This is a genomic window from Pseudoxanthomonas sp. F37 (assembly GCF_022965755.1).
Classification (GTDB): domain Bacteria; phylum Pseudomonadota; class Gammaproteobacteria; order Xanthomonadales; family Xanthomonadaceae; genus Pseudoxanthomonas_A.
This window is the reverse complement of the sequence record NZ_CP095187.1, coordinates 3114882-3171307: the sequence shown is the minus strand read 5'-3', so window position 1 is coordinate 3171307 and position 56426 is coordinate 3114882. Positions and strand designations below refer to the sequence as shown.

Here is a 56426-nt window from a genome sequence, read left to right as displayed (position 1 = left end):
ACGGAAGATCGCCGGCGCCTACCGCCTGGCGCGCGGCGCGCCGGTGCTGGCGGCGCAGGGCCTGAAGGGCCTCTACACGGCTTCGCTGTTCGACTATGCGGAGGACGCGCTGCCGCGCCTGGCCGCGGGCATGGAACTGGGCCGCAGCTTCGTGGTGCCCGACTACTGGGGCAGCCGCAGCATCGATTACCTGTGGCAGGGCATCGGCGCCTACCTGCGCCGGCATCCGCGGGTTCGCTATCTGTTCGGTGCGGTGTCGATGAGCGCGGCGCTGCCGCTGCATGCGCGCGAACAGATCGTGGCGTACTACGCGCACTACTACGGCGATCCGAACGGCGAGGCGCGCTCGCGCCACCCGTTCCGCTATACGGCCACGCCGCCCTGCTTCGATACGCTCGAGGCCGATACCGCCTTCCGCGTGCTGAAGACCAACCTGGACATGCTGGGCGCCACCGTGCCCATGCTCTACAAGCAGTACACCGAGCTCTGCGAGCCGGGCGGGGCGCGTTTCCTCGCGTTCGGGGTGGACCCGGACTTCAGCGATTCCATCGACGGGTTGATCGAAGTGGACCTGCACCGCATCCGTCCGAAGAAACGCGAACGCTACCTGGGCCAGGCGTGGCGGCCGACGGAGGCGGCGGCATGAAGCCGCCGGCCGTGCCACGCTCGATGCGGCGCGCGGTCTTCGTTTCCGACGTCCATCTGGGTTCCAAGCACTGCCATGCGGCCGAGTTCGCCGACTTCCTCGCCGGGCTGCACTGCCGGCGGCTGTACCTGGTCGGGGACATCGTCGACCTGTGGTGGATGGCGCAGCGGCGCGCGTCCTGGGACGCCGCCCACAACCGGGTGGTGGAGGCGCTGCACGCGCTGGCGCGCAGCGGAACCGAACTCGTCTACGTGCCGGGCAACCACGACCGCCCCATCCGCCGCTTCTGCGGCCTGATGCTGCCGGCCATGCAGGTGCGTCGCCGTGCGATCCACACCACGCTGGACGGGCGCCGGCTGCTGGTCACCCACGGCGACGATTACGACGGCGTCACCCACTTCGGCGGCCTGCAGGAGAAGTTCGGCGACTGGCTCTATTACCGCATCCTCACCGGCAACCGCCTGACCAACCAGCTGCGCCGCCGCCTGGGCCTGCGCTACTGGTCGCTGGCGGAATACCTCAAGCGCCAGAGCGATGCGGCCGAGCGCTACATCGCGCGCTTCGTGCAGGCGGGCCTGGACGATGCGCGGCGGCGTGGGCTCGATGGCATCGTCTGCGGGCATATCCATCGCGCGTCGCTGCTCCAGCGCGACGGCCTGCTGTACGCCAACGATGGCGACTGGGTGGAAAGCCTCACCGCGCTCAGCGAAGAAGCCGACGGGACGCTGTGCCTGCTGTCCCACACGGGTCAGGTCCTGGCCGAAGTCGCACCGCGGTTGCGTCTGGTGCCGCAGGACGTGCCGCGCGCGGCGTGAGCCATCCCACCGGCGGCTGCTAGGATCGCCGCATGGATTCCCTCAGCCAGATCGTGCTCGGCGGCGCCGTCGCCGCCGTCATCGCCCCCGCCGCCCACCGTCGCGCCGCCCTGCTCGCGGGCGCCGCCCACCGTCGCGCCGCCCTGCTCGCGGGCGCCGCCCTCGGTACGCTGCCGGACCTGGACAGCCTGCCCATCGCGCTGTTCTCCGACAATCCGGTCACCCTGATGACGGTGCACCGCAGCTTCAGCCATTCGCTGTTCGTGCTGCCGCTGGTGGGTGCACTGGTCTGGTGGCTGTTCAAGCGGTTCGGCCACGGTCGCGTCGCATCCTCGCCGGCGCGCTGGTTCTGGGCCATCCAGCTGGCCCTGGTGACGCATCCGTTGCTGGATGCCTTCACCGTCTACGGCACGCAGCTGTGGTGGCCACTGTCCCCGCCACCGACGATGTGGTCCAGCGTGTTCATCATCGATCCCCTTTATACCGTCTGGCTGCTGGTCGCCTGCGTGGCTGCGTGGTGGCTGCGCGAACGCGTGGCCGCCGGGCGTGCGCTGGCGGCGGGACTGCTGCTCAGCAGTGCCTATCTTGGCTGGTCGCTGGTGGCCAAGGCCATGGTGGATCGCGAAGCCGAACGCACGCTCGCCGCCCTGGGCCTGGGCGATGCGCCGTACTTCTCGGTGCCGATGCCGTTCAACACGCTGCTATGGCGCGTGGTGGCGATGACGCCGTCGGGCTATGTGGAAGCCGAGCGTTCGGTGCTGGTCGATGAGGGCCGGATGCACTTCCGCGGATATCCCTCCAACGTGCAGGTGCTGAAACAGGCCAGGGGCATCCCCGCGGTCGATCGCCTGTCCTGGTTCAATCGCGGCTTCATGCGCGCGCAGGTCCTCGAGGACCGGTTGGTGCTGTCGGACCTGCGCATGGGGCTGGAGCCGAACTACAACTTCCAGTTCGAGGTGGCGACCTTGAGGGACGGACAATGGCAGCCCGTCCCTCCCGTGCAGCGGCCGTGGTCGTTGCCGGTGGCCGGCGGCGCAGGCGTGCGCCAGTTGCTGGCTGCCATGTGGCGCCGTACCTGGGACCCCGCGGCGGAACCGGTGGCGGGCCGGCTTGCAGAGGGGGCGGCGCCGGAAGAGGGAACCGGAAGTCCTTGACGCGCTACCCGTGCGACAGGGCGGTGTGCAGGTTCAGCCGCCGTCGTGCCCGGACCCTGCGGCGGGCGCCGGCGACGCCCCTGCCGCCCGTGCGGCGACGGCTTCCTGCGCGCGGGTGCGTTCGATCACGATGGATTCGCCGCGCATCAGGCGGTCGTAGTTGTGCTCGCCGACCGCGCGCTTGAACTGGCGCTCGACACGGCTGTACATGACGCGGTACTCCGCGTAAGGCGTGCGCGCACCCAGCACCATGCGGACATTGCGTTCGGTAAGGCCGGTTTCACGGGCCAGTTGGGCGACGGAGTCGTCGGCGTGTGCGGCGAGCGGAGCGACGGCCAGAACGGCCGCCATCAGGGATGCGGTTGTTGCGTTCATGGGATCCTCCAGGGGAGGTGATTACCGCGTGTGGCTGTAGTGCCCTGCAGGCCGGCAGGGGGACCGGCGCGGACATCGTGGCGCTGCGCAGCGGGGCGCCCCAGTGCCGGAACGCACGGTGACTCCGGTCATGTTTACCGTGCGCTCACCTTCGTCAGTAAACCGTTGCGCGGGCCTGCACGAAGGCATAGAAGAACACCGCGTCCGGATCGTTCTGCACGTCGTGCATCTCCTGGCGCATCCCGTCCACCACCGCCTGAGTGACGCGTTCGGCGCACACCAGCGAGTCGGCCGCCGACAGCAGCAGTTCCTCCCAGAACGCGATCATGTCCTTGCGCCGCGCCGGCTCGCGGTTGTCGAAATGCACCGTCTTGATCTCGGTGACGACGTCGCGGAAGCCGCCGGCCAGCAGCAGGTTGCCCAGCTTCGCGCCGATGAACGGATCGCCGCCGCTGTCGTGCTGGAAGTCGTTGAACGCCATCCAGTAGCGCCAGGTATTGGGCGAGTAGGGATGCAGCAGGAACGAGGAGTTCATCACCTCGGTGACGTAGATCGGCGAGCCCGGCGCCAGTACGCGCCGTACTTCGCTGAGCACGCGCGCCGGGTTGGGCACGTGCTCCAGGATCCAGCACAGGAACGCCGCGTCGAAGTCGCGCGCGCCGTAGGGCAGGCGGCTGGCGTCGGCCTGTTGCAGCGTGTAGCGGTCGCGGCACCAGGGCATCTTCGCCAGGTTGTCGCGCGCGGCATCCAGCTGCACCTGGTTGAGGTCCACGCAGGTGGCGTGCAGGTCGGGAAAGCGGCGCAGCAGGATCTCGGTCTGCGCGCCCACGCCGCTGCCGACTTCCAGCAGGCGACGCACGCCGGTGTAGTCGACATGATTGAACAGCGTGCTTTCCAGCAGGCGGGCCTGCTTGATCAGGCGGGCCTGCTCCACCGGCGAGAAGCCGTGCAGGTAGGGCGAACGGGATTCGGTCACGCTGGCCTCCGGTAAAGGATCAGGCCGCCGTCGGCAGTGCGTCGCCGGCGATCAGGGCATCGAAGTAGTCGCGCGTCAGCCGCAGCTGTTCCCCGGCGGTCTCGGCACGGTTCGCCACGGCGCGGAAGGCGGCCTGTTCCGGCCGGTCCTTCGCGTACCAGCCCAGGTGCTTGCGGGCGATGCGCACGCCCTGCGGTTCGCCGTAGAACGCGTGCAGCGCCTGCAGGTGGCCCAGCAGGATGTCGCGCACTTCGTGCAGCGTCGGTGGGGGCGGATGTGCGCCGGTGGCGAGGAAGTGCGCGATCTCGCGGAAGATCCACGGGCGCCCCTGGGCGGCGCGGCCGACCATCACCGCGTCCGCGCCGGTCTTCGCCAGCACCTGGGCGGCCTTGGCCGGCGAATCGATATCGCCATTGGCGACCACCGGGATGCGCAGCGCGGCCTTGATCGCCGCGATGGTCTCGTACTCGGCCACCCCGGTGTAGTGCTGGTCGCGCGTGCGGCCGTGCACGGCCAGCGAGGCGATGCCGCTTTCCTGTGCGATGCGCGCGATGGTCGGACCGTTGCGGTGGTCGCAGTCCCAGCCCGTGCGGATCTTCAGCGTGACCGGCACGTCCACGGCCTTCACCACGGCCTCCAGGATGCGGCCCACCAGCGCCTCGTCGCGCATCAGCGCCGAGCCGGCCCAGGCGTGGCACACCTTCTTGGCCGGGCAGCCCATGTTGATGTCGATGATCTGCGCGCCGTGGTCGGCGTTGTAGCGCGCGGCGTTGGCCAGCTGTTCCGGCTCGGTGCCGGCGATCTGGACGCTGACGGGGCTGGGTTCGCCCTCGTGGTCCATCCGGCGCAGCGACTTGTTCGTGTTCCAGAAGCGGGGGTCGCTGATGGTCATTTCCGACACCGCCATGCCCGCACCCAGCCGTTTGCACAGCAGCCGGAACGGCTTGTCGGTGACGCCGGCCATGGGGGCCAGCATCACCGGCGGGTCGATGCGGTAGGGGCCGATCTGCATGGCGGCATTGTACCGCCGGCCCGCGGGGTCAGCGCCTGCGGCGCCGCGCGCGCCAGAACAGGAAGCCGGTGGCCAGGAGGAAGGCGGGCAACAGGCCTGCGGCTGCGACGGCCCATTGCCAGGCGCGCCCGCCCACGAAGCCGCCGTGCAGCGGATACATCGTCTCGCTGATGCGGGCGCCGGTACCCTGCGCGGTCGCGTCGTGCACCTGCACCGCGCGTGCGCGGTAAGGGTCCAGCCAGATCACGCTGCGGCCGTTGGGATGCCACTCGCCGGGCGCGCGGAAACGGATCGACACCAGGGCGTTGTCGCCGCCGGGCACGCTGACGCGGCGGAGTTGGCTGCCCCGCGGAGCCGCCTCTGCCGCGGCCAGCAGCACGGCCGGCCAATCGATGGCGGTGGTCGCCCGTTCGATCGGCAAGGGCGGCACCACCTCGGGCCCGTCGGCGAAGGTCCAGCGGAGCGCATTCCGGAACGGCTGGCTGTACACCATCGCCACGCCGGTGAAGGTCACCACCAGCAGCAAGGGCAGCAGGAGTGCCCCCATGCTGCGGTGCCAGCTGAGCCAGCGACGGGCAGGCGGGGCGGCATGCCAGCGCAGGCTTGCCGCCAACGCCGCCAGGCGCGGCCACCACAGGTAAAGTCCGGACAGCAGCAGGAACAGCGCCACGATGCCGGATGCGCCCAGCACCTGCTCGCCGGCCTCGCCGGCGAGCAGGTGCGTGTGCAGGTCGCGCAGCCACATCACCGCGTCGTTGCCGGTATTGCGCACCAGCAGCAGCTCGCCACTGGCGGCATCGAAGTAGTGGCGTTCGCCGTTGGCGGCGAACGCCTGCCAGGCAGGCAGGCGCGGCGAGGGCAGGTCGATGGAACGGATGCCGCCGTCTTCCGCGCCCGCCACGATCCGCGCCAACGCCTGGCCCTGAAACGCCAGCGGCGGCAGCCGTTCGCGTTCCAGTCCGGGGTGCGCCGCCAGCAGCAGTTCGGCCTGGAAGGCCAACACCGAGCCGGTCAACGACACCACGGCGAACACCAGGCCGGCGGACAGTCCCAGCCACAGGTGCAGCCACTTCAGCAGGGGGCGGACACGCCACGTGGGGGATGAAGCCATGGCCTGGCGAGGGAGCGTGCGGGGCATGGGCGGCGTGGGTCAGAAGCGGTGCGACCAGCCCACCGTGAGCACCCGCCCGCGGCCGGCGGTGTAGGTGTCGTTGCGCGGCGTACTCTGCGAGTAGTAGGTGACGTACTGCTCCGAGAAGACATTCTCGACGCCCACGCTGAGTGTGCCGACGGGCAGCCTGACGCGGGTGAGCAGATCCACCGTGGCGTACCCGTCGAAGCTGGCCACCGGGTTGCCGCGCAGGTCGAATTCGCGGTCCAGCGCCTTGCTCGCCTGCAGGCGCACGTCCACCGCTGGCGTGAACGACGCCTCCCAGAACGCGGTGACCCGGTCCGGGCTGATGTTGATGCCCGGCAGGTCGCTGTCGACGCGCTCATCGGCATTGCTGTCGTAGCGTCCTTCGCTGCGCGCATAGGCCAGGCCCGCGCGCATGCCGTCGTTGAAGCGGTACGACAGGCTGCCATCGAAGCCCTCGATTTCGGTCCGCTCGCGGACCACCGCGTACGTCTGCGTCGCGGTATCGAAGGCCAGGCGCGAGCCCAGGTCCGAGTCGGAGCGGTACAGGGCCAGGTGCACCAGCCAGCGGCCGTCGTCGTAATCCAGGCCGATCTCCTGGTTGTCGGCGATCACCGGCTGCAGGTCGACCAGGTTGTCCACCCGCTGCCCGGCAGCGGTGATGCCGCGCAGCACGCGACCGATGTCGGCCACGGTGTAGCCTTCGGCATAGGACGCATACAGCTTGAGCGCATCGGTGGCTTCCCACACCAGGCCCAGGTTCGGCAGCGTCTCGCTGGTCCGGGTGGTGCCGCCGGTAACCAGGTAGCGGGTTCCCTTCACGCCGGCCGGCACGGTGCGCTGGTCGGGGATGGTCAGGTAGTCGTCCACCTGCAGTTCGCCGCGCTCATGCCGCAGGCCGCCCGTCAGCAGCCAGGCGTCGGCGATCCGCCATTCCGCCTGCACGAAGGGCGAGACCGATTCGTAGGTCGTTTCCGGCACCCAGTCGATCTGTGCATAGACCAGTTCCTGGTAGGTGCTGTCGCGGGCAAGGTCCAGCCCGAACGTGGCGCGCAGGTCCCGTCCGAACAGGTCGCCGCGCGACCAGCTGAACTTGCCGCCCAGCTTCTCGGACGCATTCTGCGACTGGTCGTACCAGTCCGGATCGCGTCCGTCGCCCCAGAAATCGCCCCAGTAGCTGCCGCCGTACAGGGCCTTGAAATCCACCCAGTACAGCTGCGTCTGCAGGAAGCCGCCGGCCAGGTCGTGATCGGTGTAATCCAGCACCACCGATGTCGAGCGATTGCGGGCGCCTTCGCCTTCGCTGCCGCCGGGCGCAGACGTGGCCAGCTGGCCGGTGGCGATGTTGCCCGGCACGGTGTGGTAGTCGTTGTTGCCCTGCAGTTCGTAGTGGTTGGCGCTGACCTGCAGCCGGCGCTGGTCGTCGAGGTTCCAGCCGACCTTGGCGAACAGGTTGTGGCTGCGCGCGTCCATCAGGTCGCCTTGGACGTCGTTGACGGCGATCGCCCGGCCATCGCCGTCGTAATAGAGTCCTTCGCTGGCCAGGGATGCGCCGCCGACGAAGTCGACGTCGCCGTGGCGCGTGCCGAAGACGTAGGACGCCTTGTAGCCCGCGCTGTCGTCTTCGCGGGGGACCGCCACGCTTGCGCTGACGCTGACATCGTGGAACGTCTCGCCGTCCTTGCGGGGTGCGCGCTTGGTGATGATGTTGATGATGCCGCCGGAGGCGCCCAGGCCCTGCAGCGCGTTGGCGCCATGGATCACTTCGATGCGCTCGATCATCGCCGGGTCGATGGTGTGGCCGTCGCGTCCGCCCTCGCGCAACGGCGTCGACTGCGGTACGCCATCCACCAGGTACAGCGGCTTGCGGCCGCGCAGGTTCTCGCCGGCGTTGGTCAGCTTCTGGCGGGAAGGCGTGAAGGCGGGAATCAGGTTGGCCAGGACCTGGGACAGGTCCTGGGTCAGCGCCAGCTGCTGCTCCAGCTGCTGGCGATCGATGATGGTGATGGTGTTCGGCAGCGCCGCGGCGGAATCCGGAATGCGGCTGGTACTGGCCGAGACCGTCACGCGGTCGAGCTGGACGGCATCGTCCGACTGCGCAAGCGCAGCGGGACTCAGGACGGACGAGAGGGCAAGCGAAAGCAGGCTCAGGCGAAGCGGAAGGGTCATGGAGAAAGATCGGGCATGTCGGACCCGATCATTCTAAATGAGAATGGTTATCAGTAGCTAGGGTGCCCGGAGACTCCCGCCCCGTCGCGGCCTTCGAGGGGCCCGTTTTTCAGCCGGCCACGGTGTCGAAGCGCGCCTGCAGTTCGCTCAGCAGCGGCATGGCCAGCGCGGCTCCGTTCCTTTCGGTGGACAGCGCCGCATACCGGTTGGCGAAGCGCACGTGATCGGCGAACGACGGCGGCGAAGCTTCGGCCAGCGACGCGGCCAGCGCACCGTTGAAGGCATCGCCGGCGCCTGTCGTATCGACGACCGTCGCCGCTTCGGCGGCCACGCGGTAGTGCGGCCGCGCATCGCCGCGCAATGCCTCCTCGGGGTGGGAGACGTATACGCCGGTGGCGCCCAGCGTCACCACCACCGTGCCGTGCGGGAACAACTGCCGGCAGTGCTGGTGCAGGGTGACGCCATCGAGGGTGGCGACATCGTCGGCGTTGATGCGTTCGCCCAGGTGGCGGGCGAGCAGCGCTGCGAACTCGGTTTCGTTGGGCGTGATGACGTCGGCATGCGCCAGCAGGTCGGTGGTCGTCGCGGCGTTCGCCGGCGCCGGGTTCAGCAGCGTGGTGGCGCCGTGCTGCCGTGCGGCCTGCAGCGCGGCCAGCACCGCGTCGGCAGGCGATTCCAGCTGGACCAGCACCACGCCGGCCGTCGCCAGCACGTCCGCCTGGCGGGCGACGAAGTCGGCCGACAGCATTGCGTTGGCGCCGGCACCGATGACGATGGTGTTGCGCCCGTGCGCGTCCACGTAGATGCCGGCGGTGCCGGTGGGCTCGTCGCTCGCCTGCACGCGCAGCGCCAGGCCGTCGGCGGCCGCCAGGTCGCGTGCCAGCCGGCCACCGGCGTCATCGCCCAGCGCGCAGACGAAGGTCGTGTCCGCCCCGGCCCGCACCGCCGCGATGGCCTGGTTGAAGCCCTTGCCGCCCGGGCCGTTCGTGTAGCGGCCGGCGATGGTCGCGCCGGCCACGGGCAGGGCGTCGCAGCGCCACACATGATCGACGTTGAAGGAGCCCACGACGACGACGCGGGACAGGGCGGGGGATGGCGTGTTCATGCGCAGATACCTGGAGTCCGGACCACGGCGATGCCGCGGTCACGGGAGGGAAACGTAAGCAGGAGGAAGGAAACGGCCGACGGCCGCCCCATCCGGATCAGCCGAAGTGCGACAGCACCCCGGCGATGGTGGCCGTCATCAGCGTGGCGATGGTGCCGCCCAGCACGGCGCGCAGGCCGAAGCGCGCCAGGTCCGAGCGCCGTTCCGGCGCCAGACCGCCGATGCCGCCGATCTGGATGGCGATCGAGCTGAAGTTGGCGAAGCCGCACAGGGCGTACGTGGCGATCAGCCGGCCTTCTTCGGTCAGGCTCACGCCGGGCGTCTGCCCGTTCACGATGCCGGCCAGCTGCAGGTAGGCGACGAATTCGTTGATGACCACCTTCTGGCCGATCAGCGAGCCCACCGTGGTGGCGTCCTGCCACGGCACGCCGATGACCCAGGCGATCGGGGCCAGCAGGTAGCCGAAGATCGTGGCCAGGTCGGTCGGCTTGCCGATGGCGGCGGCCAGGCCGGTCACGTCGCCGAACCAGGTCAGCGGCGCGTTGATCAGCGCGATCAGGGCGATGAAGGCCAGCAGCATCGCGCCGATGTTCAGCGCCAGCTTCAGGCCGTCGCCCGCACCGGCCGCGGCGGCGTCGATGATGTTGCTGGAGGTCTTCTCGACCTCCATCTTCACCGTGCCGCGGGTCAGCGGCGTGCCGGTTTCGGGGATCAGCAGCTTGGCCACCACAAGCGTGGCCGGCGCGGCCATGATGGACGCGGCCAGCAGGTGCTTGGCATAGAAGGCCTGCTGCTCCGGATCGCCGCCGCCCAGCATGCCCACGTAGGCCGCCAGCACGCCGCCGGCGATGTGGGCCATGCCGCCGATCATCATGGTGATCAGCTCGGACTCGGTCATCTTCGGAATGTACGGGCGCACCGTCAGCGGCGCTTCGGTCTGGCCGATGAACACGCTGGCGCACACGCTGGTGGTCTCGGCGCCGGACACGCGCATCACCTTGGTGATCGCCAGCGCCATCATGCGCACGATGAACTGCATCACGCCCAGGTGGTACATCACGCCCATCAGCGCGGCGAAGAAGATGATGGTGGGCAGCACCTGGAAGGCGAAGATGAAGCCGAACTTCTCGGTGTCCATCAGGCTGCCGAAGATGAAGCCGGAGCCGGCCTTCACGAACTCCAGGATCTTCACGAAGCCGTGGCCCAGCCAGTCGAAGACCTCGCGGCCGCCCGGCACCAGCAGCACCAGGGCGGCGAAACCGATCTGCAGGGTGATGCCCGTGGCGACCAGCTTCCAGTCGATGGCCCGTCGGTTGTTGGAAAACAGCCAGACGATGCCGATCAGCACCGCCAGACCGAACAGGCCGAAGCCGATCCGCCCCAAGACTTCCAGCATGTATTCCCCCAGACCTTGCGTATTGTTCTGACCGCGCAGTCTAGCAGCGCCCGACCCGGCCCCGGTCGTTCAGCCTACGCCTCGCACGGCCACCCAGACGGCCAGGGCGAAGAACACCAGTGCGGCCAGGCTGCGGGCCAGCTTGAGCGGCAGCCTGTCGGCAAAACGGTGGCCCAGCCATACCACCGGCAGGTTGGCCAGCAGCATGCCGATGGTGGTGCCGGCGATGACCTGCCACAGCGGGTCGTAGCGCGTGGCCAGCAGCACCGTGGCCACCTGGGTCTTGTCGCCGATCTCGGCCAGGAAGAACGCCACCGTGGTCGCCAGGAAGGCGCCCCGGGCCGGCAGGTTGTCGGCCTCGTCCTCCAGCGTGTCCGGCTTCAGCGTCCACAGGGCCACGGCCAGGAAGCTGGCCGCCACGACCCAGCGCAGCACCTCGGGCGACAGCCAATCGGTCAATTCCGCGCCCAGCCACGCCGAGATCGCATGGTTGACCAGCGTGGCGGCCAGGATGCCCAGCGCGATCGGCCACGGCTTGCGGTAACGCGCGGCCAGCAGCAGGGCGAGCAGCTGGGTCTTGTCGCCGATCTCGGCCAGGGTGACGGTGCCGGTGGACACCAGCAGGGCTTGCAGGGACAACATCTGCGACTCCGGGGCCAGGCATTCGCGGAAGGACGCGAAGGCAAACGACGCACTGCCCGGCCCGGGTAAGCGCGACGCCTGCCTTCGGTCTTGCCCGGCGAAGCGGATCGCTTCGTCCCGCGCACCATGGCCTGTGGACCAAGTGTGTTGATGCGCGGACCCCGTCGGGACGGGTGGGCTACTCCCCGGAGGAGGAAAGTGCGCGCATTGTAAAAGGTGTGCGGCGTGCAGGGCGGAGCCATTCTCATTTGGCGGCGTGCTGGTGGCCCGGACGGGCGCTACGATGGGCACGGTCGTCACCGGAGCCTGCCATGCAATACCGCCGCCTGGGCACGTCGGGCCTGCAGGTCTCGGCCCTATCCTTCGGTGCCTGGCTGACGTTCGGGCAACAGCTCGGCCCGCGCGAGGCGGGCGAACTGATCGCCCTGGCCTGGGACCACGGGATCAACTTCTTCGACAACGCCGAGGTCTATGGCCATGGTGAAGCCGAGCGCGTGATGGGCGAAGCGCTGCGCGCGCTGGCGTTGCCGCGGGACGGCTTCTGCGTGTCCAGCAAGGTGTGTTTCGGTGCAGTGGAGAACCCGCGGCCCACCCAGCGCGGCCTGTCGCGCAAGCATGTGTTCGACGCCTGCCACGCGGCCCTGCGCCGGCTGCAGGTGGACTACCTGGATCTCTACTACTGCCACAGGCCGGATCCGGACACGCCGGTCGAGGAGACCGTCTGGGCGATGGACAGCCTGATCCGGCAGGGAAAGGTGCTGTACTGGGGCACGTCGGAGTGGCCGGCCGCGCGCATCCGCGAAGCCGCCACGATCGCGCGCAAGCACCATCTGCACGGGCCCACCATGGAGCAGCCGCAGTACAACCTGCTGCATCGCCAGCGGGTGGAACTGGAGTACGCGCCGCTCTACGCCGAACTGGGCCTGGGCACCACCACCTGGTCGCCGCTCGCCTCCGGACTGCTGACCGGCAAGTACGGGCAGGACATCGCCGGCGACACCCGGCTGGGCCGGGCCGGGCATGAGGATCTGCGCCGGATGGTGCTGGGTGCGGAGGGCGCGCGGCGGCCGGAGCGCGCGGCCCGCTATGCCGCCGCCGCGGCCGAACTGGGTGAGAAGCCTGCACCGCTGGCCATCGCCTGGTGCCTGCAGAACCCGCATGTCTCCAGCGTCATCCTGGGCGCCAGCCGCCCGGAGCAACTGCGCGAGAACCTCACTGCGCTGGAGCTTGCGGCGCGATACGACGAACCGGTGTGGGCCCGGCTGACGGCCGCCGCGGACTGAGGCGGCAGCCCCGCCCGGGGGGTGTTGACTCGCAAATAAGAATCATTATCATCACTGGCGTTCCGTCCTGGAGCTTCCCGATGATCTCGAACGTCACCGCATTGCCCACGTCCGATTCGCTGGCGCTGCGCGAGCGCCTTTCCCTGTCGCACGCCCGGCCGCAGGCCGAGGACACCCTGGACAGCACCGCCCTGTTGAAAGGGCAGCGCGAAGTCCTCATCCGCCACGGCGACCGCGTGTATCGCCTGCGCCACACCAGCAACGACAAGCTGATCCTCACCAAGTAGGTCGCACCCTCGTCGCGACGGTGCATCGTCGCGACGCGCCGCTGCAGAACACCCTCTCTCCACCGGGCGCCAGCCAAGGATTCTCCGGCCGCCAGCCTTCCGGGTCTGCTCACCACCCACAGGAATGCTGTACGCCATGAAGCGTCCCACGCTGCTCACCGCGGCCGTGTGGCTGGCCCTTGCCGGCCATGCCCGTGCCGAAACTGCCGCCGATGCGGCGCCGTCGTCCTCCTCCAGTGCAGGCGCACACGAACTGGAACGGATCCAGGTCACCGCCACGCGCAGCGAGCGCGCCGTTGCCGACGTGCCCAGCACCGTCAGTGTCATCGACCGCGAAGCGCTGGACGACCGTCTGGTCCGCGACATCAAGGGGCTGGTGCGCTACGAGCCGGGCGTCACGGTGACCTCCAGCTTCGGCCGCTTCGGCCTGGGCGGTTTCCGCATCCGCGGCCTGGAGGGCAACCGCGTGCGCATCCAGACCGATGGCATCCCGGTGTCGGACGCGTTCTCGATCGGCAGCTTCTCCAATGCCAACCGCAACTTCGTCGACCTGGACACGCTGAAGCAGGTGGAGATCGTGCGCGGGCCGTCCAGTTCGCTGTACGGGTCCGATGCGCTCGGCGGCGTGGTCTCCTTCATCACCAAGGACCCGTCGGATTATCTCGACCATGGAAAAGAGGCGTACTTCGGCTTCCGCCTCGGCTACGACGGCAGCTGGAACGGCCTGTTCGGCAACGCCACCGCGGCGTTCGGCGGCGAGCGCTGGAGCGGCCTGGTCAGCGTGGGCCATCGGCAGGGCCAGGAAACCGAGAACCACGGCGACGTCGCCGGCACCGGCGGTGCGCGCACTTTGCCCAATCCGCAGGAGCGCGATGGCCGCAGCCTGCTGACGAAGCTGGTGTTCGCACCGAGCGAAGGACAGCGGTTCCGCTTGACGGTGGAGGGCAACGAGGACAGCGCCGATACCGACCTGCTGACCCAGCAGGGCTACCAGTCGCTGACGCGCGCCACCAACGACCGCGTCAGCGCCCGCGACCACCAGACGCGCGCGCGCGTGGCCTTCGCACACGAGTGGGACGACCTGTCGGCCGGATTCGCCGACAGCCTGGACTGGCAGGTCTACCGGCAGGACAGCGAGACCACCCAGTACACGCGCGAGGAGCGCACGCTGCCGGCACCGACCCTGCGCGACATCCGCGAGCGCGAGTTCAACTTCGACCAGCGCACTTACGGGCTGCAGGCGAACTTCCGCAAGGCGTTCGGCACCTCGGTCCGGCACGACCTGATCTACGGACTGGACGTGGCGCGCACCGAAACGCGGCAGAAGCGCGACGGCCTGCGCACGTTCCCGCTGACCGGCGTCAGCACGCCGGTGATGTCGCCGGATACCTTCCCCGTGCGCGACTTCCCCACCAGCAGGACCACCACGGTCGCCCTCTATGTGCAGGACGAGATCGGCTTCGGCGATGGCGCGTTCAGGCTGGTGCCCGGCCTGCGCGTGGACCACTACCGGCTCGATCCCCGGCACGATGCGATCTTCGATGCCGACAATCCGGGCGTGGCCCTGGCGGACATCCGCGAGACCAGCGTGTCGCCCAAGCTGGGCATGGTGTGGACGTTCGCGCCGGACTGGTCGTTGTTCGGCGGGTATGCGCATGGCTTCCGGTCGCCGCCCTACAACGACGTCAATATCGGCTTCACCAACGTGCAGTTCGGCTACACGGCCATCGCCAACCCGGACCTGAAGCCGGAAACCAGCGATGGCGTGGAATTCGGCGTGCGGTATGCCGGCAAGGCGGCGTATGCCAGCCTGTCGGGGTACTACAACCGCTACGACGACTTCATCGAGTCGATGCGTTTCATCGGCTACGACGATGCGGGACTGATGGTGTACCAGTCGCAGAACATCGCGCAGGCCCAGATCCACGGGGTGGAACTGAAGGCGGGCCTGGACTTCGGCGCGCTGTCCGACGCCTGGTCCGGCTGGTCGCTGCGTGGCGCGGCGGCGTGGTCGCGCGGCAAGGACCGCAGCACGGATACGCCGCTGGACAGCGTGGATCCGCCGACCGCGACGCTGGGCCTGGCCTACGACACTGCGTCATGGGGCACGGAACTCGCGGGCCGGTTCGTCGACCGCAAGCGCCGCGTCTCCGATCCGGATTACTACCGCCAGCCGGGCTATGGCGTGCTCGACCTGTACGCGCACTGGAACTTCGCGCCGGGCGCGAAGTTCAACATCGGCGTATTCAACCTGGCCGACCGTCGCTATATCGAGGCGGGCGACATGGCGCTGGTCGCCACCGGCAGTACCACGCTCGACCGCTACACCGCACCGGGCCGCACCCTGTCGGCCAGCGTGGCGGTGAGCTGGTAGCCGCCATGCCGATGCTGCGGGCACTCCCCGGCTCCGTCGCGGGCGCATCCGCGGATGCATTCCCGGCCGCCACGCAGCTGGCGGCGCTGGGCCCGGTGCTGTGCCTGTACCGCATGGAGCATGGCAGCGAGCTGGCCGGCTGGCAGCACGCGGTGCGGGTGGAAGTCCGCACCGGTGTGGGCAGCGACGGACTCGACGAGCGCCTGCTGTTCTTCGACGCGCAGGGCCGCTGCTGCTGGCGCCTGTGCCTGTTGCCGGACAGCGACTTCGTCGCATGGGACCGGTTGGCGGCATCGCTGCCGGTGGGCAGGGACACCGATGCCGGCGGCCTGGCCGACCGCCTGTGGCGCCGCCTGTCCGGGTGCCTGCTCGGCGGGCAATGGCGGGCCTGCGTACTGCACCTGCACGCGGTATCGCAGCCCGCAGCGCTGCCGGTGCTGGCCGCCAGCCTGCCGTTGATGTCGGCACTGGGCACCGCGACCGCGCAGCGCATCGCGCAGGCGGAAGGCGCCCATCTGGAGAGCGGGCCGTGCGCCGACATCGGCCTGCCGTCCCCCATCCGTCCGCCCCCCGGTGCCTCCGCGTCGAAGGACGCACGGGAGGCGGGCGACAACGTCGTTCCGCTGATCAGACGAACATGAAAGGAAACCCCATGAAGAAGCCGGTCGCCACCTTGATGTCCACTGCACTGCTGCTCTCCGCCGGCCAGGCCCTCGCCGCCGATCCCGTCCGCGACCGCCAGGCGATCCTGGCGATGCAGGGCGACTACACCGTCGATTTCGCCTTCGACGAAACCGTCCTGCTGCAGCCCGGCTACGAGCGCCAGCCCGCCATGCGCAGTGGCGGCGACGAGACCGTCATCGTCGTCGAGGACACGCCCACGCGGATCGTCCTGCAGCACATTCTGGTGGATGCCAGGAGCGGCCACGTCACCAAGCACTGGCGGCAGGACTGGACCTACGAGGCGCCGACGCGCTTCGAGTTCAGCGACGACCAGACCTGGCACGTGCGCGCGGTTGCGGCCGATGCCACCCGTGGCGCCTGGACGCAGTGCGTGTACGAGGTCAGCGATGCGCCGCGCTACTGCGGGACGGGACGCTGGGACTATCGCAACGGCGTGGCCACGTGGACCAGCGACCCGAGCTGGCGTCCGCTGCCGCGTCGCGAGTACACCCGGCGCAGCGATTACAACGCGCTTTCCGTGGTCAATCGCCACACGCTGACGCCGAACGGCTGGACCCACGAGCAGTTCAACACCAAGGTGCTGCGCAAGCCCGACGGAACCCAGGTGGAGCTGGCGCGCGAGTTCGGTTTCAACGACTACCTGAAGACCACCGAGGTCGACTTCACGCCGGCGCGCGATTACTGGCGGGCCACGGCCGGCTACTGGGCCAAGGTGCGCGCGCACTGGGATCGGTTCCTGTCCCGCGCGCCGGGCGTCCACCTGAAAACCAAGGTGGATGGCATGGCGATGATCATTCCGCTGTTCACCCAGGCCGGCGAGGTGCAGGAAGGCAAGACCGTGGCTGACGCCGCCATCGCCCAGGTGTTCGCCGACTGGGTCGAACCCGCGCCGGCGGACCGTGCCGCCCCGGCAGCACCGTCCCGCTGAAGGTCTCTCCGGCACAGGGATGTGCCGCTCTTCAGAAAAAAGACCCCCGCGGATGCGGGGGCAGGGGATTCACGGGTTTCTCTTCTGATAATGCGTGTCAGAGCAGCGTGCCGCCCTTGCCCGAAGGAGGCGCAGGCGGAGCCGGCGGCGGCAGAGGTGCGTCGCTGTCGTCGTCCTCCAAGGTCTGCACCTTGCCGTCCTGGTCGACGATCATCACGCGTCGACGCTCCACGACGGTCGGCGCTTTGCCGGCCACGTCGGCCACGCGCGGCTTCACCACGACGCGCGAGGTCGAGGGGAACCGGAACGCAGCGGCCCTGGGTACGGTGACGGTGCTCGTCCGTATCTGCCGATCACGCAGGTACTCGACAGCGACCCTGGCGTCCTCGGGCTTGCCGCGCAGCGCCTGGGTGACGTCGCGGGGCGTCGTCACCGGCTTGCCGTCCACCTTGCGGATCACGTCGCCCGGCTGCAGGCCTTCGAGTTCCTCGCCGACCGACAGCACGAGCACGCCGGCATCGGTGCCGAAGTAGCGGCCGAGCGAGGCCTCGACCGTCGCCAGATTGAGGTTGCTCCAGCGGAACGCTTCGGCCAGCGCGGGCAGATGGCAGTCCTCGCCCTTGCAGTCGCCCAGTTGGCCGAGCCGGCGGAGTTCGCGCTGGACCTGCGGGGAGATGACATTCTCCAACTGATCCATCGGCACCGGCCCGCCCTCGATCCATGGCATGCCGTCTTCCCCGCCGAGGAAGAAGGCGCGGCCCGGTCCTTGTCCGCTGAAGGTGAAGCGCGGCGACACCTGCGTGGGCGTGACGCGGGCCTCGTGCGTCCTGCCATCACGCTGGTAGGCGATCAGCACGGGCGTATCGGCCTTGAGATCGGCCAGCAGCGTGCGCGCATGCGCCAGCCGCGCGTGGGCGCCGTCGCCCGTGATGGCGTCGCCGCCCACGCGCAGCAGGCGGTCGCCCGCCTTGAGTCCGGCCCTGGCCGCGCCGCTGTCCGGCGTGACGCCGGTGATGCGCACGCCGTCGGCGTCGTCGCCCGACAGCAGCACGCCCAGGCGCGGCCGGCCTGCGATGGCGTGGTCGATCCGGAGCGGGGCGCGGAGCGCGTCGGTTCCGCGCGAAAGTTCGGCTACGCGCCGTGCGGCGCGCTGCAGATCGACGCGCGCGGCTTCCAGTTCCTTCTGTCTGGCCGCATCGTCCTGCTGCGCCAGGGCCGTCAGCGGCGACATCAGCGCAAGGGCCAGCAGCGTCCGGGAAAAGGGCTTGAGCATGGTGGGACTCCTCGTTGCGTGTTCGGGTCAGTAGACGGCGGTATCGGCGGCGGTGCCGTCGAGGGCCACCTGCCAGCGCTGGGTGGCTTCCACGCCGGTGAGCTGGCGCAGGGTGTCGACACGCTGCTGCCACAGTGCGGCACGCGTGGACTCCCGCAGGGCCGGCTGCGACAGGGCCAGATCGATGTGCGCGACCTGGTCCTGCAGATCGGCACTCACTGCCAGCATCGCCACGTTGCCGACCGTGTTGTCGGGCAGTTGGGCCAGGACGGCCTCCAGGCGTGCGGACTCGGTGTACAGCGCATCCAGCGGTGCGGGGTTGTCCTGTCGCGCCGGCATGGCGTGCCCGGGCGTCCGCTGCGCGCCGGACGCAGGGGCGGACCGCGCCGCGCGGGGAGCATCCTGCGCGGCCACCGCCGCCGCGACCTCCGCAGGTCGGACCAGCGGGTCCGGCGTCGCCACGCGGGGCAGGCGTGGCGCAATCGCAGGCAAGGGGGCGTGCGCGGGTGGCAGCGGTGTGTCCACCGCGGTCCGCCATGGCAGCAGCGGGGCCACCGCGGCGAAGAACGCCGTCGCCGCCAGCGCCAGCGCAGGGCGCCGCCATTGCGTGCGACGAGCGGGCGTGTGGATGGGCGGCAGCGCGGCGGCGATGCGCTGCCAGGCCCCCTCGGGCGGGGCTTCCAGCGGGAGGTTGCCGAATGCGTCGGCCCAGTCGCGTGGCAGGGGCGCGCGGGCACGGGAATCAGGCATGGACGGCGTCCTCGATGTTCAACAGCGCCCGCAGGCGACGCGTGCCGCGGGAGACCTGCGATTTGGAGAAGCTGGGCGTGCGCTGCATCAGCCCGGCGATCTCTTCGTGGGTGTAGCCCTCCGCGTGGTACAGCCACAACACGCTGCGCGTCGCCGCCGGCAGCGCCTCGAGCGCGCGCTGCAGCAGCGCCGCATCCGCCGCGGCCGCCGGAGGCAGGCCCTGGTCCTGCGGCAGGTCGTCTTCCTCCACGGTGATTTCGGCGACCAGGCGCTTCTGCCGCCGCAGCCGCAGCAGCGCCTCGTTGATCGCGATCTGCCGCAGCCAGCCCCAGAAGGGGCAGTCGCCCCGGTAGTCGGGCAGATGGTGGAAGAGCTTCAGCATGGTGTCCTGCAGTACATCGCCCGCATCCTCCCGGTTGCCGCAGATCCGCAGCGCCAGGGTGAAGACCGGGCGCTCGAAGCGCCGGTAGATCTGCTCGAATGCCTCCCGGCAGCCGGTCCGCGCGCGGGCGACCAGGCGGTCCGGGACATCGACGGCGAACTGCGATCGGCTCAAGCGGAGGGATTCCCGGGGCTGTCGGACATAGGGATGCCGCAGCGGGCAATACCGTCGCAGGGTTGCGGAAGTTCCCGCGCACGGCGCCGGGACCGCCCATGCCTATAATCGGACCATCGTCACAGGCAGGGGGTCAGCGATGGAGTTCGGTCTTTCCACATTGGTGGTGGCGGCGGTGGTGCTGTTCATCGTGGTCACCTTCTTCAAGGGTGTCCGGGTGGTGCCGCAGGGCTACGAGTTCACGGTGGAGCATTTCGGCAGGTACACCCACACCATGTCCCCCGGCCTGCACTTCCTGATCCCGTACATGCAGAGCATCGGCCGCAAGGTCAACATGATGGAGCAGGTGTTCGAAGTGCCGTCGCAGGACGTCATCACCAAGGACAACGCGGTGGTGAAGGTGGACGGCGTGGTCTTCTTCCAGGTGCTGGACGCGGCCAAGGCGGCGTATGAAGTGTCCAGCCTGGACCAGGCGATGATCGCGCTGGTGCAGACCAACATCCGCACCGTGATCGGCTCGATGGACCTGGACGAGTCGCTCAGCCAGCGCGAGACCATCAACGCCAAGCTGCTGGGCGTGGTGGACCATGCGACCAGTCCCTGGGGCGTGAAGGTCAACCGCATCGAGATCAAGGACATCCAGCCGCCGCGCGACCTGGTGGACGCGATGGCCCGGCAGATGAAGGCCGAGCGCGACAAGCGTGCCTCCATCCTCGAGGCGGAGGGCGCGCGCGCCTCGGAGATCCTGCGCGCCGAAGGCGAGAAGCAGAGCGCCATCCTGGAAGCCGAGGGCAAGCGCGAAGCCGCCTACCGCGAAGCCGAGGCGCGCGAGCGCCTGGCCGAGGCCGAGGCCAAGGCCACCGAACTGGTGTCCAATGCCATCGCCCAGGGCGACGTGCAGGCGATCAACTACTTCATCGCGCAGAAGTACGTGGAAGCCTTCAAGGAGTTGGCGACGGCGCCGAACCAGAAGTTTGTGCTGATGCCGATGGAGGCCAGCGGCGTGATCGGCTCCATCGCCGGCATTGCCGAACTGGCCAAGGAGGCGCTGACCAAGCAGCAGGTGGTGGCGCCAGCGCGTCCGCCGCGCGTGCCGGGAGCCTGACATGAGCTTCAAGTTCGCGTTCTGGGCGATCGGGGCGCTGGTGCTGTTCGCCGCGGAGGCGATGGTGCCGGGCGCGTTCATGCTGTGGTTCGGCTTCGCCGCGGTGGCGATGGCGGTGGTGGTGCTGGTGGCGCCCGGGCTGGGCTGGCTGGCGCAGGCGGTGCTGTTTTCGGTGCTGGCGCTGATCTCGGTGGCGGTCTATCGCAGGTGGTTCCGGGGCAAGGGGCGGCAGAGCGACAAGCCGCTGTTGAACCGGCGCGCCGAACAGCTGGTGGGCAGCGTGGCCGTGCTCGACCAGGCCATCGAAGGAGGGCGCGGCCGGGTGAAGATCGACGATGCGTTCTGGACGGTGGAAGGCCCGGACTTGCCGGTGGGCGTGCGGGTGCGCGTGATCGCCGTGAACGGCATGACGTTGAAGGTGCAGGAGGCCTGAGGTGGGTTCGAGCACGCTGGCATGGTCGATGTCGCTGCTGGCGCCGCTGTCGGTGACGGCGGCCGACCTGATCGGTCGGGTCATGCCGCCCTATCCCGCCGGCCTGGACGAACTGGGCGGGAGTTGCGTCTCCGATCCGGTCGAACCCGCCCGCGTCTGCGACTACTCGGTCGGCGTGCTGGCCTCGCCTTCCACCACGGACGGCGGCGAACCCGTCCCGCGCTTCGTCGTTGCCGGCCAACTGGCCGGTCGCGACGGTGCCCGCGCACAGTGGCGCATCACCGACGCGCTGCCGTATCCGGCCGGCCGCCCCGGCTATTACCTTCAGTTCGGCACGTGCCGGGTCAACGGACGCGACGATGCGCGCGTGGCCGCCATCGTGCGGCAGCACGACACCTCGACCGAATGGCTGAAGGACGTCGCCTGGGCCGGGCGCCTGCGCCTGCCGGATGCGCGCTTCGATGTGCTGGACGCGCGCACGGTCGATTGCGTCAACGAGGCCTACTACGGCCTGTGATGGGGGGCGCACCGCACTGGGGCGTTCTGGGATAATGCGCTTCTTTGCCGCCCCGGAAGCCGCCATGACCCAGAAGACCCTCCTCAACGAAACCCATCGCGCGCTGGGCGCCAAGATGGTCGACTTCGGCGGCTGGGACATGCCGATCCACTACGGTTCGCAGATCGAAGAACACCACCAGGTGCGCCGCGATGCCGGCATGTTCGACGTCAGCCACATGACCGTGGTGGACCTGCGCGGGCCGCGGGCCCGCGAGTTCCTGCGCCAGCTGGTGGCCAATTCGGTGGACAAGCTGCAGAAGCCGGGCAAGGCGCTGTACACGACCATGCTCAACGAGCAGGGCGGAGTGGTCGACGATCTGATCGTCTACTTCATGGACGAGGCCTTCTTCCGCCTGGTCGTCAACGCCGCCACCCGCGAGAAGGACCTGGCGTGGATCGGTGCCCATGCCGCCGCGTTCGACGTGCAGGTCAGCGAGCGCCCCGACTTCGCCATGATCGCCGTGCAGGGCCCGGCCGCGCGCGAGCGCGTGCACGGCCTGCTGCGCGAGGAGGACCGGACGAAGGTGGGCAAGCTGACCCGCTTCTCCGCCACCGATGCCTCCACCGCGGCCGGCGTGCCGCTGTTCGTCACCCGCACCGGCTACACCGGCGAGGACGGCTACGAGATCGTGCTGCCGGGAAGCGAGGCGGTCGCGTTCTGGAATGCGCTGCTGGCCGCCGGGGTGAAGCCGGCCGGCCTGGGTGCGCGCGACACGCTGCGGCTGGAAGCCGGCATGAACCTCTACGGGCAGGACATGGACGAAACCGTCTCGCCCTACGAGGCGGCCCTGGCCTGGACGGTCGCGCTGGACGAGCACCGCCCGTTCGTGGGCCGCGCGGTCCTGGAAGCGCAGAAGGCCGCGGGGGCGCCGCGGCAGATGATCGGCCTGGTGATGGACGAGAAGGGCGTGTTGCGTCACGGACAGAAGGTGCTCACGCCGCGCGGCGAGGGCGAGATCCTGTCGGGCACCTTCTCGCCGACGCTGGGCAAGGCCATCGCCTTCGCGCGGGTTCCCGCCGGCGACATCGCGCTGGGCGCGGCCGGCGACGTACGCGTGGACATCCGCGGCAGGGAAGTACCGGTGCGCGTGGTCAAGTTCCCGTTCGTGCGCGACGGTCAGGCCCAGCCGGGCGTGCTGGAATGAATCGCAGGCTGCCATCTTCACCTGTGGCTTACTCCGCTAAACTATCGTTCCCATCCCGACCTACCGCACCGATCCGGAGTACCCCATGAGTGAGATTCCCGGCGATCTGAAGTTCCTCAAGTCCCACGAATGGGCCCGCCTCGAGAGCGACGGTCGCGTCACCGTCGGCATCTCCGACCATGCGCAGGGCCTGTTGGGCGACCTGGTCTATGTCGAACTGCCCAACGTCGGCGATCGCATCGAAGCCGGCAACGCCAGCGCCGTGGTCGAGTCGGTCAAGGCCGCCTCCGACGTGTACAGCCCGGTCACCGGCAAGGTCGTGGAAGTCAACGCGGCGCTGTCGGACAAGCCGGAGACGATCAACGAGGATGCCTACGGCGAAGGCTGGATCTTCGTGATCGAGGCCGAGGAGCCCGACCAGCTCAACGAGCTGCTCTCGCCCGACGACTACGCCGAACTGATCGAAGACGAAGACCACTGAGCGGCCTACCGGCTGTCCCCTGGCGGGGAACCGGCGGCGAGGGAGCCCATCTCCCTCGTTGCCGGTTCCCCGCTTCGTTTCCGCGGTCGTGGATGCCGGCCGCAGGACGGCTCCGCGCGTGGACACCGGAGCGGAGTGTCCGGCGAGCGCATGCAACCCCTCGGCCCAGCGCGGACTGCGGACGCATGCGGGCCGCGGAGGACGGGGCGGAATCGCCGGTACACATCGATGGCGGAGGTGATGGCGCCGTCGATCAGCGGCCATGCGAGCGCGCGACGGCGATGATGCGGAGGCGTCGGACATGCCGACGCGGTGGTCGCGGGAGAGGAAAAAGTTTGCGCAGTTCGGCGCATTCGGGCTTGTGCGACGCGAAATCCGATGCCTTTCCGGAAAATTTTTTTAGCTCGCGTTCAAGCCTGCGGATCGCTCGCCGCTGCCGCCGCCAGGTGCGCGCATCCACCTTCCTCCTTGTCGTTGCGCGTACCCCCGTTGAAAGAAAAGGCGCGTTTTCCCGATGTTTTTTTCATGCGTGTGTCGCGTCGCCGCGAACGGTGCCCGCTCGAAGGCGACGGTACCGGCGCGCCGATCGTTCGCCATCGCCATCCGGTCCGGACAGCGGGGCGGAAAAAAGTTGCGCGAAGGTGTTGACACCTCGAAAAACCGTGATTAGGTTTCGCCCCAAGCAGAGCATGCTGCGGAAGCGAGTGAGTCGAATCAACACGACAGCGCGAGAGACAACACAGTCCATCGTCACCCGGATCGGGGTGGACGCAGGCCTCGCTTCCCCCGCAGAAACGCAACGCCCCCTTTCCATGACACCCGCATCGCCCGGCGACGCGGGTGTTTTCTTATTTGTAGGGAGCCGGGTTTCGCACGCCCGGCCCCTGGGGAATCCGTATCGCCGCGCGTGTCGCGGCAGCGGCTGCCGACGGGTCCGATCCCCGCGGCGTTTCTTGCAGCTGGGCCTGCCCTCGGGCAGATGTGCTGTAGCCAGACGTAAAACACCATAGTTCACAGACGAGGAGCCATCACATGGCAATGAAGAAAGCTGCGAAGAAGAAACCGGCCGCCAAGAAGGCCGCCAAGAAGGCCACCAAGAAGTCGGCTGCCAAGAAGACCGTGAAGAAGGCCGCCAAGAAGGTCGCCAAGAAGGTCGCCAAGGCCAAGAAGGCGGTGAAGAAGGTCGCCAAGAAGGCCGCCAAGAAGGTCGCCAAGAAGCCGGCGAAGAAGGCCGCCAAGAAGACCACCAAGAAGGCTGCCAAGAAGGTCGCCAAGAAGCCGGCGAAGAAGGTCGCCAAGAAGGCTGCCAAGAAGACCGCCAAGAAGGCTGCCAAGAAAGTAGCCAAGAAGCCGGCCAAGAAGGCCGCCAAGAAGGCTGCGAAGAAGCCCGCCAAGAAGGCTGCCAAGAAGTCCAAGAAGAAAGCGGCCCCGGTCGCGCTGCCGGCCACCCCGGCTCCGCTGATCTAAGCCAACCCCGATTAGCCGTAACACCATGGACTCTCTCCCTGTGCCCAGCGGGGGGAGAGTTTTTTTATGGGCGAGCGGCTAGGCTACCGCCCTGGACCCACCCTGGAGCACGGGCATGAAGTTTTTCAGATGGACGCTGGCGACGATCGTCGCGGCCGGGCTGGTCTTCGTTGGCGGCGGCTTGCTGCTGCCGGCGACGACGCACGTCGAGCGCAGCGTCCTGATCGAGCGCAGTCCCCAGCAGGTCTTCGCCACCCTGGATTCGTTCGCGCGTTTCAACGCGTGGTCGCCGTGGGCCGAGTACGACCCGCAGGCCAGGTATACCTTCGAAGGCCCGGCGCAGGGTGCAGGCGCGCGCATGCGCTGGGTGGGCAACCGGGCCGTGGGTAGCGGCAGCCAGGAGATCGTTGCCAGCCAGCCGCACAGCAGGATCGTGGTGGCGCTGGATTTCGATGGCAGCCAGGCACAGGCCACGTATCTGCTGGAGCCGGAAGCCGGAGGAACACGGGTGACCTGGGCATTCGACAGCACGCACGGCCTGAATCCTTTCAGGCGATGGCTCGGTCTGCTGTTCGACCGGATGATCGGTGCGGATTACGAGAAGGGACTGGCCAGACTCAAGGCGCTGATGGAGGCCTCGGCCGAATAGCCCCGGCGCGCTGCGGGAGGGAGGCTGCAGCGCATACGTGCGCTCACCGGGGCGAGGCGGTGCTGCGTTGCGAGGAGGTGCCCGCGTCGTTGCGCTCGCGTGCCGGAGCGCCATCGGGCGACTCGGCCAGCAGCAGGTCGTAGTCGGCGGGCGTCTCGACCCACGGCTCGCCCGGCAGGCCCATGGCCCGGTCGAGGATGGTCGGCAGCAGGCCCGAGGGCAGCGAGCTGTCGCTGTTCCAGACCATGGCCACGCCCAGATCCTGTCCCGGCACCAGTGCCATCAGGCCGCGATAGCCCTGCACCGCACCGGCATGGAAGATCACCTGCTGGCCGGCGTAGTCGAACACGCGCCAGCCCAGGGCATAGCTCGCCGAGTGGACGCGCTCGCGGCGCCAGCCGCCGCGCATCTCGCCCGGCGTGGTCACCACAGGGGCATGCAGGGTGGCCAGCAGCGGCGCCGGCAGCACGTCAGGCCGGTGGCCCGTCTGCGCGATCAGCCACTGCGCCAGATCGCTGGCGCTGGCATTGACGCCGGCGGCGGGCGGCAGGCGGTAGTAGGTCGGTTTGGGCGTCAACGAAACCCAGCCGTTGCGACTGCGCACGTGCGGACGCGCCCAGCGCGTACTGCCCTGGATGCCGGCCAGGCCCAGGCTGGCGTCGTTCATGCCCAGGGGTTTGAAGATGCGACGATCCACCGCCTGGTCGTAGAACGTGCCCGACGCCGCGAACACCACGTCGCCGATCAGGCTGAAGGCGACGTTCTGGTAGGCATAGCATTCGCCGGGCGCGCACTTCAGTGGCGCGTAGGCGAGCTTGCGCGCGACATCGTAGTACTCGGCATTGGCCTCGATGTCGCGGTCGAAGGCGTTGTGCGCCTGCAGCCCCACGCTGTGGCTCAGCACATCCGCCACGGTCACGCGCGAGGTCGCCACGGGGTCGCTCAGCTGGAAACCGGGCACGTACTGGTTGACCTTGCTGTCCCAGCGCAGCGAGCCGTCCTGCACCATCAGGCCGGTCAGCGTACTGGCGAAGGACTTGGACAGGGACGCCAGGCGGAACACGGTATGCGCGTCGACCTGCTGCGGGTTGACCACATCGGTGACGCCGTAACCGCGCGCGCTGAGCACGCGCCCGTTGTGGACGATGGCCATGGCCAGTCCCGGCACGCGCTGGCCCACCGTCAGGTGCTCGGCCATCGTCTCGAAGGCGCGCACATCGAAACCGGCGGCCAGCGGGCGGATGTCCTGGCCCGCCAGCGCGGTGCGGTAGAGGCGCGGCTGGGTGGGGGACACGTACGGAGCGGTGCTGGCGGTGGCCACGCCGGAAACCGCGGCATCGGACCCGGTACCCGGCGATGTCCAGCGCAGCGGCGTCTGCGCCGTGGACGACAGGGTCAGCGGAAGCATCATGCCAATCAGGGCGATCCGCAGGGAATGCGGCGATCGCCGGCTCGTCTTCGGTTTCATCGTGCGTGACGCCCTGCGAAAGCTGGTGCTGTCCGGGATCATAACGCCGCTTTTTTCCATTGCACAAACCGCGGGAGGTTCGAGGGCCATGTCGTTCATCCTGCTGAAGATTGCAGATGTGCCGGGCGTCCCACTTCGGCACACGGTGCGCGTCGCCTGAATACGCGCAGGCGCGCGGCCGCATGGCGGACGCCTCGTGTGCACGTGCAAGTTCCGGGCCATGGATCCCCGTGGCGGGCGGTGCATTCGGCCCACTGCGGCGTGAAGACCGGCCACGCCGCCGGGGCGCGCCGACCTCAGCCGGCGGAGGCCAGCGGAATCGCCTCAGGCTCGGGTCGTGCCGGCTGAATGGGCGCGGCGGAGAGCACCGGCCGGTTGCGGACCAGGTCCGAAGCGCGCTCGGCCATCATGATGGTCGGCGCGTTGGTGTTGCCGCCGATCAGGGTGGGCATCACGGAGGCATCGATCACGCGCAGGCCTTCCAGCCCACGTACGCGCAATGCCGGATCCACCACCGCCCCATCGTCCAGCCCCATCCTGCAGGTGCCGACCGGGTGGTAGACGGTTTCGGCCTTGGCCCGGATGAACTCGATCAGTTCCGCGTCGGTCAGGTCGCTGCGGGCCGGATGGATGGGGGCGCCGCGGTAGGGATCGAACGCAGGCTGGGCGAGCAGTTCGCGCGCGAGCTTCGCGCACTCGACCATCATCTTCAGGTCGAAGCCTTCCGGATCGCTCAGGTAGTTCGCTTCGATGCGCGCATCCGCGCGCGGGTCCGCGCTGGCCAGCAGGATGCGGCCGCGGCTGCGTGGGCGCAGAAAGCAGGCATGGGCCGTATACCCGTCGCCGGGCAGGCGGTGGCGGCCATGGTCGTCCAGCATCGCCGGCACGAAATGCATCTGGATGTCGGGACGCTCGTCCGGCGCCAGCGGCGAGCGCACGAACGCGCCGGCCTCGGCGATGTTGCTGGTGCCGGGGCCGCGACGTCCGCGCAGGAAGTAGTCGAAGGCGGTCTTCAACTCGCTGGTGCGGTCGTAGGTCACCCGCTGGGTGCTGTGCTGCAGCGTGCAGATGTCCAGGTGGTCCTGCAGGTTGCGGCCCACGCCGGGCAGCGCGTGCCGGACGGTGATGCCGTGCGCTGCCAGATGGTCGGCCGGGCCGATGCCCGACAGCATCAGCAACTGCGGCGAGTTGATCGCGCCACCGCAGAGCAGGACCTCACCTTGGCATCGCGCGACGACCTCGTGGCCGCCCCGTGCATGGGCCACGCCGATCGCGCGGCCCTTGTCCAGCAGGATGCGCCGCACCAGCGCGCCGGTGACGATGTCCAGGTTCTGGCGACCGCGCGCCGGGTCCAGATAGGCCACGGCGGCGGAACACCGTGCGCCCTCCTTCTGGGTGACCTGGTAAAGGCCGAAGCCTGCCTGCGTGCTGCCGTTGAAGTCCGGGTTGCGGGCGTAGCCGGCCTGCACGCCCGCCTCGATGAATGCCGCCGACAATGCGTTGGTGTAGCGCAGGTCGGAGACATGCAGCGGGCCTTCGGCACCGTGCAGGGCGTCCGCGCCGCGGCTGTTCCGCTCCGAACGGCGGAAGTAGGGCAGCACGCTGTTCCAGTCCCAGCCCTGCGCGCCGGCCGTGGCCCAGTCGTCGTAGTCCTGCGGTACGCCGCGGATGTAGCACATGGCGTTGATGGAACTGGAGCCACCCAATACCCTGCCGCGCGGCCACCACAGGCGCCGGTCGTGCAGGTGCGGCTCGGGCGCAGTGTCGTAGTTCCAGTTCACGCCCTTCTGACCCACCAGCTTGGCCAGGCCGGCCGGCATGTGGATGAAGGGGTGCCAGTCGCGTGGCCCGGCTTCCAGCAGCAGTACGCGGCAGGCCGGGTCTTCGCTCAGGCGATGAGCGAGGACGCAGCCGGCCGAGCCGGCGCCCACGATGATGTAGTCGTACACATGCTGCCCGATGGCCAAGACCGGCCGAACCTAGCCGGGGGGGATAGAGCAAATGCTCTGTCGCGCCGACGCTCCCGCGCGCGTACGTACCGGCCTGCATCCGTCCCGCCTGCCTGTCGTGAAAAGGCTGGCGATGTTGCAGTGCATCGGATACCTTGCGCGCCACAGGCGGGCGGTGCCCGCGTCCCGATGATGCGATCACAGGCCGCGCCCCATGCACCCGTCCCCTCCAGCGACCACCCGGTTCGGCCGATTCCGCATGGCGATGACCGAGTCGCCGCCGCTGCTGTGGGCGTTCGTCTATTTCTTCTGCCTGCTCTCCGGCTACTACGTGCTGCGGCCGGTGCGCGAGGCGATGGGCGCATCCAACGATGTCCAGGCGGTGTTCCCGCCGGCGATGATCGAGTTCTTCGCCGCGCGCGGCATGGCGCTCAAGGACTTCACCCTGCAGGTGCTCTTCACCTGCACGTTCATCATCATGCTGTTGCTGCAGCCGGCATACGGCTGGCTGGTCAGCCGGTATCCGCGCCGGGTGTTCCTGCCGGCGGTCTACGGCTTCTTCATCGGCACGCTGCTGCTGTTCTACGTGCTGTTCGACAGCGGCATGCCCGGGCGCGGCATGGCGTTCTTCCTGTGGATCGCGGTGTTCAACCTGTTCGCGGTGGCCGTGTTCTGGAGTTTCATGGCCGATGTGTTCAGCAATGCGGAGGCGCGCAAGTACTACGGGTACATCGGTGCGGCGGGCACCGTGGGCGCGATCCTCGGCCCGGTGCTGACGCGCACCTTCGTCGAACGGATCGGCATTGCCAACCTGATGCTGGTCTCGGCGGGGTTCCTGGTGGTGTGCGTGTTCTGCCAGTTGCGCCTGCGCCTGTGGGCGGTCGCGCGCGAGCGCGAGCGCAAGGCGGTCAGCGGCGAACAGCCGATGGGGGGCGAGATCCTGGCCGGCCTGAAGCTCATCGCGCGCGAGCCGCTGCTGCGCTGGCTGGCTTGCCTGGTCGTCATGGGGGTCGGCGTGGGTACGCTGCTATACAACGAGCAGGCCGCGATCGTCCGCCAGTACTACACCGACCCCACCGCCAGCACGGCGTACTACGCGAGCATCGACACGGCGGTGAACGTGCTGACGCTGCTTGTGCAGCTGCTGCTGACACGCTGGCTCCTGCGCAGCTTCGGCATCGGCCCCGCGCTGCTGATCCCCGGCTGCGCGATCATCCTGGGCTATTCGATCCTGACCGCATCGCCGCTGCCGCTGATGGTGGCCATCGTGCAGGTCGTCACCCGGGCCAGCGAATTCTCGCTGGCCAAACCGGCGCGCGAGACCATCTACACGCGGGTCGGGCGCGAATGGCGCTACAAGGCCGGCGCTGCCATCGACACCGTCATCTATCGCGGCGGCGACCTGAGCTTCGTATGGCTGCACAAGTTCCTGTCCGCGTTCGGCTCCAACGTCGTGTTCGGCGCCGGCCTGCTGGTGGCCAGCGCGATGACCTTCAGCGCTTGGCGCCTGCTGCGCGAGGAATCCAGATTGCCGTCCGAACGTGCGACGGCGGGCACGTCCCCGGCGGCCACCAACGCCTGACGTATCCGCGCATAGCCGCTATGCTGCCGGCACACGACGGGAGGCGGGGATGGATGTGATCGCAGCGGTGCTGGTGGTGCTGGTGGCGGCGTTGCACGCCTGGTTCCTGGTGCTGGAAATGTTCCTCTGGACCCGGCCCGCCGGCTTGAAGACCTTCCGCAATACGCCGGAGAAGGCCGAGACCACCCGTGTGCTGGCCGCCAACCAGGGCCTGTACAACGGCTTCCTTGCAGCCGGCCTGCTGTGGAGTCTGCTGACCGCGCAATGGAACGTGGTGGTGTTCTTCCTGCTGTGCGTGGTCGTGGCCGCGCTGTACGGCGCGTGGAGCGTCAGCCGGCGCATCTTCTATGTGCAGGGGCTGCCCGCGATCGCCGCGCTGGCAGCCGTCTGGCTTCGCTGATCCGGCCCCGGCAACGATGATGGGGGAGCGACGCCAGTCGCGATGCCTTGCGTTGGTTCGTGCCGGGCTTCCGGACGGGCCGTTGGCGACTTGCATCGCTCCCACGACCGCGTTGCGTCAGTCGGCGCGTGGAGGCTTCGGCGACACCCACATGCCGATGCGGGCGCGGAACACGGGTTCGCCCTGGGGGTCGCTGACCACCACGTCCATCGGCAGGTCGTAGCCTTCTGCCGACTCGTGCGGCGGGAAGGCCGGCGTGGCGACGGCGTGCATGGTGCCCACGGCCTTCTTCAGGTATTGGACGGTCATGCCCTTGGGGATCCAGCGCATCGAGCGCGGGATGCTGGCATCGGTGGTCAAGCCGCCGACGAACTCGGCCAGGTTGCACAGCGCGATGGCGTGCACGGTACCCAGGTGGTTGGTGACCGAACGGCGGTGCCGGATGGTCGCCTCGCCGCGGCCGGGTTCCAGCCGCAGCATGCGCGGACCGATGCTGCCGAAGTAGGGTGCCTTGAAGCAGATCAGGCGCGAGAACAGCCAGTGGCCCAGGGGTTTGCGGCTCAGGCTGCGGTAGATCTTCAGGACGTCGGCGCTCATCGTGGGCTCCTGTCGCGACGACGGCGGGACATGCCCGCCGTCGTCGTGTCTTCCGGGGTGGACGTCAGGCCGCTTCGCGCGGCTGCCGCTTGTGCTGCGGCAGGTCGTAGTAGCTGGCGGCGCGCAGCTCGTGCACGTCGAAATCGTCCACCGTGATCGTATCCAGCGTGATCGCACGCAGTTCTTCCAGCTGCTTGCGCTCCTCCACGGTGATCCAGCCCTCGCGCACGCCTTCGTCCAGCTGCGCGCCGTAGTCCAGGGCTTCGATGTCCTTGGTCTTCAGCGCCTTCAGGAACTTGCGCTCCACCGGCTCGGCGGCCACGGCCGCGGCCAGGTAGCTGTCGATGCGGCCGCCGGGGTTGTTCTCGCACGCGGTCAGGAACACGCCCTGGCCCAGGCGGTCGCGCGCCTCGTTGGGCGCCATCAGCAGCATGGCGACGCGATGGCTCAGGCGGTCGCCTGGGGCCACGGCGCGACGACCGAACGGGAACACCACCGGCCACAGCAGCCAGCCCAGCGGCTTGATCGGGAAATTGCGCAGCGCCTGCGACAGCGCCAGTTCGATCTCGTAGGCGCTGTTGTGGAAGGCCCAGGCCAGCAACGGCTTGTCGGCTTCCGGCGCGCCTTCGTCATGGTGGCGCTTGAGCACCGCGCCCATCATGTACAGGTGGCTGAGCACGTCGCCGAGGCGTCCGGACAGCGATTCCTTGAACTTCAGCTTGCCGCCCAGCGCGCCCAGCGAGATGTCGGTGAGCAGGGCCAGGTTGGCCGCGTAGCGGTCGAGCTTGCGGAAGAACTTCTTGGTGTAGGCATCGCCCGGTGCGGCGCCGATCTTCGAGCCGGTGATGCCGAACCAGAACGAACGCACGGCGTTGGAGATCGCGCCGCCGATGTGCGGATACAGCACGGCGTCCAACTGCTGGATGCCGGCCTGGGTGTCCGGATCCTGCGCCGCGCGCATTTCCTTGATGATGTACGGATGGCACAGGATCGAGCCCTGGCCGAAGATCAGCAGGCTGCGGGTCATGATGTTGGCGCCTTCCACCGTGATGGCGATCGGCGAGGCCTGCCAGGCGCGGCCGGCGAAGTTGCGCGGGCCCAGGATGATGCCCTTGCCGCCCACCACGTCCATCACGTCCTTGGCGATGTCGCGGGCCATGTTGGTGCAGTGGTACTTGGCGATGGCCGACGGCACCGACGGCACGTCGCCGCGGTCCACGGCGGCGGCGGTGGCCTGCGACAGCGCGCTGATGGCATACGCCTTGCCGCCGATGCGGGCCAGCGCCTCCTCCACGCCTTCGAAGCGGCCGACCGACAGGCCGAACTGCTTGCGGATGCGCGCATAGCTGCCGGTGACGCGCGCGCCGAACTTGGCTCCGCCGCTGGCGGTGGAGGGCAGGGTGATGGAGCGGCCCACGGCCAAGCACTCGTTGAGCATGTTCCAGCCCTTGCCGGCCATCTCCACGCCGCCGATCAGCTGGCTCAGCGGGATGAACACGTCGCGGCCATGGATGGGGCCGTTCTGGAACGGCGAGTTCAGCGGGAAGTGGCGACGGCCCACGTCGACGCCGGGCGTATCGCGCGGCAACAGCGCCAGGGTGATGCCGATGTCGCGGGTGTCGCCCAGCAGGCCGTCAGGGTCGTACATGCGGAAGGCCAGGCCGATCAGCGTGGCGACCGGGGCCAGGGTGATGTAGCGCTTGTCGAAGGTCAGGCGGATGCCCAGCACGTTGGCCCCGTTCCACTCGCCCTTGCAGACGATGCCGTAATCGGGGATCGAGGTCGCGTCGGAGCCGGCGAACGGACCGGTCAATCCGAAGCACGGCACTTCCTGGCCGATCGCCAGGCGCGGCAGGTAATAGTCCTTCTGCTCCTGCGTGCCGTAGTGGTTGAGCAGTTCGCCCGGGCCCAGCGAGTTCGGCACGCCGACGGTGGAGCTGACCACGCTGCTGATCGAGGCGATCTTCTGGATGACCTTGTGGTGCGCCAGCGCCGAGAAGCCCAGGCCGCCGTACTGCTTGGGGATGATCATGCCGAAGAACTTGTTCTTCTTGATGTAGTCCCACAGTTCCGGCGGCAGGTCGGCATGGACGTGGGTGATCTCCCAGTCGTTGGTCATCCTGCACAGTTCTTCCACCGGGCCGTCGAGGAAGGCCTGTTCTTCGGCGGTGAGCTGCGGCTTGGGATAGGCCAGCAATTTGTTCCAGTCCGGGTCGCCGGTGAACAGGTCGCCTTCGAACCCCACCGAGCCGGTTTCCAGCGCGATGCGCTCGGTCTGCGACAGCGGCGGCAGTGCGCGGCGCAGGAAGCCCAGCGCAGGCGCGGTGACCAGCGGCTTGCGGATCGCCGGGATCAGCAGCGGCACGGCGATCGCCAGCACCACCAGCGCGGCGACCAGCGTCGCGGTGGGATTGGCGCCCAGCAGCCAGCAGGCCACCAGCAGGCTGGCGGTGATGGCGGCCCAGTAGGCGAGCCGGAGCCGGTGGTAGGCGGCGAACGCACCCGCCAGCAGGAAGGCGAGGAAGGGGATGGCGATGCTCATGGGGTTGCTCCGGACACGGATTCGGTTACATCGGATTCGGCATTGCCCGGCGCGGCCGGCAGGCCTGCCAGGTATTCCAGCACGGTGGCGGTAAATGCGTCGTTGTCGTCGCCGGCCACCATGTGGGTGGCCTGCGGCAGGTGCACGTGGCGCGCGTGCGGCACCAGCGTCTTGAATTCTTCGACGGTCTTCTCCGAGACCAGGTCGCTGCGCCCGCCGCTGATCAGCAGCACCGGGCACTGCACGCGGCTGGCGGCTTCGGCGATGGCGTCCTGATGCCGGGCGCTGTCGCGGGCCAGTTCGTCCACCAGGCGCGGATCCCAGTGCCAGCGCCAGCGGCCGTCGCTGCCTTCGCGCAGCAGTTCGCGCAGGTCGTCGGCGGATCTGCGCGTGCGGCGTTGCGGCTGGTAGGCCGCGATGGCGTCGGCCGCGTGCTCGAGCGAGTCGAAGCCGTCGGGAAACGCCGTCATGAACGCCAGGATGCGTTGCAGGCCGGCGTGTTCCCAGCGCGGGGTGATGTCCACCAGCACCATGGCGCGGAACAGACCCGGCCAGCGCGATTCGGCGATCAGCCCGAACAGCCCCCCATCGAGGCGCCGACCAGCACCGGCGGTTCCGGTTGTTCGCCTGCCACCACGATCAGGTCGTCGGCGAACTGGTCGCCGGTATAGGGCGCGTCGGGCGCATTGCGGTCCGAGTCGCCATGGCCGCGCGCGTCGTAGGCCAGGCCTGCATAACCGTGCGCGGCCATCGCCTGCCCGGTGCGGTTCCATGCGCCGCGGGTCTGGCCGAAGCCATGCGCGTACACCAGTGCGGGGTGGCCCTGGAGTACGCGCGGGGAGGGGAAGCGACGCACCGCGAGTGCGAAATCCCCTTGGCCGCTCAACACGCGATCCGACCTGCCGGCAGTCATGTCGGTAGCGGCGTCATGGACAGGAGAGGCGCTCTTCACCATACGGTCAAGTATGGGCTTGCGCATTTAGAGTAGTCAATCGGTTCGTGAAAGGCGTTTCGAATGCAACCGATTGATTTGGCTTTATTTGTTGTGCGTCGCAACATACATACCGCTACACACCGCGCCGTATGGTTAAATGCGGAACATGAATACACCCGGCCCCGAAAGCTCCCCCTCCACGCCCACCCGCAACGCGCGCCTGAGCGCTGACGACTGGGCGCAGGCCGCCCTCGACCTGATCGCGGAGCAAGGCGTCTCGGCCGTGGCCGTGGAACCGCTGGCGCGTCGTCTGGGTGTCACAAAAGGCAGTTTCTATTGGCACTTCCCCTCGCGCGACGCCTTGCTGCAGGCTGCGCTGGAGCGCTGGGAGGCCGTGGAGCAGGAAAGCATCTTCGGCAGCCTGGAACAGGTGGCCGATCCGCGCGAGCGCCTGCGTGCGCTGTTCCAGCTGGTCGGCCACGAGGTGAAGCCGCACATCATCTACAGCGAGCTGCTGAAGGCGCTGGACCACCCGTCCGTGCAGCCCGTCATCGACCGCATCTCGCAGCGTCGCCTGGAGTATCTGGTGGCGATGTTCCGCCAGGCCGGCCTGCAGCGTACCGATGCCACCCACCGTGCGCGCCTGACGTATGCGGCCTACGTGGGCTTCCTGCAGCTGTCGCTGCAGCTGCAGCAGCCGCGGATGACCTCGGAAGAGTTCGAGACCTACCTCGAACACGTCATCTCGACGCTGATCCCGACCTGATACGCAGGAGGGCCCTGGCCCACTGCGCATGATCCCCCTGTCGACGACGGGCCAAGGCCCGCCTTACGGCGTGGCCGGGGTCGTCCGCTTCAGCTCCGACAAGCGCACCACCACGTACGCCAGCAACGCCACTGCGAAGAACGCCAGCAGCATCCAGGCGATGCCCTGCAGCGTCTGGATGACGGTGCGGTAGACCTCCAGCACCCAGCGCTCGCTCGTCAGCGCGATGATCTGCGTCTTGTCCTTGTCCATCCGCGCCCACTGGAGCCATCCAGGACAATGGCGTCGAACGCGTCGCAACGCGCCCGTGTGGTGAACAGCTGCAGCTCACGCCGGCCCCATCGCCCGCTGCCGCACGCCACCGCGCCATTCCCGCTGCTCGCGCACATAGCCGCTGCGCTCCAGCCAGCGGAAGATCGAGCGCACGGTGATGACGGGGTAGTCGCCCGAGAGTCGCGTGCCGACCGGGTGGTCGGTGAAGTCGGTGTTCGCCGAGAACAGCCCGCCCAGCAGGCGCTTCGAGTAGGCGATATGCACCGTATCGGGCACGAAGCCGTCGCCCTTTGCAAAGGCGTAGGCGCTGCGGCGGTCGTAGATACCGCGGTCGGCGAGCGCAGCGGCCATCACTTCCACGATCCAGGCGGTGGAGTTCTGGTAGTCCTCACTGCCCGGCCGGGCGATCAGGTTGTAGCGCGGGTGATGCAGGCCATGGCGCGGTATCTGTTGCAGGCGCGCGGCCAGCCGGCCGGCGACCTCCGGCGGGAACCACACGATGCGCAGGTCCTGGTTCACCAGGTCGTCGGCGAAGAAGTTCACCAGCCCCTGCGCGTACAGGCCGGAGCGGTCGCTGCCGCATTCGTTGAGCAGGTGCACCACTGTCCAGCGGCCGTATGCGTGGTCGCGTACCACGAAGCCGGCATGGCTGTAGACCAGGCCCTGTTTCGACAGGTCGGTCCCGACGCGCGCGATCAGGGCGACCGGTGCGTCCACCTCGTCCAACTGCTGTGCCGCCAGCAGCGCGGTACGCGCGGCCTCGGCCACCTTGTACGGCGGCATCTCCAACTGTTTGCAGGCATTGCCCGCGCGCGCCGTCCCCGGCAGCGCGAGGGCGATGACGAGGAACACCGCGAGCGCGCGCAGCACCGGCTCACCCACCGTAGCGGTGGCTGTGGATGTGCGGCCGGGCGGCGTCGTTGGCGATGAAGCACAGCGCTTCACCGGCCGCACTGAGGATCCAGCCCGTGGACACGGCGGCGACACTGACCGCCGTCCCCACCGCGATGCCGAGCCGCTTGATCGCTTCCGCGCTCAGGTAGACCACGAACGAGGCCGCGCCCACCACACCCGCTGCGGCAACCGACACCGTCACCGCCACGCTGCCGGCCACCACCGCCACGCCGGTGACCACCGCCGAGGCGCCATGGCCCAGCGCATGGATCACCGCCACCGGCACTTCGATCGAGGCCTCCAGGCTGGCCTGGGACATCCGGCTGGCGCCGTCGGACTGCGGCGCCGCGTGGGCGGGCAGGGCCATGCCACCGGACAGGGCGGCGGCAAGTGCGAGGGTCAACGGGCGGGCGATCAGACGGTGCATGCGGGGTCCTCCGGGGTGCCGCAGCCTTGCCCCGGGCCGGGGCGCGGTTCAACCGGCATCGACGAGGTAAGCTCCCACGCAACACCCGGTATAGGAATGCGCTACCGATGGCCGTCTCGGTGGACCTGATCGATGCCCTGAAGCGCTGCCTGCGCGCGCAGGAACTGACCTACCGCGAGCTGGCCGCCCGCATCCGCATGAGCGAAGCAGCGGTCAAGCGCATGTTTTCCCGGCGGGCGATGAGCCTGCAGCGGCTGGAGCAGATCTGCGATGTCCTCGACGTGGGGCTGGCCGAACTCAGCGCCGAGGCCTCGCGCGGGCGCAAGCCGATGGCGCAGCTGAGCGAGGCGCAGGAGCAGGCGCTGGTGGACGACCCGCGCCTGCTGATGGCGCTGTTCCTCACCCTCAACCGCTGGCGCGAGGACGACGTGATGGGCCACTTCGGCTTCACGACGGCGCAGTGGACCGGGCTGCTGGTGAAGCTGGACCGGCTGGGCATCATCGAACTGATGCCCGGCAACCGCGGCCGCGCGCTGACCGCGCGCAATTTCCGCTGGCGCGCCGACGGCCCGATGGAGCGCTATTTCCGCCACACCCTGCTGACCGATTACTTCGCCGACGCCTTCGACGGCGAGCAGGACGCGCTGCTGCTGCTCAGCGGCAGCCTGAGCATCGACGGCGTGAAGCAACTGCGCCAGCGGCTGGAGGAAGTGGCGCGCGAGTTCGACGCCCTGCTGGCCCGGGACGCCACCCTGCCCGCGGAAGACCGGGTGGGGGTCAGCCTGGTGCTGGCGCAGAAGCCCTGGCTGCTGCAGCTGTTCAATCCCTACCGGCGCTCGCGCGAGGCGTAGGCGCCCTACAGGGCGCTGAACCTGTGGGAGCGGGCCATGCCCGCGATGCTCTTTTTTGGTTCATGGGAAAAGCATCGCGGGCATGGCCCGCTCCTACAGAATCCCTTTTTATTCAATTGGTTGCGATGGCCCTTGTCCGAAGGGAGACGTCCAGCCTTGTCCTGGCGTGCCTGTGCCCCGCGTTCTCCTCGTCTGAAGGACAAGACATTGGTATCATTTTGGTCTCACTTTCCGAGGGTGTGGCATGAACGCAGCGGTCGATGTTTTCAAACGCAACGAATTCCAGGGCAGTTCGCTGGACGCATTGAACGCCTGGGTTGCGGAGGTCGCCGCGCTCACCCGGCCGGACCGCATCCACTGGTGCGACGGCAGCGATGCCGAGAGCGCGCTGCTGACCCAGCAGATGCTGGCCGACGGCACCCTGCTGCCGCTGAATCCGGAAACCCACCCGCACAGTTGGCTGCACCGCTCCAGCCCCAGCGACGTGGCGCGGGTGGAACACCTGACCTTCGTCTGCACGCCGCAGCGGGAAGACGCCGGCCCCAACAACCCCTGGATGGCTCCGGCCGAGGCGCACGCGAAGATGGATGCGCTGTTCGCCGGCTGCATGCGCGGGCGCACGCTGTACGTGATCCCCTACTGCATGGGCCCGATCGATTCGCCGCTCTCGCGCTGTGGCGTGGAGATCACCGATTCGCCTTACGTGGTGGCGAACATGCGCATCATGACCCGCATGGGCGCGGCCGCACTGGCGCGCATCGAGCGGGAAGGGACGTTCGTGAAGGGCCTGCACTCCACCGGCGAACTGGACCCGGACCGCCGCTTCATCATGCATTTCCCCGAGGAGCTGACCATCAAGAGCTTCGGCTCCGGTTACGGCGGCAATGCGCTGCTGGGCAAGAAGTGCCACGCCCTGCGCATCGCCTCGCACCAGGCGCGCCACGAAGGCTGGCTGGCCGAGCACATGCTGATCGTCGGCATCGAAAACCCGCAGGGACAGACGCATTACATCGCCGCCGCGTTCCCGTCCGCCTGCGGCAAGACCAACCTGGCCATGCTGATCCCGCCGGAGGGCTACCGCCAGGCCGGCTGGAAGGTGTGGACCGTCGGCGACGACATCTGCTGGATGCGTCCCGGCGCCGATGGCCGCCTGTATGCGATCAATCCGGAAGCCGGCTTCTTCGGCGTGGCGCCCGGCACCTCGGACAGTTCCAACCCGAATGCGCTGGCCACCATCAGCCACCACACCATCTTCACCAACGTCGCCGTCACCGACGACCAGGAACCGTGGTGGGAAGGGCTGGACTCGCGCACGCCCGCGCTGGACTGGCAGGGCCGCAAGTACGACCCGGCCAACGGCCCGGCCGCACACCCGAACTCCCGCTTCACCGTCGCGGCCCGCCAGTGCCCCAGCTACTCGCCCAAGGCCGAGGATCCGCAGGGCGTGCCGATCAGCGCCATCGTCTTCGGCGGCCGCCGCGCCTCGCTGGTGCCGCTGGTGTTCGAGGCGCGCGACTGGACGCACGGCGTGCTGGTGGGCGCGGCGATGGGCTCGGAAACCACGGCGGCGGCCACCGGCGCGGTGGGCGTGATGCGCCGCGACCCGATGGCGATGAAGCCGTTCTGCGGCTACAACTTCGCCGACTACTTCGCGCACTGGCTGTCGTTCGACCAAGCTGGCGCGAAGCTGCCGAAGATCTTCCACGTGAACTGGTTCCGCAAGGGCGGCGACGGCAGGTTCCTGTGGCCCGGCTTCGGCGAGAACCTGCGCGTGCTGGAGTGGATGATCCGGCGCGTCGAGGGCAGGGCGGAGGCGGTGGAAACGCCCATCGGCCACCTGCCGCGCGCCGAGGACCTGAACCTGGACGGCGTGGCGCTGAGCGACGAAGCCCACGAGCTGCTGTTCGGCTTCGACCGCGCCGGCTGGCAGGCCGAGTTCGCCAGCATCGGCGAGTACCTGCGCGAGTTCGGTGCCCGCACACCGCAGGCGCTGAGGGACGAGCAGCAGCGTATCGCCGCCCGCCTGGCGGGCTGATTCCCCGCCTCGCGCATCGCTTCCTGCGCTGCCCCGCACGCGTCCCGGACGCGGCGGGGCTTTTTTCGCGCAGCGCCGGGTGCGCGGTCTGGGATAATGCCGGCGTTCGTTCCCATCGAAGGCCGACATGACCCAGATCCTCCGCATCGCCATGGCGCAGTTCGATTTCCCGGTCGGCGCGGTGGCGCAGAACAGCGACAACATCCGCCGCATGATCGCCGAGGCGCGCGACGAGTACGGGGCCGACGTGGTGCTGTTCCCCGAGCTGGCGGTCAGCGGCTACCCGCCGGAAGACCTGTTGCTGCGGCCGCGCTTCCTGGCCGATTGCGAGACCGCGCTGACCGGGATCGCGGCCACCACGCACGGCATCGTGGCCGTGGTCGGCTGGCCGCAGAGTGCGGGCAGCGTGGTCTACAACGCCGCCAGCGTGCTGCGCGACGGGGTGGTGGAGACCACCTACCGCAAGCGCGAGCTGCCCAACTACGCGGTATTCGACGAGCGCCGCTACTTCGACGTGGATCCGGACGGGGGCGCCTGCACGTTCGAGGTGAAGGGCGTGCCGCTGGGCCTGGTGATCTGCGAGGACCTGTGGTTTCCCGAACCGCTGGCCGACACCGCCAGGGCGGGTGCCGTGGCGACGCTGGTGCCCAACGCCTCGCCGTTCGACCGCGACAAGCACGCGCAGCGCGACGCACTGATCGCCGAGCGTACGCGCGAAACCGGCATGGCGCTGGCCTACCTCAACGTGGTGGGCGGTCAGGATGCGGTGGTGTTCGACGGCGCATCGGTGGTGGCGGACGGCGATGGCGCCGTGCACCCGGCGGCGGCCGCGTTCACCGACCAGTGGCTGGTGGTGGACTTCGACCCGGCCGCGCGCAAGTTCAGTCCCGTGGTGTGGATGGACGACGGCGACGAGAGCCGCGACGCGCTGGCCTGGCGCGCCATCGTGCGCGGCATCCGCGACTATTGCGGCAAGAACGGCTTTTCGAACGTGTGGCTGGGCCTGTCCGGCGGCATCGATTCGGCGCTGGTGCTGGCGCTGGCGGTCGACGCGCTGGGCGCGGAGAACGTCACCGCGGTGCGGTTGCCGTCGCGCTACACCGCGGGCCTGTCCAACGACCTGGCCGCCGAGCAGTGCGCGGCGCTGGGGGTGAAGCTGGAGGCCATTTCGATCGAGGCGCCGTTCAAGGGCTTCCTCGAGGCGCTTGGCCCGGTGTTCGGCGACCGGCCCGCCGACACCACCGAGGAGAACCTGCAGTCGCGCAGCCGCGGCGTGATCCTGATGGCGCTCAGCAACAAGTTCGGCGGCCTGCTGCTGACCACCGGCAACAAGAGCGAGTACGCGGTCGGCTACGCCACCATCTACGGCGACATGTGCGGCGGCTACGCGCCCATCAAGGACCTGTACAAGACGGAGGTGTTCGCGCTGGCGCGCTGGCGCAACACCGTGGGCGGCGCGCCGGTGATCCCGCCGGCCGTCATCGACCGCCCGCCGTCGGCCGAGCTGCGCGAGAACCAGAAGGACCAGGACTCGCTGCCGCCGTACGACGTGCTGGACGCCATCCTGTTCCGCTACGTGGACCTGGAACAGTCGCGCGACGAGATCGTCGCCGCCGGCTTCGACGCCGCCACCGTGGACCGCATGCTGCGGCTGGTGCGCATCAACGAGTGGAAGCGCCACCAGGCCGCGCCCGGGCCGAAGGTCTCGCGTCGTGCGTTCGGCCGCGAGCGCCGCTACCCGATCACCAACAAGTACGCGCTGTGAGCCGGCGACTGCGCCGCGCACGCCCGCTGCGGAGCTGCGCATGAGCCGAAAGAAGAAGCGCAAGGCGCACCCCGTGCATCAGGCATCCCCGATGCCGCGCGCGGCGACGCCGCCAGATCGCGTGATGCTGGCGCTGGCGGTGCTGGGCCTGCTGATCACCGGCTACCTGGCGTGGGCGGGGGGCAGCGGTTCCGCGTCCGCGTTCTGCACCGGCGAGGGTGGCTGCGATGCGATCCAGCGCAGCGGCTGGTCCACGCTGTTGGGCGTGCCGATGGCGGGGTGGGGCTTCGGCCTGTATGCGGTGGTCGCCTGGGTGTCGCTGTCGCGCAAGGCGTCGGCGCTGCTGCGCTGGCAGCGGCAGTGGCGGCTGGTGCTGCTGGGGCTGGGGATCAGCGTCTACCTCACTGCGGTGGGGGCGGTGGTGCTCGACGCATTCTGCATGGGCTGCCTGGCTTCGCTGGCGGTGCTGGCGGCGATGTTCGGCCGGCTGCAGCTGAGCCGCCCCGTGTCGGCGCCCGGCCAGCCCTGGAAGCGCTGGTGGGCCGTGCAGGCGTTGCCGGTACTGCTCGTGGTGGGCGTGCTTCACGTGCATCAGAGCGGACTGCTGCACCAGCGTCCGGAAAGCCGTCGGGCGGCGGCGCTGGCGCAGCACCTGTCCGATTACGGCGCCAGGTTCTATGGCGCGTCATGGTGCGTGGAGTGCCGGCAGCAGAAGCGCCGCTTCGGCCATGCGGCGGACCGGCTGCCCTACGTGGAATGTTCGCCCGGCGGGCGCAATACGCCCATGACGTCCACCTGTGCGGCGGCGGGCGTGACCGTGTTCCCCACCTGGGTCATCGATGGCATCCAGCACAACGGCGTGCTCGAACCGCGGCAACTGGCGGTGCTGACGCGCTTCGACTGGGACAAGGCCGGCACGGCCGAATGATCCGGTCCGGAAACGGAGAAAGGGCCCGAAGGCCCTTTTTCGCGCACGACCTGCGCTGCGCTCAGTCGTCGTTGCGGCGGTCGGCGGTGTTGATGGACTTCTCGCTGGCGAACGGGTTCAGGCGACGCACCATCCACGGATAGTCCGGCCACTTGCCGGCCAGCCAGGGATGCTGCGGGTCGTTCAACTCCAGCACGCGCCGGGCGTCGGCGGCCAGGGCCTCGTTGCCCAGGTGGGTGTAGGCCTCGGCCAGCACGGCGACGGCGTCGTTCTGGTAGGCGCTCTGCGGATAGGTTTCCAGCAGGTACCTGGCGCGGCTGGCGGCCGACACCCAGGCGTCGCGACGCAGGTAGTAGATGGCCGTGTCCAGTTCGTGCAGGGCGAACTGGTTGCGCAAGGCCACCATGCGCTGGCGGGCATCGGCGGCGTAGCGGCTGTTGGGGTAGTTCTCGGCGACGCGGTTGAAGTCGTTGTAGCCCTGCATCGGGGTGGCCAGGTCACGGCGGCTGGCGTCCAGACGCCATACCTTCTGCAGGAACACCGTGTCGCGGTTGGAGTTGGCCAGCCCGCGCAGGTAGTACATGTACGGGATGTTGCGGTGCGTGGGGTAGGTGCGGATGAAGCGGTCGATGGTGGTCACCGCGTCGTCCAGCTTGCCGGCCTTGTATTCGGCATAGGCCGTTTCCATCAGCGCCTGCTCGGTGTAGGGACCGTAGGGATACTGGGCGATCAGGCGGCGGAAACTGGTCAGGCCGCGGTCCCAGTTGTTGTTGGCCATGGCCTGGTGCGCTTCCTGGTACATCACCTCGACCGGCTGGTTCTCGGGTGCTTCCTTCTTCTTGAAGATCTTGCCGCAGCCGGTCCCGGCGAAGGCGACCGCCAGCGCCAGCAGGACCAGACGGGCGGACGCGGAGGGGCGGGTAAGGCGGGGAAGGGCACGCTGGGTCATGGGCTGGCGGCAGGCCGCGGCAGGGAAACAGGCTGTCGATGATAGCCTAGGCGCCGCCTTCGCCATGAACAATCGGCCAATACGGACCGGCGGCATGGCCTTCCTGGACGTTTTCCCGCATGACCGAACCCGATTCCCCCGATACGCCCCGCACGGCCGTCGTGCCCGCCAGCGCCGCCGGCCGGCGCTTCGACGCCGCCCTGGCCGAGCTGTTCCCCGAGTTCTCCCGGTCGCGCCTGACCGAGTGGATCAAGTCGGGCAACGCCCTGCTGGACGGCCAGGTGGTGCGCCCTCGCGATCCCGTGCGCGGCGGCGAGACCGCCAGCCTGGACGTGGTGCTGGATACCCAGACCCACGCCGAGCCGGAAGACATCCCGCTGGACATCCTGTACGAGGACGAGCACGTCTTCGTGCTGGACAAGCCGGCGGGTCTGGTCGTCCACCCCGGCGCCGGCAATCCCACCGGCACGCTGGTCAATGCGCTGCTGTTCCGCGATCCGTCGCTGTCGGCGTTGCCGCGCGCGGGCATCGTGCACCGGTTGGACAAGGACACCTCGGGCGTGATGGTGGTGGCGCGCACGCTGCCGGCGCACACCTCGCTGGTGGCGCAGCTGGCCTCGCGCGACGTGCATCGCCAGTACCTGGCGATCGTGGTGGGCGCGATGGTCTCCGGCGGCACCGCCAATGCGCCGATCGACCGCCACCCGCGCGACCGGCTGAAGATGGCCGTGCGCGAGGATGGCCGCGATGCCGTCACCCACTACCGCCTGCGCGAGCGCTTCCGTGCGCACACCGCGCTGGAATGCCGGCTGGAAACCGGGCGCACGCACCAGATCCGCGTGCACATGGCGCACATCAAGTACCCCATCGTCGGCGATCCGCTGTACGGCGGCCCGCTGCGCCTGCCCAAGGGCGCCAGCGACGAACTGATCGCGGTGCTGCGCGGCTTCCGCCGGCAGGCCCTGCATGCCGAGACGCTGGAGTTCGCCCATCCGGTCAGCGGCGAACCGGTGCGCGTCACCGCGCCGGTGCCGGCCGACATGCTGGCGCTGCTGGCGGCCCTGCGCGCGGACACCCAGGCGCAACGCAAGTGAATCGCGCCCCCGCCGTCGCGGCCGACTGGCCCGCACCGGCGGGCGTGCACGCCTTCACCACGCTGCGCCATGGCGCGGGCGAGTCGCAGCCGCCGTTCGACCACTTCAACCTGGGCAACAGGTACGCGGCCGATGGCGATGACCCTGCGGTGGTGGCGCGCAACCGCGCGCGGCTGGTCGAACTGGCCGGCCTGCCTTCCGCGCCGCACTGGCTGAAGCAGGTGCATGGCATCGACGTGCTGCGCGTGGAAACCCCCGCCGATCCCGCCGCCACGGAACCGGTTGCCGATGCGCTGGTCACGTCCACGCCGGGCGTGGTGCTGGCCATCCTCACTGCCGATTGCCTGCCGGTGGTGTTCGCGGCGAAGGACGGCCGCGAGATCGCCGCCGCGCATGCCGGCTGGCCGGGCCTGTCCAAGGGCATGCTGGAAGCGACGCTGGACGCCATGGACACGCCGGCGGCGGACCTGGTGGCGTGGATCGGGCCGGCCGCCGGTCCCCTGCGCTATGAGGTCGGCCAGAACGTGTTCGACGCCTTCGTCTCGCAGCGGGCCGGTGCGGCCGCGGCGTTCGCGCCGACGCGTCCGGGCCATTGGCTGGCCGATCTGCCCGCGCTGGCGCGCCGCCGCCTGGTCGCGCGCGGCATGCGGGCGGACGCCATCCATGGCGGCGATCTCTGCACGATCAGCGAGCCCGACCGCTTCTTCTCCCACCGCCGCGACGGCCGCAGCGGCCGCATCGCCACGCTGGCGTGGATGCAGCCGTAAGCCCGCTGTTCGCCGTGCCGCTGGGTACGGCCTTCGACGCGCTGCCGGGACCGGTGCGCGCGCTGCATCTTGCGCAGGGCCGGCGCCGTTACGCCGGGATGGTCGAGGTCGAACGCGGATCGGGGCTGCTGTCGCGCCTGGTGGCCTCCGCCACGCACCTGCCGCCGGCCGGATCGGGTCCGCTGTGCGTGGAGATCGACGCATCGCCCGACGCCGAGCGCTGGACGCGCTTCATCGGCGGGCGCGCCATGCCTTCGCGCCTGTGGCGCGACGGCGACGTGCTGTGCGAGCGGCTGGGCCTGGCGACGTTCGGCTTCCGGCTGGAGGTGGTGGACGAGGCGATAGTCTGGCGTGTCGTCCGCGTGAGCGTGTTCGGCGTGTCGTTGCCGGCGCGCTGGTTCACGGGCGTGGGCGCACGCGAGTCCGCGGACGGCGAGCGTTACGCGTTCGATGTGTGGGCCTCGTTACCGCTCGTCGGACTGCTGGTGCACTACACGGGCTGGCTGGATGTACGCGACGAGTGAATGGTCGTCCTTCTCCCCGCGTGCGGGGAGCGGGGAATCATCCTGTTTGACGGAGAGGTTGCGTGACGACAAGGGATCCATCCAGCCCGCGAGTGCCGGTCATCGTCTTCGACGGCATCTGCGTGCTGTGCAACGGCTGGGTGCGTTTCCTGCTGAAGCACGACCGTGAGGGCCGCTATCGTTTCGCGGCGATGCAGACCGAAGCGGGTCGCGCGTTGCTGGCGGGGCATGGACTGGATCCTGACGACCCCGCATCGTTCCTGCTGGTCGACGGCGAGCGTGCGTGGACTGACAGCGCTGCGATCCAGCGCGTGCTGACGGGCCTGGGTGGCGTGTGGCGATTGGCGGGTGTGATCGCGGTGGTGCCGCGCGCCGTGCGCGATCCGTTGTACCGGTGGATCGCGCGGCACCGGTACCGGTGGTTCGGGACGACCGCGTGCCACGTGCCTACCGAGGAAGAGCGGGCGCGGTTCCTCGAACAGACCGATCAGGTCGGCCTGCCTGATCGTCATCCCGGCCTTCGCCGGGATGACGGTGTTCCTGCTCAGAACGTGTAGCGCACCCGGGTGTAGTAGTACGCGCCATTGCTGCCGATGGGCGAAAGCACGTCGTAGGGCAGGTTGCCGAAGTAGTAGATGTCCTCGTTCGACAGGTCCGGGTACTCGTCGGTCAGGTTCAGGCCGCCGATGGCCACGCTCCACCTGGGCGAGACGCGGTATTCGACTTCCGCGTCCAGCTGCCACTCGGCGCCGTAGGTCTGTTCCGGCTCGAAGCCGCCGCCGAAGTTGAACACGCGCTTGGCGCTGCCATGCCGGCTCACGCGACCCAGCAGCGACCATTGCGGGTTGTCCCAGGTGGCGGTGAAGGTGCCGCGCGTGCGCGGTGCGGCGTCGGTCAGCGTGTTGCTTTCCTCCACGCCGAACAGCACGTAGTCCGGATCGATGGCCAGCAGTTCGGCCGGCGTGGCCGCGATGTTCTCCAGCTCGGTCCTGGCGTAGCTGTAGGCGCCGGTCAGCAGCAGGTTGCCATCGCCCAGCGCCTGCCGCCAGTTGGCCACCAGCTCGGCGCCTTCGGTGCGGGTGTCGGCGGCGTTGATGAAGAAGTTGGCGCTCTGCACGCCCGGCACGCCGAAGTTGTCCAGCACGAAGTCGGTCAACGCGTCGCCGCTGATGCGTTCGGTGAGCGCCACGCGGTCGTCGATGTCGATGCGGAACACGTCCAGCGACACGTCGAAGTGCTCGCCGATGCGGCTGGTGAAGCCCACGCTGAGGTTCAGCGACTTCTCCGGCTCCAGGTCCTGCGCGCCCAGCGCGCGGGCGATGGGATTGTTGACCGACAGCAGGCGGCCCTGGGTGAGCTGGCCGGAGGCGTCGTAGCCGGTGGAGGTGGATTCGAAGCCGATCTGGCTCAGCGACGGGGCGCGGAAGTTGTTCGACACCGAGCCGCGCAGGGCGAATGCGGGCGCGAACTCGTAGCGGGCGGCCAGCTTTCCGGTCAGTTCGCCGCCGAAATCGTCATAGTGCTCGTAGCGCGCGGCGATGTCGGTGGTGAACTTCTCGCCCCACTGGCTGCTGAGGCTGGCGTAGACGCTGGACACGTCGCGGTCGAGGTCGGCGGTGTCCTGCGGGGTCAGTCCGCCGCCCGCCTGCGAGCCGGTCGGGCGGTCGGTGTAGGGGCCCGCCGCATAGGAAGCAGGGTCGCCGGCGCCGGTTTCGAAGGTCTCTTGGCGGAACTCGAGGCCGGTGGCGAAGGTGTGCGCGCCCAGCACGCGGCTGATGTCCAGGTTCAGCAGGGTCTGGCCGGACTGGTAGTCGCCGGTCTTGAAACGCGTGGGGCTGGTCGGGCCCAGCGAGGCGTTGAGCGAGTTGCGCAGGCGGTAGGTGAATTCATTGCGGCCGTGGTTGAGGCTGGCGTCGTAGTCCCAGTCGCCCCATTGCCCGCGCACGCCGGCCACGCCGGCCAGGTCCAGGTTGTCGCCTTCCGAGACCGGGCGGTAGCCGTTGGGGTAGACCTGCTTCCAGTTCGCCACGCCATCGGGGTAGCGGAAGTAGTTGGCGCCTTCGGTATCGCTCTGGTGGTACGTGCCGAAGGCGTACAGCTCGGCCGATGCGCCCAGCGGCACCGCCGCGTTGAGCCAGGCGTTGATGTCGCGGGAACTGCCGTCGCCCAGCACGTAATTACGCTGGCCGGCCAGGGCCAGATTGTCCGGCGTCTGCTCTTCGAAGAACGGGATCTGGTCCAGGCCGGCGCGGTTGGTGCCCTCGCGCTGCTTGTATTCCAGGCCCACGCGGAAGAAGCCGCCATCGCCGATGCGATCGCCCACCTGCGCGCTGAAGAAACCGGTCTGGCCGTCGGTGACGGTCTGGTCGATGGGCTCGACCTTCGTGTGGTGCGCGCCGTAGCTGGCTTCGAAGGCGCCGCCTTCCGGCGCGTCGTTGAGGATCACGTTGATGACGCCGGCGACGGCATCGGAGCCGTACTGGGCGCCGGCGCCATCGCGCAGCACCTCGATGCGCTTGATCGCGCTGACCGGGATGGCGTTGAAGTCCACCGGCGTATTGCCCTTGCCGATCTTGCTGTCGGTGTTGACCAGCGCGCTGGTGTGGCGGCGCTTGCCATTGACCAGCACCAGCACCTGGTTGGGGCTCAGGCCGCGCAGCTGCGCGGCGCGGATGTGGTCGGCACCGCCGGAATTGGACTGGCGCGGGAAGTTCAGCGAGGGCAGCAGCGCCTGCAGCGCGCTGCCGAGTTCGCCGTTGAGCACGCCGGCCTTGCGGATGTCCTCGGCGGTCAGCACGTCGATGGGCGAGGTGGACTCCAGCGCGGTGCGGTCGCTGGCGCGGGTGCCGGTGACGATCACCGCGTCCAGGTCGGTGGCGCCGGCAGGCGCGGTCTGGGCATGGGCGGGGAGGGCAAGCGCCAGCACGATGGCGGCGCCGAGCGGAGCAAGGGCGGGGTGGGACATGCGGGTCTCGTGGGGCGAGGGAGGGAACAGAATAAAGTCTATCGCTATATTGCGATGAAGCGATATATTAGCCGCCACTGCGGGCCCTGCGTCATCTCCGCTGTCCATCACCTTATGCCGCCGCGTCATATGGCCACCGCGGCGGCATGCTCCATCCTGTCCTTCCCTGCGAGGTCTTCCCCATGTCGCATCGTGCTGTCTGCCTGCTGGTCCTGCTTGCGCTGGCCGGGTGCGCCTCCCCGCCGCCCGTCGCGCCGGCCCCTGCCACCACCGCGGCACTGGAAGGCGATGCGCTGCGTCCTGCCAGCGCGAGCGGCTGGGTGCGCAGCGAGCTGTACTTCGGCGTGGGGGAAGAGACCGGTCCGGCCGACCGTCCGCAGGCCGAGCCGATCAGCGAAGCGACATGGCGCGCCTTTCTCGACAAGGAAGTGACCGCGCGCTTTCCCGACGGCCTGACCGTGTTCGACGCCTACGGCCAGTGGCTGTTCCGCGGTGCGAAGGAACCCAACCGGCTGAAGACCAAGGTGCTGGTGGTGCTGCACGAGGACACCCCGCAGCGCCGCGCCGACATCGAGGCGATCCGCCTGGCATGGAAGCGGGCCACCGGCCACCAGTCGGTGCTGTGGTCGCGGCACCCGGTGGACGTATCCTTCTGAAGCAGGAGTGAGTGGAGCGGCGTGGGGAGTGAGCGGAAAACCGCGTGCTCGCCATGCTTCGCCTTTGCTCACTTCCCACTCATCTCCCCTCACTCCTCGCGCCCATGACTTCCCAGACCCGCAGCGGCAAGTGGTTCGTCCCCGGTGACCTCAACGGGTTCTTCGGCCTGGTGGTGGACAACCTGTCCATCCTCGGCTTCATCGCCGCCGCGCTGATCGGCATCTTCCAGTTCCCGGCCGAGGTGGTGTTCACCCGCATGTTCCCCGGCACGGCGCTGGGCGTGCTGGTCGGCAACCTGATCTACACGTGGATGGCGCACCGGCTGGCGGCCAGGACCGGGCGCGACGACGTCACCGCGATGCCGCTGGGCCTGGACGCGCCCACCAGCATCGGCATGGCGCTGCTGGTGCTGGGGCCGGCCTTCCTCGGCTTCAAGCAGGCGGGCATGGGCGAACAGGCCGCGGCCATCGCCACCTGGCAGCTCGGCATGGCCTCGCTGGTGGTGATGGGCGTGCTGAAGCTGGTGCTGTCGTTCTTCGGCGATGCGGTCACCCGCGCCGTGCCGCGCGCCGGCCTGCTGGGTTCCATCGGCGGCGCGGCGCTGACGCTGCTGGGCTTCCTGCCGCTGATCGAGACGCTGCGCCAGCCCATCGTCGGCTTCGTCACCTTCGGCCTGCTGCTGTACGTGCTGGTGGCCAAGGGCAGGCTGCCGGTGAAGATCCCCGGCGTGCTGCTGGCCTTCATCGTGGGCACCACGCTGTACTACGGGCTGGGCCTGGCCGGCCTGGGCGCGCCGGGCTTCAAGGTGCCCGAGGCCGTGCCGCTCGCGCTGACCCTGCCGCTGCCCACGCTGGGCTGGCTGGACGGCCTGGCCTACACCGTGCCCTACCTGCCGCTGCTGTTGCCGTTCGGCCTGCTGATGGTGGTGGGCGGCATCAACGTCAGCGAAAGCGCGCGCGCGGCCGGCGACGACTACCGCACGCGCGACGTGCTGCTGGCCGAGGCGGTGTCCACCCTGGTGGCGGGCTTCTGCGGCGGCGTGGCGCAGACCACGCCCTACATCGGCCAGCCCGCCTACAAGCACATGGGGGCGCGCAAGGGCTACACGCTGTTGACCGGCCTCTTCATCGGCCTGGGCGGCGTGCTCGGTTACGTGTCGGGCCTGGTGCAGTGGCTGCCGGTGGCGGTGCTGGCGCCGATCATCGTCTACGTGGGCCTGGACATCACCGTGCAGGCTTTCACCGAAACGCCGCGCAAGCACGCCATCGCGGTGGCGCTGGGGTTCCTGCCGTCGGTGGCCTATCTGCTGACGATCAAGTTCGGCAACCCCGCGTGGATCGCGCCGGACCGTTTCGCCGGCCTGTACGAAGGCGTGGACGGCCACGGTCTGCCGGACCTGGCCACGATAGTGACGCTGGGCAACGGCTTCATCATCACCGCCATGGTCTGGACCACCGCGCTGGTGGCGATGATCGACGGCCGCAACGGCCGTGCCGTCGTCGCGCTGCTGGTGGGTGCGGTGCTGACCCTGTTCGGCATCATCCACTCGGTGGATCCGCGCGGCGGCATCTACCTGCCGTGGGACGTGGAAGGCCTGAGGGCGACGATCCTCTGGCAGTTTGCCGGGGCGTACGCGGCGCTGGCCGTGCTGCTGGGCCTGCTGTCGCTGCAGAAGAAGCCGTAAGGCGGGCCCCGGCCCGCCCTACGGGCAGGGGATATCGGAAGGTGGGCCAAGGCCCACCCTGGGTGAATCCGTGTCTCACCTGCTCTTGAAACACCGCCGCTTAACCGCATGTGGGTAGCATCGGCCGGACTCGCTGGCCCCTACCTTCCTTGAGGTTCTCCCGATGCGGATGGACAAACTGACCTCGCGTTTCCAGCAGGCGCTGGCCGACGCGCAGTCGCTGGCCGTGGGCCGCGACCACACCATGATCGAGCCGGTGCACGTGCTGACCGCACTGCTGGAGCAGCAGGGCGGCAGCACCCGCCCGCTGCTGGCGCAGGCCGGCGTCAACGTGCCCGTGCTGCGCGAGCGGCTGGGCGACGCGCTGGACAGACTGCCGAAGGTGACCGGCCAGGCCGGCAACCTGTCCATCGGCAACGACCTGGCGCGCCTGCTCAACGTCACCGACAAGCTGGCGCAGGACAGTGGCGATACCTACATCGCCAGCGAGTGGTTCCTGCTGGCCGCGCTGGACGACAGCGGCGCCGCCGGCCAGGAGCTGAAGGCCAGCGGTGCCGACAAGCAGAAGCTGCGGGCCGCCATCGAGAAGCTGCGGGGAGGGGAAAAGGTGCAGTCGGAGAATGCCGAAGACCAGCGCCAGGCGCTGGAGAAGTTCACCATCGACCTGACCGCGCGCGCGGAGTCCGGCAAGCTGGACCCGGTGATCGGTCGCGACGAGGAGATCCGCCGCACCATCCAGGTCCTGCAGCGCCGCACCAAGAACAACCCGGTGCTGATCGGCGAGCCGGGCGTGGGCAAGACCGCCATCGTCGAGGGCCTGGCCCAGCGCATCGTCAACGGCGAAGTGCCCGAAGGCCTGCGCGGCAAGCGCGTGCTGTCGCTGGACATGGGCGCGCTGATCGCCGGCGCGAAGTTCCGCGGCGAATTCGAGGAGCGGTTGAAGGGCGTGCTCAACGACCTGGCCAAGAACGAAGGCCAGATCATCCTCTTCATCGACGAACTGCACACCATGGTCGGCGCCGGCAAGGCCGAGGGCTCGATGGACGCCGGCAACATGCTCAAGCCGGCGCTGGCGCGCGGCGAGCTGCACTGCATCGGCGCCACCACGCTGGACGAATACCGCAAGTACGTCGAGAAGGACGCCGCGCTGGAACGCCGCTTCCAGAAGGTGTTCGTGGGCGAGCCCAGCGTCGAGGACACCATCGCGATCCTGCGCGGCCTGAAGGAAAAGTACGCCGTGCACCACGGCGTGGAGATCACCGACCCGGCGATCGTCGCCGCCGCCACGCTGAGCCACCGCTACATCGCCGACCGCCAGCTGCCGGACAAGGCCATCGACCTGATGGACGAGGCCGCCAGCCGCATCCGCATGGAGATCGACTCCAAGCCGGAGGAGATGGACCGGATGGAACGCCGGCTGATCCAGCTCAAGATCCAGCGCGAGGCGCTGAAGAAGGAGAAGGACGCGCAGTCGAAGCAGCGCCTGGCCGACCTGGAAACCGAGATCGAATCGCTGCAGCGTGAGTTCAACGACCTGGAGGAGATCTGGAAGGCCGAGAAGGCCACCCTGACCGGGGCCACGAAGATCAAGGAGCAGATCGAGCGGGCGAAGCTGGAGCTGGAGGCCGCGCAGCGCAAGCAGGACTATGCGCGCATGAGCGAGCTGCAGTACGGCCAGCTGCCGGAGCTGGAGAAGCAGCTGGCGGCCGCGCAGGAAGCCGAGCAGAAGGGCTTCCGTCTGCTGCAGGACAAGGTCACCGACGAGGAGATCGCCGAGGTCGTCAGCCGCTGGACCGGCATCCCGGTCAGCAAGATGCTGGAGGGCGAACGCGAGAAGCTGCTGCAGATGGAGCAGTCGCTGCGTGGCCGGGTGATCGGCCAGGAGGAAGCGATCAAGGTCGTCTCCGATGCCGTGCGCCGCTCACGCGCCGGGCTGTCCGATCCCAACCGGCCCAGCGGCTCGTTCCTGTTCCTCGGGCCCACCGGCGTGGGCAAGACCGAGTTGTGCAAGGCGCTGGCGGAGTTCCTGTTCGACAGCAGCGACGCGATGGTGCGCATCGACATGAGCGAGTTCATGGAGAAGCACGCGGTCAGCCGGCTGATCGGCGCGCCTCCCGGCTATGTGGGCTACGAGGAAGGCGGCTACCTGACCGAAGCCGTGCGCCGCCGTCCCTACAGCGTGATCCTGCTGGACGAAGTGGAGAAGGCGCACCCGGACGTGTTCAACATCCTGCTGCAGGTACTCGACGACGGCCGGCTGACCGATGGCCAGGGCCGCACGGTGGACTTCCGCAACACGGTGATCGTGATGACGTCCAACCTGGGCTCCAGCCTGATCCAGGAACTCTCGGACGACAGCCCGGAGAGCTACACGCAGATGAAGGCCGCGGTGATGGGCGTGGTGCAGGCGCACTTCCGCCCCGAGTTCATCAACCGGCTGGACGACATCGTCGTGTTCCATCCGCTGGACAAGGCGCAGATCCGCGAGATCGCCCGCATCCAGACCCGCTACCTGGCCAAGCGCCTGGCCGAGCGCCAGATCGTGCTGGAGCTCGACGACTCGGCGCTGATGCTGCTGGGCAATGTCGGTTTCGACCCGGTGTACGGCGCGCGGCCGCTGAAGCGTGCGATCCAGGCCCAGCTGGAGAATCCGCTGGCGCAGAAGATCCTGTCCGGGGAGTTCGGCCCGGGCGACACCGTGCGCGTGCACGCGGCGGGCGCCCAGTTGCAGTTCGACCGCGCGTCGCATTGAGGTCGCGGGCACGGACGGACCGACGAGCGGTCCGCCCGTGCATGGGGTAATGCGTGGGGGGCTGCGGCACGCTGCAGCACTCCCGGCCTGTGGGTTTCCGTGTCAGGATGCGGCGGGGGAGGCAACACACAGGATACGCATGCATGGGTGACCACGCCGACAGCCGGGCGCGTGGCCTGGGCATCAGCACCAGAGTGCTGTTGCTCGGCGGCCTGTGCCTGTTGCTGCAGCAGGTGGCGGTCGGCTACCGGATCGATTTCTTCGGCCAGGTGTCCGACGCCTCGCTGATCCACCTCCATGCCGGCCTGCTGCTGGCGCTCGCCATGCTGGAGCACGACCGTCGCGTCGTCGCCGGCTGCTTCCTGCTGACGTTCGCCGGCTGGACGGTGCGCCAGCTCTATTTCGACGCGTGGCGACCCGGCCCGGTGCTGGCCTGGGGCGCGGCCAGCTACCTGTTCGCCTTCGCCTGGACCTTGCTGTGCGCGCGCTTGGCCGGCTGGCCGCGCGCGCCCGGCCAGCGGGTGCAACGGCGCGACCTGATCCGCTTTGCCGCGATCGGCCTGCTGCTGTATCCGCTGATGCTGGCGCTGGTGGGTTTCAGCATCGCCATGATCTCCACCTCGTCCGCGGCGATCAGCACCGTCTTCCAGATGTTCTTCGCCAAGCAGTTCGGCGTGGCGGTGGTGACGCTGCCGCTGGTGGTCGCCTGGCGCGAGCGCGGCCACGCGCCGCCGCGCAGCGAGGCGGCCTTGCACTGGCTGTGGCCGATCGCCCTGGGTGCGGGCCTGGCCGCCAGCATGTGGGCGGCGGTGCGGGTGCGCCGGGCATTCGATACCGGTGCCGCGGCACCGGAACTGGTGCTGATGGACTACCGCTTCGCCCTGCTGCTGGTGCTCGGCTGGGGCATGCTGCGGCTGTCGTCGCGTTGGGCGATGGCGGCGCTGTCGCTGACCCTGCTGCTGCTGGTGGGCATGGTCGCGGGCACGGCGGAGTACGCCAGCAGCGCGGTGGGCTTCTTCAACCTGCTGCACATCACGCTGGAAGTGAACATCCTGCTGCTGGCCATGATGTACCTGTGGCTGACCCATCGCGACCGCCACGAACTGGCCGAGCGGCTCTCGGCCGAAACCCTGCGCGAGCAGATCACCGGGCTGCCCAACCTCAAGGCGCTGCGCGAGCGCGTCGCCCGTCCCCTGGCGCGCACCGAGCTGGGCTATCTGCTGCTCGACCAGACCGATACGCTGGTGGCCGGTTTCGGCCTGGATACCCAGGCGCAGGCGATGAATGCGGCCGCACGCCGGCTGGAAGACCTGGTGGAAACCTATTACGTGGGCACCGGGCAGTTCGCGTTGCTGCCCCGGCAGGCGGGCGATCCCGATCTGTGGGAACGCGTGGTGGCGCGGGTGGAACATGCCGAGATCGATGTCGACGGCCAGCCGATCCGGCTGCTGCCCTACCTGGGCGTGGCCGCCTTCAACGGCACGCATGCGCGGGTGGTGGACCGCGCGGTGGTGACCGCCTCGCACCTGGCCTTCGAGGCGCGCCGTCACGGCGAGCTGCGCCCCCGGTACCACGACGCGGGCCACAGCCGCGTGCGTCAGAGCCAGCGCCGCCAGCTGCACGATGCGACGGAGGCCCTGGCCAGCCTCCGCAACGAGCGCGTCGTCCTGTACTTCCAGCCGATCCTCGAACTGGGGGACGCGCCCGTCGCCGATCCGCATGCGCTCACGGGCGAGGTGCTGTGCCGGCTGCTGGACGAGCGGGGCGACATCGTGGCGCCGGCGCGCTTCATGGCGCCGCTGGAGGCCGCGGGTCGGGGTGCCGAGCTGGACCTGGCCGTGGTGCGCGCGCTGTTCCGCCTGCTGCGCAAGTCGCCTGCCGCCCTGCCGCACTGCCGGGAGATCGCGATCAACCTGACCGGGCAGAGCCTGGCTTCGATGAGCTTCCAGGTGGAACTGCGCACGTTGCTGGCCGGCTCGCCGTTGCCGATGAGCGCGTTGTGTTTCGAAGTCACCGAGACCGCGGCCATCTCCAACACGGCGGCGGCCAGCCATCTTCTGGCCGACCTGCGCGCGCTGGGTTGCCGCATCGCCATCGACGACTTCGGCACCGGCATGCAGAGCTTCGCGCGCCTGCGCGAATTGCCGGTGGACGTGATCAAGATCGACGGCTCGTTCGTGCGCAACGTGGCCCAGCTGGGCAAGGACTATGCCGTGGTGCAGGCA

General features: G+C 69.0%; 50 protein-coding genes and 2 pseudogenes (2 of these 52 cut by a window edge). 31 read left to right on the top strand and 21 right to left on the bottom strand.

The features are described from left to right. The 3 genes in view from MUU77_RS14975 to MUU77_RS14965 are tightly spaced (at most 32 nt apart) and all read left to right on the top strand, a layout consistent with a single transcriptional unit that may run on beyond the window. A protein-coding gene (locus MUU77_RS14975; protein WP_245088471.1) for a lysophospholipid acyltransferase family protein crosses the window boundary here: on the top strand, window positions 1–646 show its 3' portion. It extends 1082 nt beyond the left edge of the window; the window shows 646 of its 1728 coding nt (coding positions 1083–1728); the start codon falls outside the window, past its left edge; it ends in the stop codon at window positions 644–646. Beyond that, entirely contained in the window at window positions 643–1461 is an 819-nt protein-coding gene (locus MUU77_RS14970) for a UDP-2,3-diacylglucosamine diphosphatase (RefSeq protein WP_245088469.1), read from the top strand. Before MUU77_RS14975 ends, MUU77_RS14970 begins: the two co-directional genes overlap by 4 nt. A gap of 32 nt (window positions 1462–1493) precedes the next feature. Continuing rightward, window positions 1494–2615 (top strand): metal-dependent hydrolase, encoded by a 1122-nt coding sequence (locus MUU77_RS14965; protein WP_245088467.1) that lies wholly within the window; start codon window positions 1494–1496, stop codon window positions 2613–2615. Between the two features lie 33 nt (window positions 2616–2648). On the opposite strand, the gene MUU77_RS14960 is transcribed toward MUU77_RS14965, so the two are convergent. From MUU77_RS14960 to MUU77_RS14925, 8 genes are all read right to left on the bottom strand, one after another. After that, window positions 2649–2990: a hypothetical protein gene (locus MUU77_RS14960; protein ID WP_245088465.1), complete on the bottom strand. Its 342-nt coding sequence runs from the start codon at window positions 2988–2990 to the stop codon at window positions 2649–2651. A gap of 154 nt (window positions 2991–3144) precedes the next feature. Continuing rightward, on the bottom strand, window positions 3145–3966 hold the full coding sequence (locus MUU77_RS14955; RefSeq protein ID WP_245088463.1) for a class I SAM-dependent methyltransferase: 822 nt from the start codon (window positions 3964–3966) through the stop codon (window positions 3145–3147). A gap of 19 nt (window positions 3967–3985) precedes the next feature. Beyond that, window positions 3986–4978 (bottom strand): tRNA dihydrouridine synthase DusB, encoded by a 993-nt coding sequence (gene dusB / locus MUU77_RS14950; RefSeq protein WP_245088461.1) that lies wholly within the window; start codon window positions 4976–4978, stop codon window positions 3986–3988. Window positions 4979–5006: 28 nt separating this feature from the next. Continuing rightward, window positions 5007–6089 carry a PepSY-associated TM helix domain-containing protein gene (locus MUU77_RS14945; RefSeq protein ID WP_245088459.1) on the bottom strand — a complete coding sequence of 361 codons (1083 nt, stop codon included), beginning with the start codon at window positions 6087–6089 and terminating at the stop codon, window positions 5007–5009. A gap of 39 nt (window positions 6090–6128) precedes the next feature. Beyond that, the gene (locus MUU77_RS14940; protein ID WP_245088457.1) at window positions 6129–8282 is read right to left on the bottom strand and encodes a TonB-dependent receptor; all 2154 of its coding nucleotides are present in this window, start codon (window positions 8280–8282) and stop codon (window positions 6129–6131) included. Between the two features lie 109 nt (window positions 8283–8391). Then, complete coding sequence (locus tag MUU77_RS14935) at window positions 8392–9366, bottom strand: ribokinase (protein WP_245094534.1); 975 nt, start codon at window positions 9364–9366, stop codon at window positions 8392–8394. A gap of 118 nt (window positions 9367–9484) precedes the next feature. Then, entirely contained in the window at window positions 9485–10783 is a 1299-nt protein-coding gene (locus MUU77_RS14930) for a nucleoside transporter C-terminal domain-containing protein (RefSeq protein WP_245088455.1), read from the bottom strand. A 69-nt stretch (window positions 10784–10852) separates the two neighbouring features. Next, window positions 10853–11425, bottom strand: coding sequence for a TMEM165/GDT1 family protein (locus MUU77_RS14925; RefSeq protein WP_245088453.1), 573 nt, complete (start codon window positions 11423–11425; stop codon window positions 10853–10855). Between the two features lie 311 nt (window positions 11426–11736). Between MUU77_RS14925 and MUU77_RS14920 the strand changes: the two genes are divergently transcribed. The 5 genes from MUU77_RS14920 (at window position 11737) to MUU77_RS14900 (ending at window position 16981) form a co-directional block, all read left to right on the top strand. Then, complete coding sequence (locus tag MUU77_RS14920; RefSeq protein WP_245088450.1) at window positions 11737–12708, top strand: aldo/keto reductase; 972 nt, start codon at window positions 11737–11739, stop codon at window positions 12706–12708. A gap of 80 nt (window positions 12709–12788) precedes the next feature. Beyond that, complete coding sequence (locus tag MUU77_RS14915; RefSeq protein WP_185895263.1) at window positions 12789–12995, top strand: hemin uptake protein HemP; 207 nt, start codon at window positions 12789–12791, stop codon at window positions 12993–12995. A 136-nt stretch (window positions 12996–13131) separates the two neighbouring features. Further along, entirely contained in the window at window positions 13132–15369 is a 2238-nt protein-coding gene (locus MUU77_RS14910; protein WP_245088447.1) for a TonB-dependent hemoglobin/transferrin/lactoferrin family receptor, read from the top strand. A gap of 5 nt (window positions 15370–15374) precedes the next feature. Next, the gene (locus MUU77_RS14905; RefSeq protein WP_245088445.1) at window positions 15375–16010 is read left to right on the top strand and encodes a Hemin transport protein; all 636 of its coding nucleotides are present in this window, start codon (window positions 15375–15377) and stop codon (window positions 16008–16010) included. Between the two features lie 11 nt (window positions 16011–16021). After that, window positions 16022–16981, top strand: coding sequence for a DUF6607 family protein (locus tag MUU77_RS14900; RefSeq protein ID WP_245088443.1), 960 nt, complete (start codon window positions 16022–16024; stop codon window positions 16979–16981). A gap of 97 nt (window positions 16982–17078) precedes the next feature. On the opposite strand, the gene MUU77_RS14895 is transcribed toward MUU77_RS14900, so the two are convergent. From MUU77_RS14895 to MUU77_RS14885, 3 genes are read right to left on the bottom strand one after another with little or no spacing between them, the layout of a single operon-like run. Then, window positions 17079–18254: a PDZ domain-containing protein gene (locus tag MUU77_RS14895; RefSeq protein ID WP_245088441.1), complete on the bottom strand. Its 1176-nt coding sequence runs from the start codon at window positions 18252–18254 to the stop codon at window positions 17079–17081. 27 nt (window positions 18255–18281) lie between these two features. Further along, the gene (locus tag MUU77_RS14890) at window positions 18282–19004 is read right to left on the bottom strand and encodes a hypothetical protein (RefSeq protein ID WP_245088439.1); all 723 of its coding nucleotides are present in this window, start codon (window positions 19002–19004) and stop codon (window positions 18282–18284) included. Continuing rightward, entirely contained in the window at window positions 18997–19560 is a 564-nt protein-coding gene (locus tag MUU77_RS14885; protein WP_245088438.1) for a sigma-70 family RNA polymerase sigma factor, read from the bottom strand. Before MUU77_RS14885 ends, MUU77_RS14890 begins: the two co-directional genes overlap by 8 nt. 139 nt (window positions 19561–19699) lie before the next feature. Between MUU77_RS14885 and MUU77_RS14880 the strand changes: the two genes are divergently transcribed. The 7 genes from MUU77_RS14880 to MUU77_RS14850 all read left to right on the top strand — a co-directional run bounded on the left by MUU77_RS14880 (window position 19700) and on the right by MUU77_RS14850 (window position 25398). After that, on the top strand, window positions 19700–20665 hold the full coding sequence (locus MUU77_RS14880; RefSeq protein WP_245088437.1) for an SPFH domain-containing protein: 966 nt from the start codon (window positions 19700–19702) through the stop codon (window positions 20663–20665). Window position 20666: 1 nt separating this feature from the next. Further along, window positions 20667–21098, top strand: coding sequence for an NfeD family protein (locus MUU77_RS14875; RefSeq protein WP_245088435.1), 432 nt, complete (start codon window positions 20667–20669; stop codon window positions 21096–21098). Between the two features lies 1 nt (window position 21099). Next, window positions 21100–21615: a hypothetical protein gene (locus MUU77_RS14870; RefSeq protein WP_245088433.1), complete on the top strand. Its 516-nt coding sequence runs from the start codon at window positions 21100–21102 to the stop codon at window positions 21613–21615. A gap of 64 nt (window positions 21616–21679) precedes the next feature. Continuing rightward, complete coding sequence (gcvT, locus tag MUU77_RS14865) at window positions 21680–22801, top strand: glycine cleavage system aminomethyltransferase GcvT (protein ID WP_245088431.1); 1122 nt, start codon at window positions 21680–21682, stop codon at window positions 22799–22801. A gap of 85 nt (window positions 22802–22886) precedes the next feature. Further along, window positions 22887–23282, top strand: a complete 396-nt coding sequence (gene gcvH / locus MUU77_RS14860; protein WP_162108977.1) for a glycine cleavage system protein GcvH — start codon at window positions 22887–22889, stop codon at window positions 23280–23282. A gap of 1032 nt (window positions 23283–24314) precedes the next feature. Further along, window positions 24315–24749 carry a hypothetical protein gene (locus tag MUU77_RS14855; RefSeq protein ID WP_245088429.1) on the top strand — a complete coding sequence of 145 codons (435 nt, stop codon included), beginning with the start codon at window positions 24315–24317 and terminating at the stop codon, window positions 24747–24749. A gap of 115 nt (window positions 24750–24864) precedes the next feature. Next, on the top strand, window positions 24865–25398 hold the full coding sequence (locus tag MUU77_RS14850; RefSeq protein WP_245088427.1) for an SRPBCC family protein: 534 nt from the start codon (window positions 24865–24867) through the stop codon (window positions 25396–25398). Between the two features lie 43 nt (window positions 25399–25441). Here MUU77_RS14850 and MUU77_RS14845 read toward each other — a convergent pair whose 3' ends face one another. Further along, window positions 25442–26809, bottom strand: a complete 1368-nt coding sequence (locus tag MUU77_RS14845) for a serine hydrolase domain-containing protein (protein WP_245088425.1) — start codon at window positions 26807–26809, stop codon at window positions 25442–25444. Here MUU77_RS14845 and MUU77_RS14840 point away from each other — a divergent pair. After that, on the top strand, window positions 26808–27026 hold the full coding sequence (locus tag MUU77_RS14840) for a hypothetical protein (protein WP_245088423.1): 219 nt from the start codon (window positions 26808–26810) through the stop codon (window positions 27024–27026). The two genes, MUU77_RS14845 and MUU77_RS14840, sit on opposite strands and share 2 nt — an antisense overlap. Before the next feature lie 136 nt (window positions 27027–27162). On the opposite strand, the gene MUU77_RS14835 is transcribed toward MUU77_RS14840, so the two are convergent. Further along, window positions 27163–28815: a choline dehydrogenase gene (locus MUU77_RS14835; protein WP_245094531.1), complete on the bottom strand. Its 1653-nt coding sequence runs from the start codon at window positions 28813–28815 to the stop codon at window positions 27163–27165. A gap of 214 nt (window positions 28816–29029) precedes the next feature. Here MUU77_RS14835 and MUU77_RS14830 point away from each other — a divergent pair, with 214 nt between their 5' ends. Next, window positions 29030–30397, top strand: a complete 1368-nt coding sequence (locus tag MUU77_RS14830; protein ID WP_245088422.1) for an MFS transporter — start codon at window positions 29030–29032, stop codon at window positions 30395–30397. A gap of 49 nt (window positions 30398–30446) precedes the next feature. Further along, a complete protein-coding gene (locus MUU77_RS14825; protein ID WP_245088421.1) occupies window positions 30447–30797 on the top strand; it encodes a DUF1304 domain-containing protein in 351 nt (116 codons plus the stop codon). Between the two features lie 117 nt (window positions 30798–30914). On the opposite strand, the gene MUU77_RS14820 is transcribed toward MUU77_RS14825, so the two are convergent. From MUU77_RS14820 to MUU77_RS14810, 3 genes and pseudogenes are all read right to left on the bottom strand, one after another. Next, window positions 30915–31394: a hotdog fold domain-containing protein gene (locus tag MUU77_RS14820; RefSeq protein WP_245088420.1), complete on the bottom strand. Its 480-nt coding sequence runs from the start codon at window positions 31392–31394 to the stop codon at window positions 30915–30917. A gap of 64 nt (window positions 31395–31458) precedes the next feature. Continuing rightward, the gene (locus tag MUU77_RS14815) at window positions 31459–33936 is read right to left on the bottom strand and encodes an acyl-CoA dehydrogenase (RefSeq protein ID WP_245088419.1); all 2478 of its coding nucleotides are present in this window, start codon (window positions 33934–33936) and stop codon (window positions 31459–31461) included. Beyond that, window positions 33933–34891: pseudogene (locus tag MUU77_RS14810) on the bottom strand (alpha/beta hydrolase). The gene MUU77_RS14815 and the pseudogene MUU77_RS14810 overlap by 4 nt, the downstream one beginning before the upstream one ends. 145 nt (window positions 34892–35036) lie before the next feature. Between MUU77_RS14810 and MUU77_RS14805 the strand changes: the two are divergent. Next, the gene (locus tag MUU77_RS14805; RefSeq protein WP_245088418.1) at window positions 35037–35636 is read left to right on the top strand and encodes a TetR/AcrR family transcriptional regulator; all 600 of its coding nucleotides are present in this window, start codon (window positions 35037–35039) and stop codon (window positions 35634–35636) included. Window positions 35637–35699: 63 nt separating this feature from the next. On the opposite strand, the gene MUU77_RS14800 is transcribed toward MUU77_RS14805, so the two are convergent. From MUU77_RS14800 to MUU77_RS14790, 3 genes are all read right to left on the bottom strand, one after another. Continuing rightward, window positions 35700–35888 (bottom strand): hypothetical protein, encoded by a 189-nt coding sequence (locus MUU77_RS14800; RefSeq protein ID WP_245088417.1) that lies wholly within the window; start codon window positions 35886–35888, stop codon window positions 35700–35702. 75 nt (window positions 35889–35963) lie between these two features. Further along, window positions 35964–36791 (bottom strand): DUF2145 domain-containing protein, encoded by an 828-nt coding sequence (locus MUU77_RS14795; protein WP_245088416.1) that lies wholly within the window; start codon window positions 36789–36791, stop codon window positions 35964–35966. After that, window positions 36784–37230, bottom strand: a complete 447-nt coding sequence (locus MUU77_RS14790; RefSeq protein WP_245088414.1) for a hypothetical protein — start codon at window positions 37228–37230, stop codon at window positions 36784–36786. Before MUU77_RS14790 ends, MUU77_RS14795 begins: the two co-directional genes overlap by 8 nt. Window positions 37231–37337: 107 nt before the next feature. Here MUU77_RS14790 and MUU77_RS14785 point away from each other — a divergent pair, with 107 nt between their 5' ends. The 4 genes from MUU77_RS14785 to MUU77_RS14770 all read left to right on the top strand — a co-directional run bounded on the left by MUU77_RS14785 (window position 37338) and on the right by MUU77_RS14770 (window position 42809). Further along, entirely contained in the window at window positions 37338–38081 is a 744-nt protein-coding gene (locus tag MUU77_RS14785) for a helix-turn-helix transcriptional regulator (protein ID WP_245088412.1), read from the top strand. Window positions 38082–38325: 244 nt separating this feature from the next. Then, window positions 38326–40116, top strand: a complete 1791-nt coding sequence (locus MUU77_RS14780; RefSeq protein ID WP_245088410.1) for a phosphoenolpyruvate carboxykinase (GTP) — start codon at window positions 38326–38328, stop codon at window positions 40114–40116. A gap of 127 nt (window positions 40117–40243) precedes the next feature. Then, complete coding sequence (locus MUU77_RS14775) at window positions 40244–41881, top strand: NAD+ synthase (RefSeq protein WP_245088407.1); 1638 nt, start codon at window positions 40244–40246, stop codon at window positions 41879–41881. A gap of 40 nt (window positions 41882–41921) precedes the next feature. Beyond that, window positions 41922–42809 (top strand): vitamin K epoxide reductase family protein, encoded by an 888-nt coding sequence (locus MUU77_RS14770; RefSeq protein WP_245088404.1) that lies wholly within the window; start codon window positions 41922–41924, stop codon window positions 42807–42809. A gap of 61 nt (window positions 42810–42870) precedes the next feature. Here the strand turns inward: MUU77_RS14770 and MUU77_RS14765 are convergent, their stop codons facing one another. Continuing rightward, window positions 42871–43758 carry an outer membrane protein assembly factor BamD gene (locus MUU77_RS14765; RefSeq protein WP_245088401.1) on the bottom strand — a complete coding sequence of 296 codons (888 nt, stop codon included), beginning with the start codon at window positions 43756–43758 and terminating at the stop codon, window positions 42871–42873. A gap of 119 nt (window positions 43759–43877) precedes the next feature. On the opposite strand from MUU77_RS14765, the gene rluD reads away from it, so the two are divergent. The 4 genes and pseudogenes from rluD to MUU77_RS14745 all read left to right on the top strand — a co-directional run. After that, the gene (rluD, locus tag MUU77_RS14760) at window positions 43878–44852 is read left to right on the top strand and encodes a 23S rRNA pseudouridine(1911/1915/1917) synthase RluD (RefSeq protein WP_245088398.1); all 975 of its coding nucleotides are present in this window, start codon (window positions 43878–43880) and stop codon (window positions 44850–44852) included. Beyond that, window positions 44849–45619 carry a peptidoglycan editing factor PgeF gene (gene pgeF, locus MUU77_RS14755; protein ID WP_245088395.1) on the top strand — a complete coding sequence of 257 codons (771 nt, stop codon included), beginning with the start codon at window positions 44849–44851 and terminating at the stop codon, window positions 45617–45619. The genes rluD and pgeF overlap by 4 nt, the downstream gene beginning before the upstream one ends. Further along, window positions 45604–46143, top strand: coding sequence for a DUF4166 domain-containing protein (locus MUU77_RS14750; RefSeq protein ID WP_245088392.1), 540 nt, complete (start codon window positions 45604–45606; stop codon window positions 46141–46143). The genes pgeF and MUU77_RS14750 overlap by 16 nt, the downstream gene beginning before the upstream one ends. Window positions 46144–46205: 62 nt before the next feature. Then, a pseudogene (locus MUU77_RS14745) lies at window positions 46206–46622 on the top strand (thiol-disulfide oxidoreductase DCC family protein); the annotation flags it as partial. Window positions 46623–46687: 65 nt separating this feature from the next. Here the strand turns inward: MUU77_RS14745 and MUU77_RS14740 are convergent. Next, the gene (locus MUU77_RS14740; protein WP_245088389.1) at window positions 46688–49108 is read right to left on the bottom strand and encodes a TonB-dependent receptor; all 2421 of its coding nucleotides are present in this window, start codon (window positions 49106–49108) and stop codon (window positions 46688–46690) included. A 182-nt stretch (window positions 49109–49290) separates the two neighbouring features. Here MUU77_RS14740 and MUU77_RS14735 point away from each other — a divergent pair, with 182 nt between their 5' ends. From MUU77_RS14735 to MUU77_RS14720, 4 genes are all read left to right on the top strand, one after another. Continuing rightward, window positions 49291–49764 (top strand): DUF3574 domain-containing protein, encoded by a 474-nt coding sequence (locus MUU77_RS14735; protein WP_245088386.1) that lies wholly within the window; start codon window positions 49291–49293, stop codon window positions 49762–49764. Window positions 49765–49868: 104 nt separating this feature from the next. After that, the gene (locus tag MUU77_RS14730; RefSeq protein WP_245088384.1) at window positions 49869–51449 is read left to right on the top strand and encodes a hypothetical protein; all 1581 of its coding nucleotides are present in this window, start codon (window positions 49869–49871) and stop codon (window positions 51447–51449) included. Window positions 51450–51612: 163 nt separating this feature from the next. Continuing rightward, window positions 51613–54201, top strand: a complete 2589-nt coding sequence (gene clpB, locus MUU77_RS14725) for an ATP-dependent chaperone ClpB (RefSeq protein WP_245088382.1) — start codon at window positions 51613–51615, stop codon at window positions 54199–54201. A gap of 143 nt (window positions 54202–54344) precedes the next feature. Then, window positions 54345–56426 carry the 5' portion of a bifunctional diguanylate cyclase/phosphodiesterase gene (locus tag MUU77_RS14720; protein WP_245088380.1) on the top strand. 186 nt of this gene lie beyond the right edge of the window, so only the first 2082 of its 2268 coding nucleotides appear in the window; it begins with the start codon at window positions 54345–54347; the stop codon falls past the right edge of the window.

Coding starts and splice junctions, on each gene's coding strand:
- MUU77_RS14900 (WP_245088443.1), top strand. CDS start 16,022: ATGAAGAAGCCGGTCGCCACCTTGATGTCCACTGCACTGCTGCTCTCC.
- MUU77_RS14945 (WP_245088459.1), bottom strand. CDS start 6,089: ATGGCTTCATCCCCCACGTGGCGTGTCCGCCCCCTGCTGAAGTGGCTG.
- MUU77_RS14855 (WP_245088429.1), top strand. CDS start 24,315: ATGGCAATGAAGAAAGCTGCGAAGAAGAAACCGGCCGCCAAGAAGGCC.
- MUU77_RS14965 (WP_245088467.1), top strand. CDS start 1,494: ATGGATTCCCTCAGCCAGATCGTGCTCGGCGGCGCCGTCGCCGCCGTC.
- MUU77_RS14880 (WP_245088437.1), top strand. CDS start 19,700: ATGGAGTTCGGTCTTTCCACATTGGTGGTGGCGGCGGTGGTGCTGTTC.
- gcvT (WP_245088431.1), top strand. CDS start 21,680: ATGACCCAGAAGACCCTCCTCAACGAAACCCATCGCGCGCTGGGCGCC.
- MUU77_RS14940 (WP_245088457.1), bottom strand. CDS start 8,282: ATGACCCTTCCGCTTCGCCTGAGCCTGCTTTCGCTTGCCCTCTCGTCC.
- MUU77_RS14825 (WP_245088421.1), top strand. CDS start 30,447: ATGGATGTGATCGCAGCGGTGCTGGTGGTGCTGGTGGCGGCGTTGCAC.
- MUU77_RS14815 (WP_245088419.1), bottom strand. CDS start 33,936: ATGAGCATCGCCATCCCCTTCCTCGCCTTCCTGCTGGCGGGTGCGTTC.
- rluD (WP_245088398.1), top strand. CDS start 43,878: ATGACCGAACCCGATTCCCCCGATACGCCCCGCACGGCCGTCGTGCCC.
- MUU77_RS14960 (WP_245088465.1), bottom strand. CDS start 2,990: ATGAACGCAACAACCGCATCCCTGATGGCGGCCGTTCTGGCCGTCGCT.
- MUU77_RS14800 (WP_245088417.1), bottom strand. CDS start 35,888: ATGGACAAGGACAAGACGCAGATCATCGCGCTGACGAGCGAGCGCTGG.
- MUU77_RS14910 (WP_245088447.1), top strand. CDS start 13,132: ATGAAGCGTCCCACGCTGCTCACCGCGGCCGTGTGGCTGGCCCTTGCC.
- MUU77_RS14850 (WP_245088427.1), top strand. CDS start 24,865: ATGAAGTTTTTCAGATGGACGCTGGCGACGATCGTCGCGGCCGGGCTG.
- MUU77_RS14775 (WP_245088407.1), top strand. CDS start 40,244: ATGACCCAGATCCTCCGCATCGCCATGGCGCAGTTCGATTTCCCGGTC.
- MUU77_RS14770 (WP_245088404.1), top strand. CDS start 41,922: ATGAGCCGAAAGAAGAAGCGCAAGGCGCACCCCGTGCATCAGGCATCC.
- gcvH (WP_162108977.1), top strand. CDS start 22,887: ATGAGTGAGATTCCCGGCGATCTGAAGTTCCTCAAGTCCCACGAATGG.
- MUU77_RS14765 (WP_245088401.1), bottom strand. CDS start 43,758: ATGACCCAGCGTGCCCTTCCCCGCCTTACCCGCCCCTCCGCGTCCGCC.
- MUU77_RS14735 (WP_245088386.1), top strand. CDS start 49,291: ATGTCGCATCGTGCTGTCTGCCTGCTGGTCCTGCTTGCGCTGGCCGGG.
- MUU77_RS14805 (WP_245088418.1), top strand. CDS start 35,037: ATGAATACACCCGGCCCCGAAAGCTCCCCCTCCACGCCCACCCGCAAC.
- clpB (WP_245088382.1), top strand. CDS start 51,613: ATGCGGATGGACAAACTGACCTCGCGTTTCCAGCAGGCGCTGGCCGAC.
- MUU77_RS14820 (WP_245088420.1), bottom strand. CDS start 31,394: ATGAGCGCCGACGTCCTGAAGATCTACCGCAGCCTGAGCCGCAAACCC.
- MUU77_RS14920 (WP_245088450.1), top strand. CDS start 11,737: ATGCAATACCGCCGCCTGGGCACGTCGGGCCTGCAGGTCTCGGCCCTA.
- MUU77_RS14875 (WP_245088435.1), top strand. CDS start 20,667: ATGAGCTTCAAGTTCGCGTTCTGGGCGATCGGGGCGCTGGTGCTGTTC.
- MUU77_RS14840 (WP_245088423.1), top strand. CDS start 26,808: ATGCCAATCAGGGCGATCCGCAGGGAATGCGGCGATCGCCGGCTCGTC.
- MUU77_RS14895 (WP_245088441.1), bottom strand. CDS start 18,254: ATGCTCAAGCCCTTTTCCCGGACGCTGCTGGCCCTTGCGCTGATGTCG.
- MUU77_RS14740 (WP_245088389.1), bottom strand. CDS start 49,108: ATGTCCCACCCCGCCCTTGCTCCGCTCGGCGCCGCCATCGTGCTGGCG.
- dusB (WP_245088461.1), bottom strand. CDS start 4,978: ATGCAGATCGGCCCCTACCGCATCGACCCGCCGGTGATGCTGGCCCCC.
- MUU77_RS14905 (WP_245088445.1), top strand. CDS start 15,375: ATGCCGATGCTGCGGGCACTCCCCGGCTCCGTCGCGGGCGCATCCGCG.
- MUU77_RS14790 (WP_245088414.1), bottom strand. CDS start 37,230: ATGCACCGTCTGATCGCCCGCCCGTTGACCCTCGCACTTGCCGCCGCC.
- MUU77_RS14730 (WP_245088384.1), top strand. CDS start 49,869: ATGACTTCCCAGACCCGCAGCGGCAAGTGGTTCGTCCCCGGTGACCTC.
- MUU77_RS14930 (WP_245088455.1), bottom strand. CDS start 10,783: ATGCTGGAAGTCTTGGGGCGGATCGGCTTCGGCCTGTTCGGTCTGGCG.
- MUU77_RS14845 (WP_245088425.1), bottom strand. CDS start 26,809: ATGATGCTTCCGCTGACCCTGTCGTCCACGGCGCAGACGCCGCTGCGC.
- MUU77_RS14970 (WP_245088469.1), top strand. CDS start 643: ATGAAGCCGCCGGCCGTGCCACGCTCGATGCGGCGCGCGGTCTTCGTT.
- MUU77_RS14915 (WP_185895263.1), top strand. CDS start 12,789: ATGATCTCGAACGTCACCGCATTGCCCACGTCCGATTCGCTGGCGCTG.
- MUU77_RS14830 (WP_245088422.1), top strand. CDS start 29,030: ATGCACCCGTCCCCTCCAGCGACCACCCGGTTCGGCCGATTCCGCATG.
- MUU77_RS14780 (WP_245088410.1), top strand. CDS start 38,326: ATGAACGCAGCGGTCGATGTTTTCAAACGCAACGAATTCCAGGGCAGT.
- MUU77_RS14785 (WP_245088412.1), top strand. CDS start 37,338: ATGGCCGTCTCGGTGGACCTGATCGATGCCCTGAAGCGCTGCCTGCGC.
- MUU77_RS14925 (WP_245088453.1), bottom strand. CDS start 11,425: ATGTTGTCCCTGCAAGCCCTGCTGGTGTCCACCGGCACCGTCACCCTG.
- MUU77_RS14890 (WP_245088439.1), bottom strand. CDS start 19,004: ATGCCTGATTCCCGTGCCCGCGCGCCCCTGCCACGCGACTGGGCCGAC.